Below are 57,671 nucleotides of genomic sequence, written 5' to 3' on the forward strand. Positions count from 1 at the left end.
AATTCCACAATGAATTCTTGATGTTAATATACCCTTACGTTTATTCATATTATTGAATATCAAGAAAGTCACAATAAAAGGAACAAACGCTGTCAAAAATTCATATCCAATAAAAAGCAAGTTATCCATAGAATTTACCTCCAAATTACTAGTTATTTACATCATTCATATGTCACATATTAAACATTTGTTTATACTAGTTTAAATTTGTAAACAATATAGACAGAGGTGATTATATGCAATCTAACACAACTTGCCCATTAGTTGAACAATATCTAGGTTACCTTGTCGTTATTAAGGGTCGTTATGATAATACAGTTATAATAACCGTATCACTACAAGAGCTATTCAAAATATTGTAAAAAAATATGTTATTACTTCTGGACTTGACCCAAAATCTATATCAACACACAAGCTTCGCCATACAGCAGCTACTCTTATGTACAAATATGGTAGAGTAGATATTAGATCTCTTCAACAAATTCTTGGTCATGAAAGTGTTGCAACAACTGAAATCTATACCCATATTGATGAGCATCAATTACAATCCGCTGTAAACTCTAATCCCCTTGCAATGATGTTTATCTGAACCAAAGAGACACTTAATATCGTGTCTCTTTAAAGAATAAACATAACATATTCAATTATATGGATTATGGGAAGTTAATAACCATAAATATTATCTACATACCAATATAGATAATATAATAAATTTATGAAAATATGCATTAACAAAACTATATATTAAGCTAGTTTTGTTCAATCAGACAAATTGGAATTTGTCTGCATCGTGTTATAAGAATAATGAGAAGTTATGATTGAAAATATACATATAATCTAATTCTCAAAAAACTATCACCATATTATACCTTATATAGATTTAAATAAATCTTGCTTTAATTAAACTTTTTTTCTTAAAGTTTGCTTCTATATAAGGTATTTCTCTAGCTGATTTTGTTCTATGTTTTACAACTCCATCATTATAATCTTCTTCTACTAAAAACACTACCCTATATTCTTCTTCTTTAGAAAATCTAATATGTTTAAAGAAAAAAGAATAATTTATTATTTTTATTGTAATTATTGACTTAACCGTTTCTATCATTTCCATATAATCAACTGCTTTTTTATTAATTAAAGTATTTAACAGCTCTGAATAAAATTCATTAATGTCTTCTAATATTACTGTCATCTGCTTGGCACAATCGTATACTACCTTTGCTGAACATATAGGAAATATATACTTGTTTTCTTTAAACATATCATGTATATTATTCCTAAACTCAAGTACAGCCCCACCTTGCCTGCAATAATTTTCAAATAAGTATTTATTATTTTTATTTTCTGTTAACGATAATAAAAAAAGGTTTCCTCCATCAATTGGGGCTCCTTCTTTATATGTTTCTCTTAGCGCTTCTAATGTTTTAATAATAGCTTCATAAATATATACTTGCCCGGTAATTCCCATATCATAAAGCTCTTTATTTTGATTTAAATACATTATTACTCCATCTAATACAATAGAAATATATTTTATTTCTGTTGTATCATCTAAAAAATTGCTATGAGTAACCCATAAGCTATTACTTTTCAATATTCCCTTTGCCCCAATTTCATTTGTATAATGATATAATTTTTTTCTTTTGCTTGTTTCTAATTTCATTATTACAGGATTTTTTTTTGTTACTTCATAATATTTTAAAGTGGTTATATCTCTCATTTGTTTATCCATATTATTTTTCTTCTCACTTCCTTTTCCCCCATATAGTATTTAAATAGATTTTCAATTATTGTTATAATGAGACTTGTTTAAATCGTCAAATTACAATTTATCTAAAGATTATATGAATAATCTTTACTTTGCAGTTATTTACATTGACCACACTTTTTAAATAAAATCTTTATATACTTTACCTTCTTGTTATTATCCTAATGCCTATAAATATAACTTGTCCAATTATATAAATAATCGGAAGCGGTTTATTCCATTAACGATTTTTAAGTGGATAGGTCTTGCTCTACACATTAATCTTAACAAAATTAAAACTAATCACTGTAAGTAACAATAGTAATTTTAGCTTTTAATATTTAGAACTTCAATCAAGCTCATACCATTCTTAATCTTTAATACAGCATTTACTTTATTATAATCCCACCCTTTATTTATTCCATACCTTATAAGCAACTCTACAATTTTGGGTCTATATAAGTTTATCAAATAAGCATTTTCCCAATCAAAACGCACTTCAATTAATGTAGACTTATATACAGCAGAGTAAATCCTCACTATAATCTTATATGGACCTTCAACTACCAAGTACTTAAACTCTATTTCATCAACAACAATGGTTCTTATCTTCTTCTTATAAACCTTCATATATTCCCCCTAATGAATAATGGTTAATTTAGGAATGGTTACTTGTCTTAAAACTATAAGTTTATATATTGATTTATTTTAGATTATACATGAAAACATTATACATGTACTCTCTATTACTTTTATAACTGATCTCAGTTTACCATTATAAGCATTAAGAGCTTATAGCTAATTAAAATAATACAACTAAATATTAACCAAGCATTATTAACTTAATCACCCTGTCCAATTTTTAGTCTAATTGGTATAAGATACATCTTATCCTATTTTATGAATTATGAGAAATTATATGGATAATTGGAAGTTAAAAGAGCGATAAAATTTATACAATGTCTCGCTCTCAATCTATTCATAAACAAAGCACAAAGGAATACCTCTTTGGCGTGCTTGCGCCGGTGAAGAAATGTGCCTTAACTGTCTTCTCAAGCCAAATCCCATTTGAGTGTTATGTTAGATGAAGTTATTACTGCCCTTTTTCAGCCACATAAATATATTTTTTGTATGTCCATTCGCCAACATTAATATCTTGGGATACAAATGAGTATTTACAAGAATTAATCTTAATATTTGCAACTTTTCTTTCTATATAATAAATTAATTCTTTTAGTGAATATATTTCTTGTACCATTAATATCTGTTGAAGGTTTGTCCAATCATATATTATTATATCCTCATCTTCATTTAGAGGTAATGGCATAGGGAATTGGAATAAGAGTAGTTTGTACCCCTTATAACAAGTAAAATTGAAGTTTTCTTCTTTTACCTTTATATCCTCATCATTAATAAAATCGTAGTACTCGTTAATTTGTTTGATAGCTTTTATAACTTCTCCGCTTTTATTACTTACGTCTAATATGCCAATTGGTCTTAAAAAATGCTTGTAGTCCCCTATTACAAATATCTTGTTTTTTCTATCGACTAAAAGTAAATCTGGGGTCAACACTTTTCCTCTTTTTGATATTTTCTTATCTATATAAATTTCACAATTAAGTCCCTTAAGATATGATTCTATCTCTTGTAAATTAAATTCTTCTATACTTTTTACAATTGAATCATATATTGGTTTCTTCACCGAATTTATTGCACCAAAAAACATCCTTCGTGGATCAATAGATATTAATAATCTCGGTGAAACATAAACTATATCATTTAAGCAAATAAATGGTTGGAAAACTAATTTAGAATGAAAGTTATGTAAATTAATAGTCAAATCATTAACAATTTCATTGACTTTCTTTCTCTCTACCAATGACATTTCACTTAACCATGATATAAAATCTTCCATGCCTAGAGTAACAATACATGATCCTAGATGATTTTCTAATCCAAAATTTAAGTCAATGTAGTCTTCATACCATGTATAATAAATAAAGTTGATAAACAATGCAGAGTATACTTTTACGAAATCTTCCACACCGTAAGACCCAAATGTCGTTTCTTTTCTTAAATCAAAAAAGAATTCATCCCTTAACCAATTTATTATATGATTATAAACTTCTAAATCTCTAACCTTCTCCCATGGAATATCGATTTCGTCAAAACTAAACTTGAATTCCTCATACCATTCATTAAAATTATTCTTCAATTCTTCTAAAGGGGCGGATTGCTCTATCTTTTCTATATAAAGCCTATCAAATTCAAATTGGCTAATATTCATATTAGGAATTTGTTCTTTGGAAATAAATTCTATTGTCTTTTTTTCAGGATCAATTGTTCCCTCACATAAGCCCCTATTAAGTGCTACATGTTCATTTGTCAATCTCTCATAATTATAGCCCCAAATTAAAAAGTCAATTGCCTCTTTGTCAATTTCCCTACTAATAGTATGTTCTTCATTCAGTTGATTATTTTCAATGGCAATCCATTTTATACACCGTGCTAATCCACCAGTCAAAAACGATAATGAGTATTGCTTATGATAATAGGATAACTCTAGCGTGTCATCACTTCTAAAATCTCTATATAAGTCTCCATATACCTTTAGCAGATGAATTATAGCTGTATTATAACTTCTCTTAAGGATTCTATACTTCTTGTACTCAAGATCAAGTATGTTCTCTTCTACTTCTCTAATTGTCTTCATATTATCTACTTCCTTTATAAATATTTCATCTAGTGATGAAATTGCCGACGCTTGCTAAAATTTATTTAATAATACTATCTCAAATTCACATTATTAGCCTAATGTATATAGGATAGTTGGAACTTGAACATATACTTAAAATTTCATAAAAATAGTTTCTTAATTATAAAATAATTTTTATATTTATAATCCTAAATATTTTTTATCTAATAACTTAAAGAATTATTCCTTTGTCTAACTCTTAATTTATTACAATTACCTAGTTTATTAAAAACAATACTATTCATCACGATGCTTAATTTTTCATTCCAAAATATATTTTTTTTGCTTTATCTGTAATTTTATATATTTTCCTATTGTCCCCATCAACATATAACTGGTGCTTTGTTAATAGGTTTTTGTCTTCTAATACCACCGAACGTTTAGATATTAATTGATAAGATGTATCTAATTCTTTTGCAATTAATGTAGCATATAAATTTAAATTTTCATTCTGATTTAGTACATGTAAAATATCCAATTCGATCTCTGATAATAAATCTTCTTTATTCACACTTTTAAATAAATCTTTATCATCAAAATAATATTTCTCTTCAATAAAACCTACCTCACGGCAACCTCTATAGCAGATCATTCCTATTTTATTTAAAATATCATATTCATTAAAATCATACACTTCTCCACATTGGCCACAAACATATCTAGTTTGTCCCAATAAATATTTCTCTAATAAATCATTATTATCAAAATATCTTGAGATATAATATTTTCTATATTTTGTATTGCCCTTTGGTCTTCCAAATAGTATATTATTTGCCTTACATAATCCATAATTTATAGAATAAATACTTATTTTTACTCCATCTCTATCAGATTGTTCATAATATTTTGTTACAAAATAATTTAATTCCAAGGAATAAAAAAACTTCTCATATCCTTTTTTTATATAGAAATGGCTTGTTGGGATTTTATTCTTTGGAATATCTTTAAACAATACTGTATTCTCATTCGCAAGTTTTGATTTTAATTCTTTAGATTTATCAATAATTTTACTTAGAAGAATCTGTTGCGCATGTCTATCAAGGTTCTCATTAAATGCTTCCGCTAAATAATTAGTTTTTTCAAAATAATAAACAACTTGATTCTCATAATATTTTTGAGTTGCTTCTTCAATCAATGCTTTAGTTATCTTTTTATCATATATTACTGCACTTTGATAACAATAGTGAAGTATGTATCCAAGCACTCTAGGTATATTCATGGATGCCTGAAATAATAGCTCTTTATAACTATCCCATGTATTATCTTTAGAATCTATCTGAAATATTATCGAAGGCTGTTCATTAAGATAAAATTCAAACCTTTTTGTTAAGAGTCTATCTAAAAAATCAATAGCCTTTTCTTCAAGTTCGGGTAAATCCTTAACTTTATAAATGTTATAATAGTCTAAACTTATTTCATTTATTTTTCCCTTATCTATATCACCATAAAAAATTCTTTTTGGATATGACCCTATCTTAAATCTAAAAAATTTTTCAGACCAATTATTTAATGGTGCTAATATAGTATTAACAAAAACTTGTTGAGCTTCAAAATCTATTTCAGAGAAATCATCTAAAAATATATGTACCCTCATTATACCTAATGATTTCAATTCCGAAGATATCTTTTCCATGTATTCTTTTATACTAAAATGCCTTAGTAAAAGTGATGAAAATTGTTTCATTTCTTCTTCAGATGAACTATTTTTTATACCTATTGATTCATCATAAGATACTTCAAGCGACACATCTTTTATAGATGCATTCTCTTTCATTCGAGCAGTTGTATTATTGCTACTTTCATTGCTACTAGCCTCTTTTAATTGGTTTGTGCTTTGAATAATAAGACTAACATCTGCAAATTTCGGTATTTTTATATTTTCTTTAAGATTTGTAAGCGCTAATCTTGCTTGCTTATACTTACCTTTTTTTATTATTTTTCCAACTATATTTTTATTCTCTAAACTTTCCTCAAGTTCATCAATCAATTCACTCAACACTTGTAACATAAAATTCTGTAATAACAATAATTTTTGTATATGTTCATTGTATGAGTCGACTTTAATATCTTGAGATATGGATTTACCATATAGTGTTTTAACATCAATATATGCTGATATTTCTTTATTTTGATGTCTAAAATATTCTTGTGCTTTTGCAAATATTGTGGATTTACCTGTTCCTTTTCTTCCTATTAAAAATACAGTAGAATCTTCAATTACCTGTTTAAATATTGCTTCATTAGGCAAAGGATCAACGTATAGCTTATCAATAATATTTTTATTGTTATCTTCATTAATTAACTCAGCTCGTTGTGCAAGTTTTAATGATATTATTAATTTATTTAGATTATCTAAAAACTCTTTATCAAATTGCATATTTTTCTCCTTTTTGAATGTAATTTATATATTTATTTCATCTAACTAATTAGTAAAATAACTATTATCTAAAATAATAGTTATGTTTTTCCAACTTCCAATTATAGACATTAGTTACACAATATTTAAACACTTGTACTTTAAATATTGTTAAAATCCTTTATTTTCAAAGTATCAATATAGCAATATCCAGCTATATATAATATCATGTATATTTTACCATAAAATATTACATATATATAATTATTTTTATAGAATTCTACACAAATCCCAAAATAAAGCATATAAATGTGAAAAAATTAAAGCTTCCACTAAGTGAAAGCTTTTAGATTCTTATTGTATTTTATTTATATCTGTATCCATTTTTCTAACAATAAACTTGTATTATCTTTTTGTTATTATTTTCTATACCTATATAGTTTTCTGCTACTTCGCCTATTAAATTTGTTGATTTTCTTAAATTATATTACCATAGAATAAGTTATTTAAACAAAAATATCACTTAATAACAATCTTTTTAATTAATCACTTCCCCCTTTGTTGAAGCAATATCAATACTTTTCAATCCGCTTTTTAACACAAGCTTACGTAAAAATGGATTATACATAAAGGGGCATTTAAGTAGTTTTAAGAAGATTTTGAAACGAATATTAAAGGTTTTTAACCAGTACTTTTTATTAGGGTTTTTACTATGGGTATTTAGCACTTCACTCAAAACTCGGGCGCTGTTAATGGCTGAACTGATTCCCTCCAGTGAACTTGGACTGATAAATCCCGCAGCCTCCCCAACTAAAAAAGCATTTTCCTTTCCACAGCAAAAATCATAAAATGATGATGGTCTAAGTACCATACAAGCCTCAGTTTTTATAGGTTTTCCAAACCTAAATCCAATTTTTTCTAACTTTTTTTTCTGATTTTCGAAGCGCTCCCGAGAATTATGTATAGGAAATGCACCGCCAAAAATAAACTTGTTATCTTTTGAAATGGACCAAGAACAGCAATCTGTGTTTTCCAAATCAAAAATACAGGAATAAAAAGGATTATCATTTATTTCAGAAAACCATTGCTGAATTGACATATAAGCCCGTATTTTCTTTTTGGGATACATCAATCGACGTACCATAGAATTTGCACCATCTGCCCCTACCAGATATTTAGTGATAATAACCTGCTTTACACCCTTTTCATAAAAAGTTACCCTATAACCCTCTGGTATTTTTTCAATAGAAGAACAATAAGAATTGCTATAAACCTCCACGTGATTTGGAATAAGTGATTTTAACCATAAATCAAATTTATGACGATCAATGTTAATATAAAACCGTTGATAATATCGAAGGAGAGTATTTTTCAGATCTATAGTTTTAACAGCAAAAATCTGAGGATCCACCATAACATCCTTTGGAAGTGTAATATCCAACTCTGCCAATGCTTTCTGGGCATGGGAAGAAAGCAATCCACCACAAGGTTTCTTAAATCCCTTTTCCCTGGAATTTTTTTTGTCAATAGCAATAATTTTATATCCTTTAGAAAGCAGTTGTGCAAGTATAGAACCAGAAGGCCCTAAGCCAATAATTGCAATATCATATGTCCTAATCATTGCTTTTTTCATCCTTATTCTCATTTTCTAAATCTTTATCTTCCCTATACTCTAAAATATCTCCTGGCTGGCATTGTAGTATTCTGCACAAAGCATCAAGGGTAGTAAATCGAAAAGCTTTTGCCCTATGATTTTTAAAGTTTGATACATTTGCCATGGTCATTCCTAATTGTTCCGATAACTCTGTTAAAGATATTTTGCGTTTTGCCATCATAACATCCAAATTAACTACAATCATATTTGATTTCCCCCTTTTAAAATGTTAAGTCATTCTCTTCTTTGATTTCAGCAGCTACTTTGAATATGTTAGACATTATCAAAAATAAAAAACCTACTGTTATTGATATAAAAATTACAACTATCAAAGGTAATATAGTCATTGCAAATAGATAAAAATCAAATAATACGTATAAAAATATGTTGCTCAAAAGATAAATACACGCCTCAGAAAATGCACAAATTGCAAGGATTTGAAACTCCTTTGATATAATTGGTGAAAAGGAATTTTCACTTGTAAGCAGTTTACAAATTCTTTTAAATTTAAATAATGCTATCAAATAAGGAACTGCACATAGGTAAATAAATGCTGTCAATATCCACTCTATATTTGATGTTTCTACCTTCATTCCTGATGTCTTAAAAAATGCTGTCAACACTAAAGGAATACTTATAAGGGTAAGAATTGTTAAAATAATCCCCACAATTACTAATCCATTTAATATTTTTGAACTTATTTTCTCTTTCATAAGAATTACCTCACTCTAAAATAATTTTTATTAATTGTTTTCATCCATATTATATATCATGTCTTAAATAATTACAATAATTATTTATCGTTATTCTTTATGTTTTTATCGTTTTTATTGAGCAATCCCTTTTTTCTAACTCAATAGTAACACGAGATGCCACTTTGTAAATTGAAAAATAAATTTATATATCAAAAACAGGTAGTCCAATTTAAACTTAGACTACCTGTATACCTGTAAATATACAATTTAATATAAAATATATTTTATATTAGCATAAATTTATTTGAGTTTTAATTCTCTTATCTTTAACTTGAAATCCCATACTAGCATCATCCAATCCATAGGTATGTGTTATCATCTTTTTAACTTCATCTTTATTTGAAATTAAAAACTTAATAACCTCATCAAATTCATGTGTTCCTCCAATTGTTCCATGAACTTTAATTGATTTCAAAGTAATTGGTGATAAAGTTACATTTTTATTAGGATACATTCCTAGTGTTATAATATGTCCATTAGGATTGATTAAATATAAAGCTTGCTGAAATGCTTCTATATTTCCACTTGCTTCAAAAATAATATCATAGTTACAATGTTTTGAAATTTCACTGTATGAACTATTATTTACTTCAAGGCTTTTTTCACTTGCAAAATTCACATCAAAGATCTTACTAATAAAATCTTTTTTACTATCATCAATTTCCATAAGTTTGATATTACAATAGTTAAACTTAAATTTTAATAATAAATAAATTGATAATCCTATTGCTCCTCCACCTATTATTAATATGCATCTATCCTTTTTATCTAACATTGATTCTATCTTTTTTATAGCATGCAGTGCTACTGAAAAACATTCTGTTAGAGCAAGAACATCAAAAGATGTTTCCATTGGTGCTACATATAAATATTTTGTTTCTACAACTGCATATTGTCTTGAATATCCATCAATAGTTATTCCAAACTTTTCAATGTTGCTACATAAATTTTTATCTTCTTTACATAAACAACAATTGCCGCACCATTTGGAACAATCTCCTGTTACCTTATCTCCAATTTTAATGTTTGAGGTATCATCATTTATTTCAACAACTTCTCCAGACCACTCATGACCAAAGTATAAAGGATACCTACAAGGTCCACTATAATTACCATAAAATAATTTATAATCTGATCCACAAAGACTTATAGTATTTATTTTTATTAAAGCATGTCCTTTAGGTATGTTTTGAGGTATATCTAAATCTATTTTTTTTATTACCTCGGGAGAAATTAATTTCAATCCCTTCATAATAACTCCTTCTTCCAACTTTTTATAAAATTAATGATTACTCTATTATAGATTTTATAAAGTTTCATTCATAATCATTTAACTTTATTGTACTAATTCCATACTAGAAAATTCTCTTATATGCTGTTCTATTTGTTTCAAGTATTTTATACTCTTATCTAAAGCATTATTCCAGTCATCAGCATGATGATATAGTTCTACACTAATGTAATATTGATAGTTATATTTAATTAAATCTTTAAGAATTGTATTAAAATCAATATCTCCTGTACCTGGTATTTGATGATAATGAACTCTATTTTTAATATCTTCTATATGAATATGCCTTGTATAAGGAATACTTTTTCTAATAGATAAAATAGGATCTTCTTCACAACAATATACATGTCCAATATCTAAGTTTAACATTAGTCTTGGATTATTTATTTCGTTAATTAAATTTATAGCTTGTTCTGTTTTTTCAATAAACATACCTGGTTCAGGTTCTAAAGCAAATGTTGTGTTTGGGCATTTTACTAATAAATAATTTATCCCTTGTTTCAAATAATCGTATGCTTCATTACTGGAAACTTTATCGGATTTGAATCCTGTGGCAAAATTAATTACATCAACACCTAGATATTCAGCAAATTCAGCTGTTTTAACAAGCAATTCAATACGTTTTTTTCTACCAATAGAATCCTTACAAATTATAGATGGCTCAAACTTCTCATCACTTAAAATATTATCACAACCTGTTGCTATATCAGATAAAACTAAGCCAGAACTTTTTAATGTTGATTTTATTTTTTTTACTTCTTCTATATTAATATCTAATGGATGAAAATGTTGTTTATGCAAAGATATTTCTACTCCATCATAGTTATGATTTGATATTTGTTTTATAGCTTCTTCTAATGGCATATTTCTTAATCCATTTGTATTATAAGCAAGTTTTAACATATTGTCCTCCTCTAAATTTTGAAATCAAATATCCTATTTTAAGCTTCTAAATCTAGTATATTTTTATAATAAATTCACTAAAATTAACAAGTTTCTTCTATAGCCTCATTGATTATATTAAAAGGAACTTTAATCATATAACTACCATCAGTGTTTATGCATTTTCCTATGTTTTCAAGAATAACAAACCTTATACCATTCATATCTTTTTTATTATCTAGTTTTATTCTATTAATTATGTCAGAAATTTTTATATTTGAAGGAATTTTGGTAGGTGTCTTCAATGCTGATAATATATCCAAATGCTCCTTAACATCCTGTTTACTTAAGTAACCAAGTTTTTCACTTACGCGAGCAGCAACCATCATACCAATTGATACACTTTCTCCATGTGATAGTTTTCCATATGAAAGCTTTTCTATTGCATGTCCAACGGTATGACCATATTCTAGAATCATAGCTAAACCCTTTTCAGTTGGATCTGCTTTCATTATTGGTAACTTTGATTCAATACTCATTTTTACTAAATTAAAAACGCCTTCTTGGTTAACATTAAAATCATTTTTAATTACTGATTTAAGTTTATTTAAAAAATCTGCATTATATATGAATCCATTTTTAACAGTTTCAACAAAACTACCTCTTATAAATCTTTCACTATCAAATGTTAAGAATGAAGTATCTATAAAATTAAATAAAGGTGTATAATATGATCCAATCATATTCTTACCATAAAAAGAATTAATCCCTTGTTTTCTGCTAAGAATGCTATCAGTCTGAGACATAAATGTTGTAGGTATATGAAAAAACCTAATACCTCTAAATGCTAAAGCAGCAGCCAATCCTGTAATATTCCCTACAACACCTCCACCTAATGAAATTAAAATTGAACTTTTAGTTACATTGTTATCAAATAAATCTTCCATTAAATCATTAAACACTTTTATATTTTTATGTTTTTCACCTGATGGCAATTTAATTAATTTTACTGAAACTTTTTCATTCATATATTGTAATAGTTCATTTCCAAACAAATTGTATACAACATCGTCTGTAATTAAGAAAAACTTATCTGTATTTAAATCCATCATCTTTTCTAATAGACTTTCTCTCCATATATTGCACCCTAAATATATTGGGGATGATTCTAATAAATTTGTTTCAAGTTTAACCTCTGGATGATAATAATCATCATTAATTTTTTGTGCTAAATTCATATACATTTTGCATTCCTCCTGTTTGTTTTCTCATTAATTTATATAATATGTTTTTTAATAAAACTACTCTGATAAATAAAATAATCTGCTATTATTTTAAATCAAAATACCACTCCTTTGCTGTTTATTGAATATCATTATCAATACTTCTTGATAACAATTACCATTTTAATCCTTTTTATTAAATTTGTAAATATTTTTCTATTAATTGTAAAATAAATTTCGTACTACAAATTTCGATAAACTTAATAGTTATTTTTGTTATCAAAAAATTAAAAGGGATAAGAATGAAAGACCCAAACACTAGATGTTTACTAATGTTTAGGTCTCTTTTATACACGAAATTCCAATTATCCCTTCAAAAAGCATATCCTAAGTTCTATTACTTTTCAGTATTTTATTTATATCTGTATCCTCTAATAATTTTTCCTTAATCATCTGTAAAAGTTGCCATACTTGACAGAGGAAATATTAATGTAACTTTAGTTCCCTTATTTACCTCAGAGACAATAATAATTTTTAGCCCCAATTTTGAACAAAGCTTTTCACATAGATATAAGCCCATTCCTGTACTTTTGCTAAATTTTCTTCCATTTTCACCGGTAAATCCTTTTTCAAAGACTCTATTTATATCTTTGTCTATTATTCCAGCTCCATTATCCTCTATGGTTAACATTACTGAATTAGCTTTTTTAGTTGAATATACACTTATCATTGGCTCTTTGCTATTTGAGTACTTTATAGAGTTTACTATTATCTGATTAATAATAAATTCAATCCATTTTCCATCACTATGCACAATTTCATCAATATCTTTTATATCTAATTTTATTTTCTTATGAATAAAATCTCTATAATTTCTTTTAATTACATTCCTTACTACTAAGTCAAGGTTAATTTGTTTTATGATATAATCTTTACTCACATTATTGCTTCGAGAATAATAAAGCACCTGTTCTACAAACCCCTCAATTCTATCCATCTGAAAGTCTATTTTATTAGTTACTTCGTTTCGATTATTTTCAATTATCAGCTTTGTAGAGGCTATTGGTGTTTTAATTTCATGTACCCATGTCTCTATGTATTCTCTATAATCTTCTTGCATATCCTTATAGTATTTTACATTTTCGTGCATATCTCTGCTTATTTCTTTAAGTATAGAATTAAGCTTTTCCCCTTCTATAAAGTTTGCTTCCCTTATTATTTCTGGGAGTAAATATTTGTTATCTAAGTTTTCTAATATGCTATCAACTTCATCATAATAATTTTTATATTTTATAAATTGCAAAGACATATATGAAACTAATGGCAAAAACCAAATACAAAATGCAGATAAAATTATAATTAAACTAACTTTAATGGCAGCCATTATAGCCGCTATTACAACAAATATTAGCATATTACATATTATTACTACCATTTTGTCTTTAATAAATTCACCTATACTCATGGCATTATATACCCTAACCCTCTCCTTGTTTCTATTGGATTCTCTATGCCTATCTCTTGAAGCTTTTTTCTTAATCTATTAATATTAACAGTTAAGGTGCTATCATCTACAAAATAATCTGATTTCCACAAGTATTCCATAAGTAAATCTCTTTTTACTATATTACCCTTGTTATTTATCAAATAGGAAAGTATCTTAACCTCATTTTTAGTTAGCTCTAAGGATTTATCTTTATAAATAACCGTTGCATTTGAAAGATTTAAATTAAAATCTCTGTAATTTAATATATTATTAGTTTTTAAGTTTCCATAGGTTCTTTTTAATATATTTGTTATCCTTGCTAATAATATTTCTGTGTTATATGGCTTTGTTATAAAATCATCTGCCCCTAAATTTATGCTCATTAATTCATCTACATCACTATCTCTACTTGTAACTATTATAATTGGAACATCTGAAGTCTTACGTATTTCTCTGCATATATAATAACCATCATATAGTGGAAGATTTATGTCTAATAATATAAGGTTTGCATGTTCATTTTCAACATATTTTATTATATTATTAAGATCTATAGGTGCTTTTACTTCATATCCATATTTTATTAAAAAATTTTGTAATTCTTCTCTTATAACTTCATCATCTTCAATAATAAGGATTTTTTTCATTAATTATTATACCTCCCTAACATAGAATATAAGGCTATTAAACTTTGGGGAACAAAATCTAATAGCCTTAATCATTATTATAAGATTAAATATCACTTTTTACCATATTTTTTGATTAGTATCCTCATATTTTACATATAACAAACTGCCTACAATTGTTATAACAAACTGTTGAAAAGATTATTTCAATAAAATACTTACTTTTTCTTTTGAATACCAGATAGTAGCATCATTCCAAGTCCAGTTAGTCCATACATAAACTTTCCAATTACTACGCTTACAGGTATTGAGAATGCTGGTTCAACTAAATCAAGAGATTCTGGATATTTTGTAAAGAAGTTTCCTCCAAATAAATCAACTGCATATGGCAATGGAATGAAACTTACTAACATCACCGCTGCCATAAGTATAAAAATTACTCCTTGGTGATATCGCCCTCCCAAAGTTCCTAAGCCAAACATAAACAGCATAGCTGGTAGCAGTGTTATGACTGCCGGCAACACAAGCTTTCCAAAATTAGTAAAGTTAAAATTCACAGCATAGAAGTACAAACTATAGACAATAGGAACCGCAGAAATTAAAACAAAGCCTATAATAATAGTTCCAAAGCGAATCATTTGAAACTTAAATGGGTCAATAGGAGTTGCTTTAGTTAACACCTGTACGCTCTTTTCCTGTTTTTGATAAAGAAAAGATATAAAAAATAGCAGTGTAACAAGCAATATTGGCAACACTTTAGCAAGGTATGTTCCATAGCTCCAGCCAGAGAATGGGGCCGTATTTGAAATCCCAAGAATTATCTCTCCACGCATAACTTCATAGCTATACAAAGCAGAAATAATAAGTAATCCTAAGAAAAATTTATTTATAATCAGCCTTTTAAGTTCATATTTAAATATTCTATTCAAGGTTTAACTCCTCCCCTTTTAGCTCACAAGCATTTAAAAAATCCTGCCATGTAATTTGTGTTTTTGATTTATTTTTATATAATTTAGCTAAAATTTCATCCATTTTATCTTCGCCCCCGACTAACTTTGAGGCTTTCAAAATTTGAAGAGGTAATTTTGAGTATTGTCGCAAGACTCTATCATTGCCATCAATATCTTGAACATACCTTTTGGGCAATATTTTTAAATATTCTGGATGCCTAGTATAAAAATTATTATTATTTTCTTTCACACGAGCCTTCCATATGTCCACATAATTTTTTTTGGCATATTCTTCTCCATGGGTTTTCTTAGCAACTCGGTAAGTTGTATAAACAGCAAGGCCTTCCGCTGACCAATTTCTATTATTCCCCCCGGAACCTACAGTGTGCACTCCCCACCACTGATGAGCAAGTTCATGAGCCAGTGTTTCAGCAGCAGATGCTCCCTTTGATTTATCACTTAAATTTTCATCATTAAAACAGAATTCTCCTATGGTACTATAATTAGGCAATGCTAGTCCTCCTGGAAATAAGGCTGTTTTTTCTACTATTTTTAAGGGTGAATTTTTAGCAACATTATTTAACTTTCCATAATGACTAATACAATAATCAATAGTATCCTTCATCACTTTTTCAGCACTCATATTTTTCATAGTATCCTCATGTTTACTGCTATAGTAAAAGTTTATGGGCATTTCTTCATTTCCTAGCTGCTTCATAACATAATCACCCGCCATTAAAGAGAATCGAGTTCCCCTAAGATGAACAAGCCATGTTTTCTTATCCCCATCCTCTGAAAGTAACTTCGTGCTATCCCCAGTTAAGTTTGCTACTGCTTTACCGTTCTCATTCTCTTGTGATGGATCCACTACTGGCATAATCCCAGCAGGCATGGTAAGCTTACATGCAAGTTCAGGATTATCCTTGCTGTTTGGTACTTTTATATTAGGAATAAAACCACTGTCTAAATCTATATATCTGTTGCTAATATTAGTATTCAGAAGAAAATCACTCAAGAAATATAGAATTTTAGGCCTTCCCTCATATTCTATAGCGAGCTTAATATTCTTTTCCTTAGGTACATTAAATATAATATTATTTCTTATGTTCTTTAATTTTTTAAATGTAACCTTTTTATCATTTACAATTATTTCATGAATGGTATATCCTGGATTTATTGTGAATCTGCATTCCTGTGTATTGTTGCTCAAATTTTCAAGTGAATATACCGCCTTTCCAGAAAGACTCCCTTTACTTCCATCAAATGAAATTTTCAAATCACTGTTTAACAACTGAATCTCTTTATTCACCTTATCAGAACTGTCCGCCGAATCATTATTAATCATTTCAATAATTCCTTCTTTAGATACCAGAAAAACATCAGGTTGATTTATAAAAGCATAGCATCCACTACCAATCATTGCTATAGCAATTAAAGGAATATAAACTTTCCTTGAATTATAAAGCATAGAACCCAATATTCTTTTGCCATAACATCGTACACTTAACAACCCAATTAACCACAAACCACCAAATATTAAAAACCAAAATAGTCTATTATGCTTCATTAAACGAAATACTTGTGTATTACTAAAATAATCTGACAGTGCTGGAACTGAAGGTTTTATCCAATGCAGGATATTTCCAATAGGTAAACCTTCAATTAAGTTTGGTAGCATTAATAGAATAAATGCAGCCATACTAAGATCTACACGATAGAAAATCTGATAAAGCGCAGAAGCTGCTAAAATTGATAGCAGTATAGATGGAAGTATCAAAAGAAAGAAGCTATTTAAGTAGGTATATATATCAAAAACATTACCCATTTTTATAACTGTATATGGATAATAAAGGGCTGAAGTAATAGAAACAGTAACAGTGGCCGCTATTCCTATGGTAAATAATCTCCCCACATTTAGTACCAAGGGAGATACAATACTATTTGTTAGTCCTTCTATTTCATATTTATGTACCCTATTGAACTCTAACAGGGTTAGTATTGCAAATAAAATCCCTCCACCTACCGCTCCAGCAATAGATGGATTTCCAATAAATTTGCCGCTTAACGTTCCCTCAAGCATGCCATTATTGTACAGTTTATATCCAGCCATTGGGCAAATCATAGTTAATATCATAATTAAATAAACAATTTTCGAATGGAAAATACGATTTAATTCCACCCTTAAATAGGAAAAGAAATTCATGACTATTTCACCTCTTTTTCCATAATAAGATACATATAGGCATCCTCAAGAGTAGGCTCCACAGCTTCTGCAAAGTCTGGAAGTGTTTCCGCTACAATACGGCAGGCAATACCACGTGCTGTGTTAACCCTTGACGTTATCTTATATTCTTGGTTTACTCTTTGTTCTGTTTTTTCTTCAAAGACTCCAACATGATTGTGTGCCAAGACAATCAATTCCTCTGGTGTACCTGTAAATAAAATTTGCCCATGATTAATAACAATCAGTTTATCACATACTGATTGTACATCTTCAATTATATGGGTAGATAATAAGACAATCTTATCCTGTGCAGTCTTAGAAAACAAATTACGGAAATTAATACGTTCCTCAGGATCAAGTCCAACGGTTGGCTCATCAAAAATTAATAATTCTGGATTACCCATAAGAGCTTGGGCAATGCCTACACGCTGCCTTTGACCGCCAGATAAAGTGGAAATACGTGCTTTACGTTTTTCTGTTAGATTTGTCTTCTCAATAACCTCTTTAATAACCTTCTTACTATTTTTAATTCCTTTTAGTGCTGCCATATAATCTAAAAACTGCCAGACGGTAAGTTCATCATAAAGTCCAAAAGATTGTGGTAGATATCCTAGACTTGCTTTTAGCTTTCTTTCATTTTTAAGTAAGGGCACACCATCTATAAGAATTTTTCCGCTAGTTGGTATCAACTCTGCTACAAGTAGTTTCATAAGTGTTGACTTTCCTGCTCCATTAGGTCCTAAAAGGCCAATAAGACTTGGACTTTCTATTTGCAATGAAACATCATTTAATGCTTTTTTACCAGCTTTTTTACCAACTTTATATATCATATTTAAATTTTCAACTGAAATTTTCATAGTTTTATCATCCTTTCATATGCCTTATTTAATATCTTCATATTTTACATATAACAAAATTAGATATTCCTTTTTACTATATTTTTATATCCTGCATAGGTTATATAGAAATATCCCAAATAAACTATAACAAATATTAAAACAGTTATTAAAATTGAAGACCCAATATTGATTTTATTAATAATCAGATTTCTTTAACCTTATCTCCTGTAACTTATTTTATACAATTCCATTTATTGTATCAATGAAACTATATTTCATTAACATTACATTTTTGTTATATTAATATAAATAACTCTTAAGCCTCCGAAAACTATATTGACAGTATATTATTATATTGGTACAATAATTGCAGAGTGATGACTGAGGTCACACGAAGGGGTACACCACCATGGGTGTAGGTCTTCGTGTGGCCTTTTTTGGTGCATATAAATTTATTTGGGGGTGAATTATGGTATACGTAAATGGCAATTCAATAAGCAATGCAGACAATTTATGCTTATATGATTATCTAGTACGCGAAGGTTATAAAATTTCCTTTGTTGCAGTTGAATGCAATGGTTATATTGTCCCTAAAACTCAATATAAAGAAAAAATATTAACAGATGGTGATGTTATTGAAGTTGTAAGCTTCGTAGGAGGTGGCTAATTTGAATATAAAGATTAATGGTAAACAAATAACAACTAATTGTTCTACTCTTCATGATTTGCGTAAAAAGCATTATGGTGATAGCGAAAATATAATAACTATTTTTAATGGTTTTCAAACTTTTGATGATTATGATATTAGCGAAAATGATGAAGTAAATTTTATTGAAAAAGGCAAAATGCCGCCACAAGATGAGTTTGAAAGCTTAATGTGTGCAAGACATACTCCTCATGTGTTTGAAAAAGTTAAAGCTTCTAAAGTAGCAATTGCTGGTCTTGGCGGTCTTGGTTCTAATATAGCAATGAATTTAGCAAGAACGGGAGTAGGCCATTTACATTTAATTGATTTTGATATAGTAGAGCCCAGCAACTTAAATCGTCAGCAATATAAAATTAAGCATCTTGGATTATATAAAACAGAGGCATTAAAAAATGAAATTGAAGAAATAAATCCATTTATTAAAGTCACTATTGATACTGTAAAAGTTACTGAAAAAAATATTCAATCATTATTTAAAAATGAAGATATTATTTGCGAGGCTTTTGATAATCCAACAGCAAAAGCTATGCTTGTAAACACTCTTCTTGAATATTATCCACTAAAGAAAATTGTATCCGCTTCAGGAATGGCAGGATATGAAAGTAGTAACACAATAGTCACAAAAAAAGTAACAGATAATTTTTATTTATGTGGTGATAGAGCAACGGGGGCTATGGTAGGACGAGGTCTAATGGCTCCACGTGTATCTATTTGCGCAGGACATCAATCAAATATGGTTTTAAGATTAATACTAGGAATAAAAGAAGTATAAAGTAAAGCTAAATTGGACTTATACACTAATAATCACAATGTCTAAAGCTATACTACTATTTTAAACTTTACTAAACATTAGATGAGATATAGCTTAATTATATAAATGTAACAGTAACAAAATAAAGGAGTGGGGAAAATGGGAAATGATATGAAAAATAATACTGACAAACTTATTATAGGTGGACATGAGTTTAATTCACGATTTATATTAGGATCTGGAAAGTATTCACTTGATTTAATAAAGGCAGCTATTGAAAATGCTGGTGCAGAAATTATTACTTTAGCATTACGTCGTGCTAATTTAGGTGGTAGTGCTAATATTTTAGATTACATACCTAAAAATGTTACATTACTTCCAAACACATCAGGAGCTCGCAATGCTGAAGAAGCCGTTCGTATTGCACGTTTAGCTCGTGAAATTGGATGTGGGGATTTTATTAAAATTGAGGTTATTCGTGATTCAAAATATCTTTTACCAGATAATTATGAAACAATAAAAGCTACTGAAATTCTTGCAAAAGAAGGATTTGTAGTAATGCCTTATATGTATCCGGATCTAAATGTTGCAAGAGATATGGTAAATGCAGGAGCTTCAGCTATTATGCCTCTTGCTTCACCTATTGGATCAAACAAAGGATTAAGTACAGGTGATTTTATTAAAATTTTAGTTGATGAAATTGAGATTCCAATTATTGTGGATGCAGGAATTGGACGACCATCTCAGGCTTGTGAAGCTATGGAAATGGGTGTTGATGCTATTATGGCTAATACTGCAATTGCTACAGCAGGTAATGTTTCAGCTATGGCAAAAGCCTTTAAAAATGCAATAGAAGCAGGAAGGACAGCCTATCTTTCAGGTCTTGGTCGCGTACTTGATAATGGTGCTTCAGCTTCATCACCATTAACTGGATTTCTTGAAGATTAAGGAGGAGATTTAAATGGAACAATCTATTGATCATATGAAATATATGCCGGGTATGGAGGTAATTGAATCTAATATTATGGATCAAGTTATATCAAAAATGAAAGCATATAATTATGAAAAATATACAAGCCATGATGTGCTTAGGGCTCTTAAGAAGGATGTATTAGATATTGAGGATTTTGCAGCTTTATTATCTCCAGCAGCCCTTCCCTTTCTTGAAGAAATGGCTAAGCGTGCTAAATTAGAAACACATAAACATTTTGGTAATTCAGTTTATATGTTTACTCCCCTTTATATTGCTAACTATTGTGAAAACTATTGTATTTATTGTGGCTTTAACTGTCATAACAAAATTAAGCGCGCTAAACTTAATGCAAAAGAAATAGAAAAGGAAATGCAGAGTATTTCTAAAACTGGACTGCAAGAAATATTACTTCTTACCGGTGAAAGCCGTAGTATGTCTAATGTTTCTTATATTGGTGAAGCCTGCAAAATAGCTAGAAAATATTTTAAGGTAGTTGGACTTGAAGTATACCCAATGAACTCTGATGAATATGCCTATTTATATGAATGTGGTGCGGATTTTGTTACTGTATTCCAAGAAACTTATAATTCTGATAAATATGAAACACTACATTTAGCTGGACACAAGCGTATTTTTCCTTATCGCTTTAACGCACAGGAAAGAGCATTAAAAGGTGGAATGAGAGGTGTTGGATTTGCTGCATTACTTGGATTAGATGATTTTCGTAAGGATGCATTTGCAACAGGGCTTCATGCACACCTTCTTCAACGTAAGTATCCACATGCTGAAATTGCTATTTCCTGTCCAAGATTACGTCCAATAATAAATAATGATAAAATTAATCCAAAAGATGTACATGAAAAGCAACTTTTACAGATAATTACTGCATATAGAATATTTTTGCCTTTTGCAAATATCACTATATCAACTCGTGAATGTGCTCGATTTCGTGATAATGTAATTGGACTTTCTGCAACTAAAATTTCAGCTGGAGTTTCAGTTGGAATAGGCGGTCATAGTGATGAAGAAGATACTAAGGGTGATGAACAATTTGAAATTTCTGATGCACGTACAGTATCTGAAATAGCTAATGCAATTGCTAATCATGGACTTCAAGTAGTTATGAGTGATTATATATATGTATAAGTTATTAGCAATTACCAATCGTCATCTTTGCAATAATGAGTTTCTAGAACAGATACAAGATATATGTACATTGAATGAAAAAAACACAGTCATTGAATCTGTAAGTATAGTACTTAGAGAAAAAGACTTATCTGAAAATGACTATAAGAAGCTAGCAGCTAAGGTATTAAAAGTATGTAAAAAAAATAATACCCAGTGCATATTGCATACTTATTATAAAGTAGCCAAAGAACTTAATTGTAAAAAGATTTATCTACCATTACATGTTTTAAAATCTAATCCTAATATCTATAAAGATTTTGATGAAATTGGAGTATCTATTCACTCAGTAAGTGAAGCAATAGAAGCTATGAATTTAGGAGCAACTTATATTACAGCAGGACATATATTTTCTACTGATTGTAAAAAAGACCTTCCTCCACGAGGTTTAAGCTTTTTGTCATCAGTCTGTAGTTCTGTACATATTCCTGTTTATGCTATTGGTGGCATTTCACCAGCAAATGCTGAAAAAACTATCAATGTAGGTGCAGAAGGTGTTTGTATTATGTCAGGACTAATGACTTGCAAAAGTTCTAAATTATTTATGGCAAAATAAGATAAATTAAAATGCTCCTACCCCCTTGCAAGATAAGATTTATGTAGTCCTGCAAGAAATGCAAATATTAAGCGTTAATAACTCCTTTAAATGAAGTCTACAGTGAAAGGGCTGTTTACCCTATCACCATACCTTCATCTAACTTTATGAAAAACCTCATTTATTTATGATACGATCTCTCACCATAATTAAATGAGGTTAGATTTTTTTATATACAATATAATTAAGCCTATTCCTCTTTTCTTTTATCATCTTCACTAATATGCTGTATTCCTACAAATATAAGGTTTATTAGCTCTCTTATGTTTTTCCATTGAGATTCATTTGAATCAAGATAATAATAATTTTTTGTTCCTTCTTTGCGGACATTTACAATTTCTGCTCTTTTTAATATTTGCAGATGATGAGAAACAGCTGGTCTAGAAAGATGAGTTTTCTTTGAAATTTCCTACCTTTCGTTCATTTGTTTAAACCATTATAGCAAATAGATATTCTTTTTGTTCATTGGTAAAGAAATTGATTACCATTATTTAAAATTAATATTTATCAAATAATTTTGTTTAATTATAACTTCAATAATAAAAATTTAAAATAAGCACATATCACTTTAATAATGGTGATACATTTCCTAAATAAAATATATCCAAAACATGAAGAGCTCTTGTACAAGCTGTATAAAGTAACAATCTATCTTCTTCATCCTTATATCTTAAATCACTGGCATTATATATAATAACCACATCAAATTCCAAACCTTTAGCAAGATATGCAGGAATAACTAAAATATCATTAACATAGTCATCATCCTCACTTACAATCATTTTAACGTTAATCCTCTCCCTCAAACAATTGTAAACCCTCTGTGCTTCATCAACATTTTTTGTTATTATCCCTATTGAATTATGGCCATCGCCCTTATAAACTTTTACCTCTTCAACTATTCTTTTATTTATATCTTTTTCATCTAAAAACCCAGTCAAACTTGGCCAATCTCCACTCCTTTTCACGTATTCATCATTAATTTCCTTATTTAATATTTTCCGCGAAAATTTAGTTATTTCCATTGTTGACCTATAACTTTTAGTTAAATTTATTGTAGAAGTATCCTCAGATTTAAGTATATTTACAACATTATTATAACTCCCAACATTCATATAAGGATTAATAGATTGAGATATATCACCAAGGATTGTTTTATTTGCTTTGTTAAATAATTGATTGAAAATTTCATACTGCAATGGTGCATAATCTTGAGCTTCATCAATAATTACATACTTTACTTCTTCTGTTTTTGGAATATCACCTACAGCTCCTTTTATAAACAATAAAGCTATTTGATCTTCATAATTTATCTTTTTAGCCCTTAAATTTTCTAAGGTATATCTTTTTATTTCTCTAATACTTTCATTATCATATTTAATATTTGCCATTTTTAATAAGCCCTCTAAATTTTCATAAAAGCTCTTATAACAATCCATCAAATCAAATTTAGTTTTTTCTTCTACCTTATTAATTATAGCTTTAATTTCTCTATTTACTAAGGATTTGCTTACTTTAACTATTTCATTCTCATCTAACTCTTCATTAGACTCTTCCATTTCTTTCACTGTTTTATCAACTAATCTTTTTTTATAAGGTTCTATAAGATATAAAAGTCTTCGTCTTAGTTTTTCTAATCTTCTCTTAAGAGGAAGACTCTCGTAGTCCTTATAAAATAATTCCTGTATTTCTAATGCTGAAATTATAGTTTCCCCTCCTAAAGTAATATCTCCAAAATCCCTACTCATTTTTTTTAAGTGTTCTATATATACTTTTAATAATTTAGCAAAATCCACAGAAGACTTAAATTTTAAACTTTTAATCCTAGTATCATAAGACCTCTCACTCTTATCTCCAAAAATATTCTCCATCATTTCACAATAATCTTCCTTACTATCTATATCCTCCAAAACTTTATGCATATATTCTTTAAATGTAGTTTGCAACATATTATCCTCTCCAAGCTGAGGTAAAACGTTAGAAATATAATCATTAAAAATATTATTCGGAGAAAATATCACGATATTTTTAGCTGTTATAATATCACGATGCTTATATAATAAATAGGCAATCCTATGCAGAGCAACAGAAGTTTTCCCACTTCCTGCTGGCCCTTGGACAATTAAATTTTTATATTTTTCATTACGAATTGCCTTATTCTGCTCTCTTTGAATCGTAGTTACAATAGCCTTCATTTTATTATCACTACTTTTACTTAATATATCTTGTAACACTTCATCATCTATTTTTATATTACTGTCAAACATATAATCAATTTTACCATTACTAATTTTATATTGCCTTTTCATTGATATTTTCCCATTTATAATTCCATCAGGACATTTATAATAAGCATTTCCAATTTCATAATCATAAAACATACTAGAAATTGGAGCCCTCCAATCATATATAATAAAATCAAAATCTTCATTAACTAAGTTAGAAATTCCAATATAGCACTTTTCAACATTTTCTATTCCATCTTCCTTAAAATCCATTCTTGCAAAGTAAGGAGATGAAATCATATTCTCGTATTTATCAACTAGTTTTCTTTCAAACTCATGGCTTCTCTTTTGAATTTTCATAGTATTAATAAATTGCATGAAATCTACAACATGCTGTAAACCATTTTCCACTGAAACAGCTCCAACATTTTTCCATAATTCTCTTTGAGTCTCAATAGCGTCTTTTTTAAAATTATCTTTGAAATTTCTCTTTTCTTCTAATTGTCTTTTTACCTCCCTAAGTACATTTTCTAACCATTTCATTTCTACTAGCCATTCAGATTTATTTATTGACAAAATATCTCCTCCTTATAATAGGCATTAACATTTTAAAATTAATATTGATATTTTATCAAATACACCTGAAATTACTAGTCTATAATTACTTTTTTATATATGATATAATTAAAGTGGGGAAATAATATATTAAAATTTTCTATTTTAAATTGGTAAAAAGTGAAAACCTCCATTTATATGAAGTTTCTCACTTTTTGTTATTATTTCTCACTATACTAATTTTTCTACCATTCTAGGGTATCAATTTGCAAATCTTAAAGCTATCTGTCCTCCTAGTGAAATTCATATAATATTTGCTTTACTTTTCCTGACTCTCCTATGACTTACTCAACATAAAATATAAGGCTATTAAATTTTGCTTTTTACTATATTTTTATATCCTGCATAGGTTATATAGAAATATCCCAAGTAAACTATAACAAATATTAGAATAGTTATTAAAATTGAATACCTAAAATTGGCTGTATTAATAATCATGCTGGTAAGATCATTAATTATCTTAATTACAACCATTGAATGAATTAACGCAAGAATCACTGGAAGACTAAAATACATCAAGGTTTGAATGAAAATTGTTTTGTCTATCATTTTTTTGTTTGCGCCAATTCTCTTTAAAGCTTTATATCTTTCTATGCTATCACTAGCCTCTGATAATTGCTGAAGAGCTAATACTGCCATACTAGTTATTAAAAATACTATTCCTAAATATATTGCAATAAATAGCATCATACTTGTTATTCCATTACTTTTAGAGTACACCCCATCCTTGGTAATGGCATCTATAGAAATATCTAAATTCTTATACTCATCTTTAATATAATTATCATTAATTTTATTATATTTTTTATTATTCTCTTCTCTATTTTTATCTAAATACATTACATTAAGTATTGAGGAGCTAATTTTATAATCAGACACAAATTCATCATTCATAACTACTGTGCAAAAGTTATCCGCAATGGAAGATGTTTTAAGATTTTCTTCTATAACCTTACCATTTTTAACCAAATATTCTATTTCTCTTATATTAATTCTTCTATTACTTTTTAATTTTTCATTAATTAGATTAATGGCACCACCTGAACTTGATAAAATTAAAACTTCACTCTTATTTAAAGTTATTTCTTTTTCACCCTTTAATTTTAAAATTTTATTATAATCAGATATTTTACTAAAATATACATCATAACGTGTAAAATTTCTTTCCTTAATCTTTAATAATTCACTTGCCTTTAATTCTGTATAATAATCATTGTAAATTGCATATTTTTCATTTTTACTCTTTTGGAAATCAATTTTATTTAACATATCTTCTATATGATTCTTTTCATTTTTGTTTTCATCTTTATTGTATAGCGTTACACTGGCGTCAAAGGGAGTGATTTTTCTACGTTCTTCTTCTTTAACTTTTTTAAAATTTATTCCTGTAGATAATACCACTATTGTAATAAATAGCATTAAACATATTAAAGACATTGATATAAAGTTTGTATTAACTTTACTGTTCATTTGTTTTACTACAAACATATTTAGCCCTTTAAAATATATCTTTTTGTTTTTATTCGTTACATATAATATAACTCCAGCTAAGCTAAAGAAAAATAATACTGTACCTACTATGGCAAGAGCTATTGGTATAGACATATTACGTTCTAAATCAAAACGTATCTCTAGCAAGGATTTATATGAAAATCCAAGAAATATTAAACATAAAACAAATGTTAATAAATATATAAATGAATTTTTTAATTTTATGTCTTCATTTTTTATGTTGGCTATTAATAGATCAATAACTTTATATTTAGAAATAACAAATACATTAAATATCATAACAAGCAAAAACATTGTTCCAAAGTATAATATAGTCTTACCTATAGCACTTGTTGAAACTATAAACTTATATTCATCCATTCCCACATCAAATAACTTTAAAGTAAATGTAGATAACCCTTGTGATACTCCAATTCCTAATATAAGTCCACCAACTAAAGATATAACTCCCACTATAAAGGTCTCCGTTACTAAAATTCTAGATATCTTTCTTTTTCCCATACCTAAAATCATATAAATTCCTAACTCTTTTTTACGTCTTTTTATTAAAAAATTATTTGCATACACTATTAATCCACCTAATATTATGGATACTAACACTGAAACACCTGAAATGCCCTTCATTATTTCAGACATAAATTTTATTTCAATAAGTACCTTTTGTGATTCTATTGAATTAAAGCTATAAAATATACAAACAGCTAATATTAGTGTTAAAAAATATATAGTATAATCCTTATAACTCTTTTTTATATTTTTAAGAGCTATCTTAGAATACATAATTATCATCACCTCCAAGAAGTAGAATTTTTCAACTTCATCTCCTGTAACTTATTTTATACAATTCCATTTATTGCATCAATGAAACTATATTTCATTAACATTACACTTTTGTTATATTGATATAAAATTAATTATTTCCATGCAACATGAAAACCCTAGACTAATTAATTAGCCCAGGGTTTAATGGTGGATACGAAATTTAATATAAAACTATTAAACTTTGGATAGCAAAATTTAATAGCCCTAATAATTATCATAGGATTAAATATTACTTTCCACTATATTTTTATATCCTATATATGTTGTATAAAAATATCCTGCATAAACTACAATGAATATTAAAGCCGTTATTAAAGCTGAAAAGCTAATGTCAATTTTGGTAAATACACTTATATAGTCACTAACTACATTAATTCCAATCATTGAATGAATTAATGCAAGAATCATTGGGAGGGCAAAATATATTAGGGTTTGAAGGAAGATTGTTTTATCTATCATTTTTGAGTTTGCACCAATTCTCTTTAAAGCTTTATATCTTTCTATACTATCACTGGCTTCTGATAACTGTTGAAGAGCGAGTACTGCCATGCTAGTTATTAAAAATACTAGTCCTAAATATATTCCAACAAATAATATTGTTGTTGTTCTACCCTTACTGCCAGAATAAATATCATCCTTTGAAAAAGCACCCATATATGAAATATTTAAACTTTTGTACTTACCATCTAAAAAGTTCTTATTTATTTCCTTATATTTTTTATTATTTTCTTCTCTATTTTTATCTGAATACATTACATTGAGTATAGAATAAGCAATTTTATTGTAATCATATAAAAATTCATCACTTATAACTATTGTGAAAATATTATCTGCAAAAAGATAAGTTGCAAGATTTTCATCTATTATTTTATCATTTTTCACTAAATACTCTTTTCCTTTAATATCAAATTTTTTACTACTTTTTAACTTCTCATTAACTTGCTTTACCAAGTCATTTTTGTTAGACATAACTAAAATCTCATTTTTATTTAAATTTATTTCTTTTTTCCCCTTTAGTTTCAACATTTTATTATAATCAGATATTTTAACAAAAGCTACCTCAGCATCCTTATAATATTTATCTGTAATTGATAACAAGCTATCTAGCTTTATCCCTGAAATATATTCATTGCAAGTTGCATATTTTTCATTTTTACTTCTTTTAAAATTGATCTTATTTAATACATCTTCTAAACTGTCTTTTTTACTATTATTTGATATTATTATACTAGCATCAAAAGGTGCTCCTATTTTAACCCCTTCTTCAAAGCCATTTTTAAGACTTATTCCTGTAGATAATATAAGTATTGTGATAAATAACATTAAACAAATTAAAGACATAGATAAAAAGTTTGTATTAACCTTACTATTTATTTGTTTTACCACAAACATATTTAGCCCTTTAAAATATATCTTTTTGTTTTTATTTACTACATACAATATAACTCCAGCTAAACTAAAGAAAAATAACACCGTACCTACTATTACAAAGGCTATGGATGGTTTAAACATAGGCTCTCTTAAATTTAACCCTGTTTTTAGTATAGATTTATATGCAAATCCAAGTAATACTACACATAAAACAAATGATAATAAATATATAAATGTATTTTTAAATTTTATATTTTCATTTTTTCTACCTGATGTTAGCAAATCAATTATCTTGTATTTAGAAATAACAAATGCATTAAATATCATAACAAGTAAAAACATTATTCCAAAGTATAATATAGTTTTACCTATAGCCCTTGTTGAAACAGCAAATCTATATTCATTTATAGAAACCTCAAATAATTTTAATGTAAAAACAGATAACCCCTGTGATACTCCCATTCCTATTATAAGACCTGCAATTAAGGATATAACTCCTACTATAGAGGTCTCTGTTACTAAGATTTTAGATATTTTTCTTTTTCCCATACCTAAAATCATATATATTCCCAATTCTTTTTTACGTTTCTTTATTAAAAAATTATTTGCATATAATATCAAACTTCCTAATATTATTGATACAAATACTGATACAGCAGACATAAAATCCATTAATTTAGATACATAACTTCCACCTGAAGATTTTATATCAGTAAGTGCCTTTTGTGAATCTATAGAGTTAAAGCTATAAAATATACAAACAGCTAGTATTAGTGTTAAGAAATATATAGTATAATCCTTATAACTTTTCTTTATATTTTTAAGAGCCATCTTAGAATACATTATTGTCGTCACCTCCAAGAAGAGACGTAACTTCTATAATTTTATTAAAAAATTCTTTTCTTGTATCATTACCTCTTACTAATTCATTAAAGATTTTCCCATCCTTAATAAAAAGAATTCTATGAGCATAGCTAGCTGCAAAAGCATCATGAGTTACCATTAATATAGTAGCCTTTAATTCTTTATTTAGCTTTTCAAATCTTTCAAGTAATAATCTAGCTGATTTAGAATCTAGAGCTCCTGTTGGTTCATCGGCTAGAATTAAAGATGGATTAGTTACTATTGCTCTTGCTGAAGCAACTCTTTGTTTTTGTCCACCTGACATTTGATAAGGATACTTGTTTAACACCTTTTCAATTTCTAAATATTTTGCTACTGATTTTACTTTTTCATCTATTTTTGAAGTTTTCTCACCTTGTATTGTTAAGGCTAAAGCAATATTCTCATAAGCTGTAAGGGTATCTAATAAATTAAAGTCCTGAAATATAAATCCCAATTCATTTTGTCTAAACTTATCTAATGATTTTGATTTTAGTCTGGTAATATCATTGTTATTTATCATTATTTTACCTGTAGTAACATTATCAATAGTTGATATGCAGTTAAGCAATGTAGTTTTACCACTTCCTGAAGGTCCCATTATACCAACAAATTCTCCTTCATCTACCTTAAAACTAATATTATCTATAGCCTTTGTTACATTATCCTTATTACCATAATACTTTTCAATTTTTTCTACACTTAATATATTTTGCATTTCTAATTCCCCTTTTTCTTTATTTTAACTGAATTTTTTACCTCTTATGTAATTCATTTTATATAATTTCATTTGTTGTATCAATTGAACTATGTTTCATTAATGTTACATTTTTGTTATGTTAATACAAATCAATTCAATTTTTAAAGAAAATACTAACTTTCTATTATAGTTATTTTTTGGGGTAGAATTTCAAATTTTTTATTTTATTTTTAAAAGTTTTTAGATTTACTTTTATTTTTACTTTACATAATTATATTTAAGTAACTTAGTCTATATTTCTTATTTTTTTCCTTTCTTATCTAAACCATATTGTGTTTTCATCTATATATATGGATAGGAGATATAAAGTGCAGTAATTTTTTAAGCTTTTTGATGCTCAAGTATTTTTGTAGTTTTCTTATTGCTTTCTTTTTCTTTATTACTACAACAACTATTACTTATTACTTCTTCTTTATTATTTATTACTTATTATTTCTTTACTTACAAGGCCCTTATGAGCCCCTTTATAGTCCTTAGTAATATCCTTATAATTATCTTTTAGTTCATAACTTTTATCTATATTTACAAATCTATTTTTATTTATATCTATAAAATTATCTTAAATTTCATCTATACGCATAAAACTATCTCTAGTTTTATAATTTTCATCCTTAACTATAAATCTATCTTCAACTTTATTGTTTTTATCTCCACTAAAAGAACTATTTTTTACGTCAGAAAATAGCTTAATAATTAAACCTATAAATTATTGCAAAGCAAAAGCTCCCACATTGTGAGAGCTTTTAAAACTATCCTTTTTTATATATCTACAGTATAAATATGTTTTTTTCCTACCACAAGAATTAATACCTTCTTTAAATCATCCTCTCCAAGTTCTTCTTGAACCATTTTACTTTCAGCATATCCTTGGAGCTGTTTTATTCCTTCTTCTTTTACTTTTTCTAAGGTATCTCTTTCACTTTCTTTTATATATTTTAGTTCTATAATCCACTGGAATTTAGTTATATCTTTAAACTGAATTTTTCTTTTAAGCATTATATCTACATATCCTTTATTGTTCTCATCTTCACTTTTTATAAAATAAGTACTGTCTACTCCTAATAGTGTAAGAAGCATCATCTTTATATTTTTTTCATCCATTTTTATTAAATCTCTATTGGATAAATCCTCTAATATGTTACTTACAAGATTTATTAAGGGCTGAATGTTTCCATTCATTCTCATTTCATTAACAGCTATTCTTATGTTTTGTATTTGAATATTATAGTCTTTGTTTAAACTTTGGAAATATTGCTCCCAGTATATTGTTTTTATTACGTAGTTAGGTATTCTTAGTACTGTACCTAGTGGACCTTGTTCTTTTATAGTAAGCATTCCAAGATAGAATAATAAAGATTTAAAATTTTCTTTTACACTATACATGGTATGAATATTAAATCTATCTACTAGCATAGTAGAAGTTTCCCCTGTGGTTATTATTTCCTCTAGAGCTTCTCTATCATTAAAATTATAAGCCAACTGATTAACTTTGCCGTAATCAGTTTTTACATTATTATCTATCATTTCCTCTGGATATTCATTATAAGCTAAATACTTATTAAGAAAATACATAGACATATCTGGATTAAAAACTGATTTGCAATTTTTGTTGAATTTATATCCATTATAATATTGGGTCATATCAGTACATATCTTTTCTCTAAGTTCTGTATTTTCTATATCCACTTCATCCATAATATAAGAAATCTCGCCTCTTGTAAAACCCATCATAGCATTAAGATTTTGATCTAATGTATAATTCATAGTAATATTAAAACCACTAGTTAAATCATCTAGCATTATAGGACTTACTCCAGTCATAAATATTCTATTAAAATTGTCAGCTGTTGCATCCTTTATGGCTTTATAAAATACCTTAACAAAACCTTCACCATGAAGTATACCACTATAAGTACTTTGTTTTCCTCCTGTAATCAGCTCATTGGCAAAATTATCATATTCATCTATTAAAACAAATACTTGCTTATTGTTGATTTTGCTAAGCATACTTATATGAGCTACAACCATTTCTGCACTCATATCTTCCATAGGTAATTTGTTTTCACCTAATAAATTACCATATTTATATAAAAATTCTCTTGCTGCTGATGAAACTTTAAAATTAAAACTCTTTCTTAATTCTTCTTCCCCATGTCCTGCATCTACTCCTGCAAAACTTATTTTCCATACAAGAAATCTATTTTTATTTTTTGTAGGATTTTTACCTATATATAAATCTCCAAATAATTCTTCAAATTTATCCTTCTTATTTATATCATAATAGTTCTCAAGCATTGATATAAAAAGGCTTTTACCAAACCTTCTAGGCCTTATAAAAAAATTATAGGGAGCGTATCTATCTAATAATTCTATGTAAGAGGTTTTATCTACATAAAGATAATCCTCCTCTCTTAAAACTTCAAAGTTAGAAATCCCATAAGGTATTCTCTTCATTTACTCTCACTCCTAACTTAATTTTATCCCAAGAATCTTATTTGTTGAAACTTCTACTTTTCGTAGAAGTAAGCGATTCACACCAAATTGTAAATTTGGGTTCACTGCTTATAGTATACCCTATATTTCATATCATTTGAATAAAAGGCTTTAAAAAACTATATTTACAAAAAAGCTTTCACATTGTGAGAGCTTTTGCTTTATAAACTAATCTATCAAACTGATTAATTTATCTTAATATTTATGTATTGTACAAAAAATAAAAATTACTATAGTAATTTATCTCCTATAGCAATTTCCAGTTGGACCTATGCTTTATAAACTTATAAAAGTTATCAAATTAAAATATTTATTATAAATCAACAGATTTTAATAATTTACTTATTAGCATATTCCTCCATCTGTTTTAAATAATTAATTTGAGTTTCTGTCTTTCCAGCATATTTTATATTATCTGTAACAACTTTTTCATTAATATTATTAGAACTAGAGGTTATATCAATTTCTATTTTTTCAAATTCCTCCTGTGTAAGTTCTATATAGCTCCAGCATTTTGGACAGGCAATACAATATTGTTTTTTATAGGGTATTATAGGAATAAAAAATAACGTAAACCATGTTCTTACAACACATAAATTCCAAACTTCATCAGTATTACAATAGTTACATGTACGTTCAAAAACTGCTCCAATAATCTTTTTGGTTACTTTTCCCCAGCCCCAAATTATCATTTTATCACCTCATACAAATTATTTCTTCACAATTATACCATTTGTCCGTATTTATTACAATATATAACATAAATATACATAATCCTCTGAATATAATAGATAATTTAAAACTTATATATAAATTAGCAAGTAATAAATAATAGGGGGATAATGAATTGCTTATGACTTGATATAAATGAAATGTCTAATAAAGAAACATGTGGTTTTTCAAAAGATTTTCTACGTCAATTAGAGCTTATTATCTATAAATATAAAAAATAATTTAATAATTAAACATATAAATTATTACAAAACAAAAGCTCCCAGATTATGAGAGCTTTTGTTTTTATTATTTAATTCAACTATATAAAAAGGAACCTATTTCAGAGGAAGTTTTTATATTTTTAACCTTTGAAAGGAAGTCTTCCTGATCCATAATGCTCATTAACTCTTTTAATGCATTCATATGGTTTACTTTATCTATGGAACATATTGAAATTATAACACTTACTGGATCATGTTCAGTATTTCCAAAGGAAATTGGATTTTTTAAGGTTAGCATACTTATACCAGTTTTTAGAACTCCATCCTCTGGTGCTGCATGGGGCATAGCTATTCCATGTGCTATAACAATATAAGGGCCCATATTCTTTACTGTGTTTACCATAGCATCTATATAGGATTCCTTTACACAGCCATTATTCATTAATATCTCCCCACTTTTTCTTACTGCATCTTCCCAGTCTTTAGCTTCTTCATTTAATTTAATAAAATCAGGTTTTAGTAGTTCTTTTAAAGAAGGTTTATGATCTTCAGTAATGGTAGGATCTTTTATATTCAAATATAGTGCTAGTTTATTTCTCAATTTATAATAATCATGTATAGTACAATTTTCTTTTATAATATTTAAAATCTCTTGCACCTTATCTCTTTCTTCATATTTACAGGAACTATTGCATTCTTCACTGTTATCTCTAATAAATTTTGCAAAGTATAAACCTAATTCACTGATGTTTTTTTCCGTTAAAAATGTATTTACTTCTATACACTTTATCCCCTTAGCCTTTAATGGAATTGTAGTTACAATTAAATCTATGTTTTTATTATATTTAAGGACCTTTTCCATAGTATGGCTGGATATGGTGTCTATTATATTTATATCAAATATAGATTTTAATTTATTAGAAATAAACTTTGATGTACCTATGCCTGTGGCGCATACTATAAGTACATTTGGTTTTCTATGGTTTTTATTTTTGCTTCTTTCTATGGAAGCCATAAAGTGTAGTGTAAGATATCCTATTTCCTCTTGATTTACACTATCACCTATATCCTCTTCTATGAACTTTACACCTTCCTCTATACTTTCAAAGATATAGGAATATTTCTCTTTTATTTCTTCTATCAATGGATTTTTTACTTTAATATCATGTTTAAGCCTGTATATAGCTGGACGAATATGCTGAGCAAGACTATCAAAAAGCTTATTATCCTTACTAAAATTAATTCCTGTTATATTTTCTACATTTTCTATTAGTTTAAATACTATAAGATGTAAATAAATCCAATCATCCTTTACAATATTTTCAAGGGTAGAAGTATTGCTACCTAAAATATGAATTGTTATATAGCCTATTTCGTCCTCTGGTATAGATATTTTGAATCTATCCTCAAGCATCTTTGCTATACCTGATGCAATAGCATATTCCGCAGTTTTCCTTAGATTCTTAAGCTCTTCACTATCCATTATTATATCCTTTGATAATTCTATTCTTTTAATGGCTATAGCTATATGAATAACAAGATTATTAAAAGCATCATCTGAAAATGAAGTTTCCATCTGCTCCTCTGCAATTTTAATAGTATTTCTTATAAAGTCTATATCTATATCATTAAAAAGCTTAAGGGTGGTTACATTGAAAAAGTTTATAGAATCCATGCTCTGAAAAAAGAGCTTTACTGCAGCCCGTCTAAGATCCCTTTCCCTTCCCAATATTTTTATGCCCTGTCCCTTTGAACTTTCAAGGGTTATTTTATTTTCTGATAGCCATTTTTTAACCTCTATTAAATCATTTATTATAGTACTGCGGCTTACCATCATCCTATCTGAAAGCATATTTATAGTTACAAATTCACTCTTATTTAAAAGCTCATAAATTATATAAAATACTCTCTCTTTTTGAGAAAGAACATAGTCATAATTATTAATTTTGCCAATAATCTTAAAAAGTTTTTTTATTTCTTCATCCTTTAAATCTAGGCTGATGCCTAAGTTAGATTTTCTTTCAAGTTTAGGAAATTCAATCTCAGCTAAATAATCATCTATTTTATCTAAATCATATCTTACTGTTCTAGGACTTTTATTAACTTTTTTAGAAATTTCCTTTATAGTTATAGGCTTTTCGTTATTTACTATCATCTGTAAGATATTTGAGCATCTTTTATTTAACACGATGCATCATCCCCTTTAGTGTTTAAATTAAAAATATAATTGCCAAATAAAATTTATTTACTATATTACTTAAAATGCCTAATAATCCACAATAAAATACTCTTTATATAATAACTATAGATTTTATTATAAACTTATTATATAAAAAAGAAGTGCAAATATATTAAAATGAAGACTTTATGGAAATCATTTTATATATTTACAACTCCTTTTTATTAATTTATTCTTCTATATTATTTAATGCTTTTGATTTAGTCTTAATAAAGTTTGGAACTATAAGAGCTACTAACATCAACATAGCAATAATTATTATTCCTGTTTTTCCTGCTAGATTTGATGTTTTTCCAATAATTATACCAAGTACACCGAAATCAAAATCACCAAAGGTTGTGTTTTTGAATCCAAGGGTACTAAGTACTGGAAGAAGTAATGCTGGGGCAAAGGTTATCAAAAGTCCGTTTACAAAACTTCCAATTACAGCTCCCTTTTTTCCTCCTGTTGCATTTCCAAATATACCTGCTGTAGAACCACAGAAGAAGTGAGGTACAAGTCCCGGTATTATAAGTACTCCTCCAGCTACTCCTAGTAAAACCATACCTATAATTCCACCTATGAATGAGCTTACAAAACCTATTATAACTGCTGTAGGTGCATAAGGGAAAAATACGGCACAATCAACTGCTGGTATAGCGTCTGGTATAATTTTTGTTGCAATACCTTGGAATGCTGGTATAAGATCTCCAAGAATCATTCTTACGCCATTGTAAACAATAGTAACACCAACTGCGAATTTTAGTGATGACATTATAGCGAATAATATAGGTGACATTCCATCTGATAATTTAGATACATATTCAGGACCAGCGGCTACAGCTGCTACTATATAAAATACCATCATTGTAATTGCTGTAGAAATAGTTGTATCTCTTAAGAATCCCCACTTTTCAGGAATTTCAATATTTTCAGTACTTTCTTCAGGCTTGCCTACTTTTGAACCAACCCAAGCTGAAACATAGTATGCTAAGCTTCCAAAGTGACCCATAGCAATTTCATCGCCATCAGTAACTTTTAATGTGTATTTTTGTCCAATTGCTGGTGATATTGCACTCCATGCTCCAAGTAAAAATCCACCAAATAATATAAGTTCAGTTCCCTTCATACCGGAAGTTCCTAAAACTGCTGATAAAAGACATGCCATAAAGAAACTATGATGACCAGTCAAAAATACATATTTGTATTTAGTAAACCTTGCTATAACAAGATTTATCAAAAGTCCAACTACTAAAATTGACATGGTTTCTACCCCTAGTACCTTTTGGGCAACAGCAACGATTGCTTCATTATTTGGTACTACTCCAGTTATGTTAAAGCCAGTTTGGATCATTCCTCCTAGGGGCTCTAAGTTTGCTACTATAAAATCTGCACCGGCACCAAGCATCAAGTAACCTAATATTGGTTTTAAAGTTCCTGTAAGAACCTTATGTCCAGGTTTCTTTAAGGCTACAAGTCCTACTAATGCCATAATACCCATTAATAATGCCGGTTGTTTTAAAACGTCTCTTAAAAATTGAAGTAATCCTAACATTTTAATCAACTCCTATTTTTTTAATTCTTCATCCTTTTGTTTTATAATTTCAAGTACATCCTCTGTGATTTTTTTCTTATTTATATAACTTCTTACCACAGCTACATCTCTTCCTTCAAATTGTTCTGCTAGTTCTTTTACTGTTACTATTAAATCCGCCTTTTTACCTTGAGCAGAGTTAAAATCAGTAGATTCTACATTTGCAGCTATTCCGTTTTCTTTACATATTTCCTCTATCTTCATAGCAAGCATAAGACTGCTTCCAATTCCATTTCCACATACAGTTAAAATATTCATATTAATCCCTCCAATTTGTTTATATATTTTATTTTATATAATCTAGTATTTCTTTCTTTGTTGATGCATTTCGTACAATCTTTAAAAAGTCATCATCTTCTATAAGCTGAACAAGTTCCCCTAAGACCTCAATGTGTGCCTTATTATCTACAGCACATAAGAATATAACAATATCTACAGGATCATGTTCTTCGTTGCCAAAATTAACTGGATTTTTAAGCTTCAAAAGTCCAATTCTTATATTTTTAGCTCCAGCTTCAGGTCTTGCATGAGGCATTGCTATTCCAGGTGCTATTACAATGTATGGTCCCATGTTTTTTACCGTATCTACCATAGCATCAATATAGCTATGTTCTACGGCTCCATCTTCCTCTAATAGCTTTCCTCCTAATCTTACTGCCTCTTCCCAGTTTTTCACTTCCACGTTTACTTCTACGACCTGATCGTTTATATAATTTTTAAGCATTAGTTTTACCGCCTTTCTTGCAATTATAAAATTGAAAACCCAAGGCTAGATGCGTCTTTGTAAAATCCTCTTACAGTTTCAATAGAATATTCCTTTAGATCCTTTCCCATGTTAGGCATTTTTTTAAGTATGTCATTTGTTACAGTAATTATTTCACAACCACATTTATCTGCTTCTACTATGCTATAAAATTCTCTGCAACTTGCCCATAAAAGTTCTACTCCTTCTTTAGTTTTGCAAATTTTGCTTGCTTCTTTCATAATCTTAACTGGATCTTCACCTGTATCTGCTATTCTTCCTGCAAATACTGATACTATACTATCTACTCCAGATTTTAATGCCTCTACTACTTCTTTTACTTGATCTATTGTAAATATAGCAGTTACATTAAGGTGATATCCTTTTTCTGAAAGTTTCTTTATAAGTGGTGCTGTTGATTCACCCTTTGTGTTTGTAACAGGTATTTTTATATAAACATTCTCTCCTAAATTTCCAAGAACCTCTGCTTCCTTTTCCATAGTTTCTAAATCATCTGAAAAAACTTCAAAAGATACAGGCATATCCTTTATTTTTCCCAATACTTCCTTTGCAAATTCCTTGTAATCAGTAATTCCTGCTTTTTTCATAAGGGATGGATTTGTTGTAAATCCTTTAACCATTCCTTTATTATAAGCATCTAACATACCATTTAAATCTGCTCCGTCTGCAAATATCTTAATTTTTAAATCGTTGTACTTCATAAAAATCACTCCTTAGTTTTATATACTGTAATCCTTTTCTCTTCTATGTCTTAATTATATAAACTAAGGGTTTCACCATCAAGATTAATATATTTCAACATAATTGTGGCAATTTTTAATATGGAGTATCTATAATTATTTAAACCAAAAATGATGCTGCTATTTTATTAGGTAAGTTATCAAGCAAATAAAAAAAGGATACCTACATTAGTATCCTTTTTTATGACAATAGTTTAATATTGTTCACTAATTTTTTTATTAAAATTTCTTTTTAAGATATATTCTACAGTAATAAATACAATAACTAATATTAATAATTCAGGTTCTAGTAAAATAACGCTTGTATTATAAATATCAGATTTATTTAATATTAGCGATATTATAGTAAGCAGTAGTGTACATACTCCTGAAATACTCCATATTAAACTACATTTTCTATTAACCGAAGCCAAGTTATTTGTATTCTTATACAAATGTTCTCTATCTCTCTCTGAAAAACCAGTAAAAAACGTTGCTATAGGTACAATTAAATCTAATGTTCTATCTATCTTTTTATATAAATTACATTTATATAAAATTCCTATAAAAATCATTAGTACAGGAATACCTATATTGCAAGTGGATATTAATATATTCATACCAAAACCTCCATATATCTTATAATAACATAACTATTATTAATTACCCTTTTTATGTAAGTATTATTCATGCGCAACAAAATGCATTTGTTATTTGAAATATATCTTTATTTTACCATATTATTATAGGTTTTGTGGTGTATTATAGAAATTTATTTATATCAAATAATTCATCGTAAAGAATAATTACATATTTACTAAGAAATTCTACTTTAAATAAAATCTTATTAATTTGCGTAAATACTTATTACATAAATTTAAAAGGATATTGATAAAATACACTTATCAATATCCTAGAAAATACAATTAGTACTGATCTTTAATATATTATTATATACTATGGGTTACACACACTACATGGAGTTAAGCCTTCATTTCGTGCTTGTGATACTGTTGTTTCATAACAGCTTTTCTTTAAATATCTACACCCTGAACTATGATATTTAGATCCAGTTCTGGTTTTATATACTGTATAATTTTGATTATCATCTGCATTTTGGCTTTCATTAGACTGACTATTTGAATTACCTTTGCCTGTTGACTGTGCAAATGCTGCCTGAGCTTGTTCATTCTCAGCTTTTACTTTATTTTCTTCTTCTTGTTTTCTTTTTAATTCTTCTTGCTTTTTTTGTTCTTCTGCAGCCTTTTTCTTAGCTTCCTCTTCTTGTTTTCTTTTTTCTTCTGCGGCTTTTTTCTTAGCTTCTTCCTCTTGTATCCTTTTTTGTTCTTCAGCTAACTTCTTTTCTTCTATCTTTTTTTGTTCTTCTTGCTTAATTTCTTGTTCTTGTTTAGCTTTTTCTGCCATCAATTTTTCATTTTGAATATTATTTCCTACGGCTACATTAAGGCTTCCTATAATAGCTAAAATTATTATACCTGTAAATATAAAGTTTTTCTTCTTCCTAGTTAGTTCTTTTAAGTCTTTTTTGTTCTTTAAAAAATAACCTCCCACTACAATAGCTGAAAAAATAGTTGCCCATCCTGTAAATCTAGGTAAACTTCCCATTAACACTATATACATTACCGCTAATAAGGCTATATGGGATTTTTTCATATTACGAAATTTATCCACAATACTCCCTCCATATTTTTATAATATATTTCCTACACAAATATTCTTCTACAGAGTTATGGATAATCCTTCAAAAATATAAAATAATATACAATATTTACATAATTACAGAAACTATTTTATCTCTTCCCTTTAAATACTAAAAACCTGTCCTAAAAATAGACAGGTTTTTAAAATTTAAAGTTATTTTTCTTCTTTTCGCATAATCCTTACTAAATTATCTTTATGCCTAAATACCATTAAAATACCGGCTATTGTAGTAGAAATTATTATTTGAATAGGTAGTTTTGTGATTATACACATAACAGGTATTGTTATGCCTATTACAATAGACCTAATAGATACTATACTTGTAAATAAACCCAATATAAAATAAACTGCAAGCCCTGTTAACGTTGGAATAGGTGCAATAAAAATAAATACGCCAAGTGTTGTATTTACACCCTTTCCTCCCTTAAACTTAAGAAAAGGTGTATAATCATGTCCTAAGATTGCTGCTATTGCAATAATAGAAAGATAAGTGTCAGTTGAAACAGGTAATTTAATAATCTTTGATAAATATATTCCTAATACTACAGGAATGATACCTTTTAAAACATCTATTGTTTGAGTAATGATAGATATTTTAGTTCCTACAATTCTTTTTACATTTGTTGAACCTATATTCCCACTACCTTTTGTTCTTATATCAATTCCACATGTTTTCTTAGTAATAAAATATCCTGTTGGTATTGAACCTAACAAAAAAGAGATTACGCTAGTTATTATAATAATCATTTACTTCACCTTAAGTTTATTATATTTTGTAGCATCATATTCTACAATTATTATTTGATTAACGTAAAAATTATACCACAACATCTATACATTTTCATAATTTTACAGAAGGCATAAGAAGTTTAACACCGTTAAATCTTCTAAATTTATTAATTCAATTGATGATTCATTACTTTTTGACAAAAAAACAAAACTATGATAATAAGTAAAACTACAATAAATTTTATATTAGCCAAATATAAATGATGCAGTTATAAGTAAAAGTAACAGATAGGTAATAACACCTTTTTTCTTCCATATCAAATCAATAATCACAAGAAGAATAAAAACAAAAAGTGTTATTGCAATTATAATCAATATATTATCGCTTGAAAAATTATCAGATGAAATATTATACCCCATACTACTACTAAGTAAAATTCAAAAGTTTTTACGACTTTATTATCATTTAAAGATAGCCTAACATAAGGATTATATTCAATTTGTCAAATATTTTTTATTAAAACATAAATGTATAAAAAGAGAATCAATATTCGTCTAATTATATACAATATTTTGAAGTTAATGTTATAATTAGTATGTAAACAAGCCATGATTCAAATTATGTTTGTTATAAATCAGAAAAATTTATTGAATTAAGTGAGGGATGATAAAAAATGATTTCTAAGAAGGATATCACATAATATGTTTGATTGTTTCCTTATATAGTGATGGTAAAATCATAAGCGTAAATAGTACACATGCAATAAAACATTCTATAGCTAAAATCATTTTCTCACCCCATTGCATAAATAATTTTAATTTGTAAATAAACTAACCTTTATAATCATCAACATCAAATTCATAATTTTTATAATAATACTTACGATCTTCTTCTGTAATTTCACGAATAACTTTGCATGGATTTCCTATTGCTATCACATTGTCTGGAATGTCTTTTGTAACAACACTTCCCGAACCAATAACAACGTTATTTCCAATATGAACTCCAGGATTTACAACAACATTTCCTCCCAACCACACATTATCTCCTATTGTTATACCAATTCCATATTCATATCCAGAATTTCGTGAATCAGGATGTATGGGATGACCTGCTGTATACAAAGAAACATTCGGAGCAAATTGTACATTATTACCTATAATTACTTTTCCCACATCTAGAATTGTACAGTTGTAATTTGCAAAAAAGTTATCTCCAACCTGAATATTCTTTCCATAATCACAATAAAAGGGTGCCTCTATATGTACATCTGCACCTGCTTTTCCAAGAATATCTCTTATTAATTTATGGATTTTTTCATATTCATCTGGTAAGCAATGGTTATACTCATAGATTTTCTTTTTATTTTCCATTCGTTCTTCTGGTAATCCATCTAAGCACGCTTTATATGGAAGCCCTGCTAACATTCTATCTTTATGATTCATAATTGTCTCCACCTTCCACGTTATATTAATATTGAAAATAAATTTCACTTTATCTTTTAACTTACATTATAGCATTTTGAAAGGGATACTAGAACTCATTCAAGTGCCATTGAAGCAGATATAGCTAACATAATAATTCATGTTGGTAATAAAACTAATCAAAATGCTACTGTTGTTAAAAATCTTTCTGAAAGCTCTAACACCCCTTCAACCTTTGTAGCTAAAGATGTTAATTCAGAAGATGATATTGCATGGACTCTTAACATTCGTGGAAACCATATTGAATTTTTCCCACTAATTTTATTATTATTACAATGGATTAGGTGCATCTATTCATCAATGAAAATAAATTAAATGATGAAATTAAATCAAATCTTAAGGAAAATGGTGCATTATTTATACATCCATATAATAAAATATACAAAGAAGTTATTACAGAAATAAGTTCTTCTAATAAACTAGATGCGTTCCCTGCAGAACAAGGTAGATTTATTTGTCCAAGTTTTGAACCTATTTCTTCATGTGGTGAACATGCTACCATAGTAACATGCATCTTGCTCATGGAGAATTCCTTTATGGTTGTAACGGTATGAATTTGGACATCCTTGCACGTGCTCCATTCTGGAATAAAAACTTAAACTTTAATCATGGTACTGGCCACGGTGTTGGATATTTGATGAACATTCATGAAGAACCAACTGGATTTAGGTGGCAATACCCTCCAAAGGAAACTCATCGCTTTGAAGAAGGTATAGTTATTACTGATGAACCAGGAATTTATATAGCAGGCTCACATGGAATACGTATTGAAAATGAACTTATTGTATGCAAAGGTGAAAATAATGGTTAAAAGAATATACTAGAGAAATTTAATAATTATAAATAATAGAAGGAAGGTATTTCACAATGTCTGAAAAAAAACAAAAACATCCTATTGGATTATGGCTAGTAAATATCTCCATAGCTTTACAAAGTTATGCAGCTTATGCAGTAGTTTCAATATTAATACTATTTTTAACAGCTGATGTTAGCAAAAATGGACTTGGTCTAAGTGTACCAAAAGCCGCTGCTATCATAGGTTTATACCAAGGTATAAACTATATGGGTTCCCTAGTTGGTGGATATATAACTGATAAATGGCTTGGAATCCAAAAATCACTAATATTAGGTTGTTTTCTAACTGCTTGTGGTTATTTGGCGCTATTTTTTGCCAAACCAAATATTGGTAGTGTCTGGTTGGGACTTATTATCCTAATTGTTGCTGGTGCATTTTTCAAGGCACAAATTAGTAGCCTTGTAGGTGAACTTTATAGCAAAAATGAATTGTCTAAAAAAGATGCTGCCTATAGCATATTTTATATGTTTATAAATATCGGTGCTTTTTTTGGACCTATAATTGCTGGTTTAATTTCTGATAAATGGTTCGCTAAAGTAGCCGCTGATGGTGAAATCGCAGCCTATGGTTATAAATACATTTTTCTTATGTGTACTTTGATAATGATATTTATAGGTATCTTTATTTGGATTGTATCGCCTAAATGGCTAGGTGAGATAGGGAAATACCCCGTTTCTAAAGATAAAAAAACTTTCACAGAATCCGTAAGCACAAAATCAACAGAAAAAGCTAAAGCACAACCTTTGACACAATTAGAGAAAAATCGTATTAAAGCAATGATTGTGATGTTTGTGTTTGTCATTATATTTTGGTCAGCATGGGATCAAACTGCTACATCCTTCTCTTTACTTGCAAATAAACTTGTAAACAGAACCATCGGTGGATTTACAATGCCTGTACCTTGGCTTACTTCTATTAATGCAATCTTTTGCGTAGTATTGTCACCAATAATTGCGAATATATGGTTAAAACTTGGGAATAGTAAAAAGGGCGACCTATCAGTTCCTACTAAAATGGGACTTGGAATGATTTTAACAGGTATTGCCTTCTTAACCTTAATACTAGGTATATCAACATTAGGTGGTGTTTTAGACGGAAGTAAACAAATGAACATACTTTTCATCATTGTGGCTTACTTTTTATTAACAGTAGGAGAGCTTTGCCTATCTCCAATAGGAATGGCAATGTTCAATAAATTAGCTCCTGCAAAATACGGCTCCCTAGCAATGGGTGCATGGTACTTAAGCTTCTTCTTTTCAAGCATAATTTCAGGAAAACTTGCAGGATTTACAGATACCCTAGGATATACCCAAATATTTGGCTTAATATCTGGCATTGTAATAGTATTTGGTGTAATTCTAATTTTATTACGAAATGGATTATTAAAACTAATGTCTCTAGATGAATTAGATAAATAATAACATAAAACAGTATTACAAAACAAAAACCTATCTTAAGCATTATATTTAAATAGCTAAGATAGGTTTTAAAGTTAAAATTTCTTGGAAAATATTTCATTGTTAAATATAACATTCATATAAAAAGGTTTCAGTATTTTTATCTATAGATTCTCTTCTATTGAAATCACTGAATACATGGCTCCCTTTAAATCCTGCCTTTAATATTAACTTGTCTAATTCTCCAAAATCATATAATTTTATACGAAAATCCATTTCTTCTTTACCTAGTAAATTATCGCCATCATATAACTCATATAAACTTGGTGTAGATAATATTTTTTTTTGTTTATCATAAAAACTTTTACTTTTAAAGATTATATCATAACCTTCTTTAGTCTTTACGTGACAATTTTCAAGGTACTCTTCCCTATCAGGAATTATATTGGCAGTTGTCTCAGCAGCAAAAACAAACTTGCCTTTTGGTGCTAGTGCTTCCTTCATTTTTACCAGCACATTAAAGGCAATATCCTCATCAAGAAATAATGAAAATGAACCAGATGTAATAAAAATATAATCATATTTTTCCTTTGGAGAAAATTCTTCAATAGAACTTTGAAAAACCTTTGCCTTGGGAGCTTTTTTATAAAGTTCTTTTAGCATTTCTTCTGACATATCAAATCCAGTAATATTAAAGCCTCTTTCTAAAAAAGGTACTAGAAATCTTCCACTTCCACAAAGGGGTTCTAGTATTTTCATCTTCTTTTTTGCATATTGTAAATAAAATTGCAGCTCATCTTCTGGTGCATGAGGATGTAGTAACTCATACATTACTGTACATAAACTTCCATAATAATTAATCATTTAATATCACCTTTCCAACTTTTTTATCGGCACATAAATATCCATAACTGTGTCTGGTCTTAAATGACATCTCTCATCATAAAATTCAAAATCCAATTTTTCTTCATCATATTCGTAATCATTATTTTTAAACCATTCATCAAATATATATTTCCATGATTCTTTAATAATTTTTGCAAATTCCCTTTGGTCTTTGCTATCTACCGTATTAACAGGATTTGTAGTAAACACTGCATACTGAGCCTTTGGTACTTCAACAGTTATCATATCAGAAGTTACTTTAGAAAAATCCTCAACAATAACCCCTAATAAATAGGTTATATCCCCACTATCAGAACAAGGTATGCATAATCCAACTTCCCCATGTTTTAAGGGTGATAGAATTTTGTATAGTTTACTTTCTAGATTTTCTCCATTATAATTGCTCCAAAAGGAGGCTACATCCTTTGTATATTTACTATCTGCCACATTAGTTTTAATACCATATCCAGCAACTTTAAATCCATGTTTTTTAACTATATATGGAGCATTCATAAACTTACCTAGTATTAAATTATTTTCACTTTTGTAATAGGATTTCATTTTTTTAATATATTGACTTGGACTACATTCAAACTCTTTTCTAAAGGCTCTTGCAAAACTACTTGGTGTTTCAAATCCCCATTTTAAAGCAACATCAATTATTTTTTCACCTTCTAATAAATCTATAGTAGATAAAGAAAGTCTCCTTTTTCTTACATATTCCATTAAGGGCATACCCTTTAAAAAAGAAAAAACTCTGCAGAAATGATATGATGAGTACCCTATTTCCTGTGTAATCTCTTTAAGTGTAAGAGGCTCTTTAATATGCTCTTCTATATAATCAATACAATTTTCTATATCTTTTCTATAATTCATTACATACTCACCTACTTCATGAAGCTATTATTATAATATAACAAAACAAAATGTTTTTCTGTTCTTATTTTGCTATTTTTATTTTTAAAACTGACCATAAAGATTATAGAATATTCTTCTTTTGCTTAATTCTAAAATAATATTAATTTTATTAAAAGTGAATATATTCAATACCCATGTGAAAATAACCATTGAAAATGTATACCATTATATTGTAATTAATGCTATAATCCAACTATAGTTACACCTTAATCTAATGTATAATTGTGAGACAATATATTGTAAAATAGGAGGCATTATATGAAAAACAAACTTAAAATATTAATACCTTTAATAATAATCCTATCATTAAATTTAGTAGGTTGTAGAATGAATTCTGAAAAAAAATCAAAGGAAAATATAAAAAATAATTCTAAAGTTGAAACATATGATTTGATAAAATATAAAGGCACATATATAGGCGATAATAGTTCTGTAGGAAGTATTATAAAAAATTTACCTGCTAATAAATATAGTGCTGGATTTAGTCTACAAGCTAGTAAGGAGCCATATGAAATAACTGTTAACTATAAAGCGAATGAAAATTTAGGTGAAGAAAATTATAATAAATTTTGGAGTGACAAAAAAGCTGACAAGCTTTTAGAAAAGAATGCGGTAGTATTATTATCTCTTATACCAAACGCTGAAATTATTAAATTTAATGTAGACAATATAGGAGAAGAATCCTATAAATATGATAGAAAAAATTTAGGACAAAAATACGGTAACTTAAAAGACTTATTTAAAGATAATGATTCATTGAAAAAATTTTTAAATAATTAGTATCTAACAATTTATATAGCCCCATTAAAAGAAAAACATTTAACTTCTTTTAATGGGGGCTATAATTTCAATAATACTCTAAATTATAATCTGAAACTAAATTTAAAAAATATTTTAGTCAATAAAAATCCTACAATTTAACTCAAAAATTATTGCCATGTATAAATGCTTATTCCAAATCAAATAATTACATTTCTTGCTTAAGTACATCTCATGTTATTGTTCAACGTATTTATACTATAATAAACCAAAACCTATAGCAAAATTTAAATACATCCTATGTATATATTTATATATAAAAAATAAAAGTAATTTATAGGATAAAACTGCTTAATTACTGGTTTTATAGGTATTTTAATAAATTTTATTATAGATAAAATACGTCAAACAAAAGAGCCCTGTTTATTAAGGTTCTTTTTTGCATTATGAAGGATGTCTATAATTAACCTATTGGGAAACCGTTATATTTAATATTCTATAAATGTTAAAAAACCCCTTTAAATCATTAAAAATAAGCAGCCCGATTAAGAACTGCTTTAAAATTATTCATTTTATTTTATCTGTATCCATTGAGGATTTATTTTATTAACTAAGTACCAACCTTTATATTCTCCATAAACATTTAATTGTCTATTTTCTGGAATAACTCCATTTTTATTATTTTTATTTCCTGTTGGGAAGCTGTAACATATTGTTCCTTTCGGAGCAACACATTGTTTTATTGGATTGCTTGAAGCAGAAGGTAATTGTGGCATATAACTTATTCTAATATCATTTTTATTTACCCATTGGATGTTTTTTGATATATTAACTAAATAGTATCCACTATATTCATCATAAATTTCAACTTCTGCATCCATGCCCCTACTTCCTGTAGATTTTTCGTTCATATATGGATTATCTAAAAACAATAATTTATTAGTAATAGATTTTCCTTTTGCTAGTATAGGTAATTGAGGCATAGATACTATACTATCTTTATGTATCCATTGATCATTTATTTTATTTACTAAATACCAGTCTCCACATTTACCATATATATTTACTTTATAGCCACTATAATTTATTGTTCCATTTTTATTTCCATCTGGTATATCATAAAAACTAGTGCCTGATTTTATTTCACAATTTTTTAAAAGTGGTAATGAAGAAGAATTAATTCGTTTTATAAAATCACTTTTAACAAATGAAGGTATTATTCTTCTTCCTGCATAGAATTTATATACTGATGCTATTTTGACTACATCTCCTGGTTTTGGAGAATGTATCATTTGTCCATTTCCAACATATATACCTACATGACCGGTATGTGGGAAAACTAAATCTCCTGGCTGTAGATTACTTTGTGATACTGCAGTACCTACATTAATTTGATCATATGTTGTTCTTGGTAAGTTTATTCCTGCTGCATTTCTGTATACATATTGAACGAATCCTGAACAATCAAATCCTGATGAAGTAGTTCCACCAGAAACATATGGTGTTCCTATAAATTTTTTGGCATAGTTTACTATATCTTGTCCATTTGCTGCAGCTTTAACATTGCCTACATTTAGTGCTAAAGCCATAAAAACAGCTAAAAAGATACTTAATATAGTTGTTTTCTTTTTCATCTTTATTCCCCCTATTGATATTTTTATTTTGTTTTAATACCCTATAATTACAACATTCCTTACAATTAATTGAATTCCTTCTTTTTTTATCCTACATATTTTTACTTTTTTATAAATTCTGATACAGCCTTAAATTAAAATTAAATAATTATTTTAAATCTTTATTAATAAATTACTAATTTTGTTTAAAAAATTTATCAAAAAATAAAAAATAATAGCTATAGCATAAGCTACAACTACTATTTTTAATAATACATCTCATGTTAATGTTCAACCATAGTAAAATAGCTATTCTTTATTTCTAAGAATATCATATACAAGTAGTGCATAACAAACACCCATATACTTATAGAATTTCAGTAAAAAATAAAAAACTAGATTGGATATTAACCCATTCTAGTTTTTTGCAAAGATCTATTTAGATATTTTTAGCTATTTCATATGCACTCCAAATAGCATACATAATATTTTGAACTTTATTAGCATCTCCAATCAGCCTTGCATTTGGAATATCAAATCTAACTTCATTATATAAGTCTTTTTCAGATAAATATCCAATAGCTACAACAGCACTATCAGCATTAATGATTGATTCTTGTCCATCTGTATTTAAAACAAAACCTTTATCTGTTTTCTTGCTGATATAAGAGCCTGTCTTAACATTAATCTTATTAAATTTAATTAAATCATTAAGCATATCATGGTTTGCATGACATAAAGGTCCTCCTACTTGTAAAATATCATTTTGCATCTCTACAATTGTAACCTCTTTACCTTGTTGTTTTAACCAAAGAGCTGTTTCACATCCAACAAGTCCTCCACCAATTACAATAACCTTTTCACCAACATTTTTTCTTTCCATTAGCACATCTTCTGCTGAATAAACGTTATCAGCTCCTTCAATAGTCAATGTTCTTGGACTAGAACCTGTTGCTAAAAGTACTTCATCAGCTCCAAATTCTTTGATATTTTCCTTTGAGGCATCCACATTTAACTTTATTTCAACACCTAAATCTTTCAATATGCCCTCATACCACTTAACAAGTGCACGATCATCATCTTTGAAATCTGGAACTCCTCCTGGTACAATATTTCCGCCAAGATAACCATTCTTTTCAATCAATGTTACTTTGTGTCCACGAACAGCTGCAACTCTTGCGGCTTCCATTCCTGCAACACCACCACCTACAACAAGAACTTTTTTAATCTGTTCTGCTTTTTTTAGTCCATACTCTTTTTCACGTCCACAGGCAGGGTTTACTGCACAGGATACTGTTGCAAAATTCTGTAATCTTCCCATACACCCTTCTTGACAAGATAAACAAGGTCTAACTTTATCATATTTATCTTCAAAGATTTTATTTGGAATTTCTGCATCTGCAAGAAGTGGTCTTCCTAAAGCAATCATATCTGTTTTTCCTGACAAAATTGCATCACTTGATAGTTCAGGATCTTCCATTCTTCCTGCGGTAATAATAGGTACATCTACTGCATTTTTAAGGATCTCATTGTATGGAAGGTATAATCCCTTCTTTTGATACATTGGTGGATGACTCCAATACCATGAATCATAAGATCCAACGTCTCCATTTAACGCATCATATCCTGCTGCAACAAGCATTTTTGCAGCTTCAATTCCTTCTGGAATATCTCTTCCTTTTTCTTCAAATTCTTCACCTGGTAAACCGCCTTTACACCAATCTTTAATGAAGCTTTTTATACTGTATCTAAGAGAAACTGGGAAGTCTTGTCCACAACGTTTCTTAATTTCTTGTACAACTTCACAGGCAAATCTTAAACGATTTTCTAATGATCCACCATATTCATCAGTACGATGGTTAAAGAAAGAAATAGCAAATTGATCTAATAAATATCCTTCATGTACTGCGTGAATTTCTACACCATCAAATCCGGCTTTTTTTGCAATTTCTGCTGACTCACCAAAGGCTTTTACATATTCTTTTACTTCTTCTGTAGTTAACTCACGACAGGTTACTCCTGGTAAAAATCTATGTGGAATTTTAGAAGGTGCTACTGCCACTTTTCCTACAATAGATGGTATACTTACTCGGCCAAAGCCTGCTGATAATTGTAAAAAGATTTTTGCTCCATATGCATGGACTCTTTCTGTCATTTCATTACCTGTTGTAATAAAGTTTAAAGGGTTAATTGTTGGACATGGCATGGATGGCAATGCACATTTTTCAATGCTATTTTCCACCATTGTTACGCCTGTCATAATTAATCCAGTTCCGCCTTTTGCACGTTCTACATAAAACTCAATTCCTCTTTCATTAAAACTACCATCGGCGTTACACATTCCTCCTGGTCCCATTGGAGCAAGAACATATCTATTTTTAATCTCCAATTTTCCAATTTTAATTGGGTCATAAAGTACCTTATACTTATCCTTCATTTTCTTTCTCCTTTCTGAATTCACATTTGTATTTTTTTATTTTCTTGTTACCTTCAGTATAGAGCATAAAGTAGCTTTACTTTCAAGAGGATATTGTTATATTTTTATCGAAATCCATAATTCTATATATGGATGCAATTTAGCTCCCTTTTCAACCTCAACTAATAATATCTTTCCCCAGGCTATTTCACCTATTTCAAGACCTTTTTTTATTGCAAATTCAGAAGCCTTTTTAAAAACTTTCTGAGGATGTTGTGTAAAATCCTCATCTGCCATTACAATTGTATGTATACAAGAGGTGCTTTTTAATTGTTTTGTGTGTAAACCTAATGGAAGCTCTAATTCTTCTAGCTTTTTGGTGTTTACCAAATATCCAAAGTTACTCATTCCCATTCTTGAATCAAATACCCCCAGCTGAACTGTTGGCATTGCTTTTACCCATTCATGAATTATCCTTTGGGAACTACGCTTTTTTGAAAGCCATCCACACTCATCATCACATATAATCGTTACTTCAGGTGACTTTGCAAATTCATATTTATTCAATAGTTCTTCAATTCTTCTTACGCTAACAAGATGTTCCCCAATAGCATCTGCTAAATTCATGTAATATTGGGCCCTTTTTAAGGCTTCTAATTGATACATTGCTTCTCTTTCTTCTATTAATTTATAATTATTTTCTTCCCCACCAAATTGTGCAATAATAGTTTTCATAGGTATTTCCATAGAACGATACTTTGTATAAGAAAGCAATCGAAATACATCTACAACATTATAGTAGCGATGACCATTTTTCCCTTTTTCCACTTTAATCAAATGTTCTTTTTCAAAATAGTGAATAGCACTTGTGGTGCATCCAAGAATTTCTGCTAAATCTGTAATACTATATCTCATAATTCTCTCCTTTCTGCCTAAAGTCACTTTAGGTATTTGTTAAAAGATTATCCTTCTGCTTTATTAAAATAATTTACTATTCCTTTAATTAGTAACAATAAATTTAAAACAGGGGTCATATATACTAAAAACATAAAGAAGTATCCTATTGATGGATTCGACATACTAGCATTTATTAATCCATTAACAAAGTTAGTTACCTTTTCATTGTCTATCTCTTCCAAATTCTCTTCTATATCATTGAAGGCTTCAAAGGGATCTATATCTTGAGACATGTTGTTTATCTTATTTATTATAAAAGCCATTGCTCCTATTAAAATATTTAAAGTAAAAAAACTCATATTTCCCACCTCTTTAAGTGTATCTTTTAGTATTTATTATATATCGAAATCCATCTAAATGATTATATATGATGTGTGTTTTACAACATATTGAATAAAAGCTTTAGATTCTTCTAAGACTTTTAATAATTGTGGTGTTTGAGTAAATTGTTCGTTTTTTCATATGCCATATTCTTATTCTCCTAAGAATTTATTAATGCTATTATTTATTGTTACCTCCGAAAATGCTATAATAGTTTCTGTTATTGCATATGAAGATATATCATTTATAAATTCTTCTATATCATTTAAAGATTTAACTAATAATTTAACTAAAAAGCATCCATCACCAGCAATTCTATAACACCATTCACTTCGTTTATACTCCTTAATGAATATCTTGAATTTTTCATACTGTCCATTTTTCATAGTTACCTTGACTATACAATCAATAGACAATCCAAGTTTCTTTTTATTTATTTTAATTGTATACCCTTCAATAACCCCATCATCTTCGAGTCTTCTTACTCTTTCAGTAACAGATGGTGGTGAAAGATTTATACGTTTAGATAATTCTCTTATAGATAGCCTACTATCTTTTTGTAACTCTTGTAAAATTAATACGTCTATTTCATCTAATTTCATTTGTAACTTCCTCTCTCAAATTATTATTTCAAATGATATATTTATTATTATATTATATATCAATTACAATACAATATTAACATTATAATTTGTATAATATTAATTGTTAATAAAATATATTTATAGAGGAGAGATACCATGGCAAGAATAACTTTTTCACAAGAAGGACTCACACCATTTCAACAATTATTAGGTCATAATAAATATATAATGGAAAAATGGACTTCTTTAGAAGAATGCTTTTTTAATAGTAATACATTTACACATGAATTAAAAGAAGAAGTAAGACGTACCCTTGCTTTTAATAACGGATGTCAATATTGTATGTCTAAAGGTAAGCCATCTAATGAAATAACTGATTCAAAAATTTTAATTGCTACTAAAATCGCAGATATTATTTCTAAAAATCAACTTATTGATAATGAATATTTTAATAGACTAAAAAATGAATTTAGTGATAATGAAGTTTCTGAACTTTTAGCCTTAATATGCTTTATAACAGCTTCTCAAAAATTCGGAGCATTACTTGATTTACAGCCAAGTTGCTCAATTTAACTTATCAACAATAACTTAATAACATCTAAAATTAATATTAATATCTATAAAATAGGAGATTATATGTCAGTAACCTCCTATTTTATCTGATTTTATAAGCAATATTGCCTATATCAAATCATTAACTAAAAAACCTATCAATATTAAGAAAATCTGATATACGATAAACTTTTGAATTGTGTAATTAACCTTCTTTAAATGTTATATAAAAATCTTTATCTTTTAATTTATTGAGTATTTCTATATCTTCTTCAGTCCAACCATTTTATTCTAATAATTCTGCGTTTAATAAATTTTCTACAACTTCTTTAATTAATTCTACTTCTTTTTTCACTAAACTCACTCCTCTACAATAATTTAAAATTGCTTATTATCTTTGTATTACGACGTAAAAAAACCGCATATCCATCTTTGAATGATACGGTATTTAGGACTGCTATTCGATTTTTATTGCTGGCTCATACAACTTTTTTATTATATATAGTTTCAATCAATTTTCTTAGTGGCTATCACTTTGCTCCAAACATTATACCATTATTTGTTTCTACAAAATCACTTATAGCATTTGCAATCCTATCTATTTGTTCATAATCTAAAGTGTCTGGAGTATCTGTAGGCTTATGAATCAATTCCTTTATATTTTCCTGTACAAAGAAAAAATTAGGAATTTTTTCATTTTCAAAACTCATGTGGTCACTTGCACCCCTTATAGTTGTATCTGCAAATTCAATATTATTCTTTTTTAAAGTAGTTTTCACAGAAGCATATAGTTTGTTAGATACTTTACTTTTATTCTTTAAAGCCAGCTTTCCTCCATTTTTAGAACCTATAGAATCTATATTAATATTATATAAGTTCTCATACAATGATTTAGATATAATCTCATCAACAAATGCTCGACTTCCTGCTAATCCCTCTTCTTCTCCATTAAAGGCACATATAACTATATCCATATCAAAAGGTTTTTCCTTTGACTTTTCCTTTAAATTATTAGCTACTTTTATTAAAGCTGACATACCAGAAGCATTATCTAATGCTCCTCTAATAATCTTTCCATCTTGATATCCTATATGATCAAAATGTGCTGATATTACCACTGCTTTTTTACTGTTTTTACCTTTTATAACACCTACAACATTATTAATTGTTCCCATTTTGCTGTCTTCACCACCTCCGTAAACTTTTATAATATCCTGAGAATACTTTTCATAATAACTGTTCCCGAACAAAGGAGCTAGTCCTATATCTTTAAAAATCTTATTAACATATTCTCCAGCCTTATCATTTCCTTTTGAACCAATTAATCTACCTTCAAATTCATCAGAACATAATGTATTTACGATTTCTTTAGTAGTTGGAATTTTTACATGAGTTTCAACCTGTGTTGATTTGGATGATTGTTCATCGGTAACTGTCTTACCATTACTTTCTGTAGATTTTATACTAGTTGTATTAGAACCACAAGCCGTAAGAGTTATAACTATAGTAAAAATAGCACATAATTTTCTTAAATTTTTAATAATAATTCCCTCCTAATAATTTATTTTAACAATTATCCCCATACATTGAATTTATATTTAATTTTTAATATGTTATTCATCTTAGTAATAGATTCATAATATCTTACCATCATGAAATAATGTGGTGTTCAAGTAAATTATTAAGTTGTTGCATTAAATAAAAAGAATATAACAGAACTTTGCTCTTAATTGCCAAAGATAATACTCTTCAATATCATTTTATATAAAAAAGTAAACTTGTATAATTTTCAAATCTGTTTTTATTAATGACTAAAATTTTCTGCAAATTGCTTCATAACTGTTTGTACTTCCTCAATCTTATCCTCTTCTACTCTTTCTAAAATAAAGCCTAAAAATTTTTCTTGCCCTTGGTTCATCACTGTACCTACTATAAATTATTTATGTTAAATATTATATCAAAATACACCGTGCAATAAACAAAATTATTTATATAATTTATGTCATGTGTTTTCACTATTTTGTATCAGTTAACATTAATTACATGATATACCGCATTATTCAATTTTTGAAGAACCTTATTAGCAATTTTATTTTCAAGGGCTACTTCGCTTTAATTTCAGATTATGTACAAATTTAAATACATCCTATGTTAATGTTCAACTTGGAAAAAGCTAGACAAAAGCAATATAAAAGTAGAGATTTAAATACATCCTATGTTAATGTTCAACCATAATAAAATAGCCATTCTTTAATTTCAAGGATATCATACAACCATTGATTTTACAAGATTTTACAGAAATTTTTCCAAGTAGTTTTGCTTTTTACAAATATAAAATAAAAACTTACCATAAACCTTATGTGTCAACGCTCTAAATAGGTTTTAAAATTTATTTTGGCTGGAAAAATTCAGTTAACTTTACAATATATTTGAATTGCGCAATAAAAAATCGCAAATTCAATTTCTTGAATAATGCGATTTTTTACGTTTATTATTATAGTAAAATAGTTCCCTTTGCCAAAATAGCTACCTCTCCAGACACTAATATTTCTTTTTCAGAAATGCTCATA

General features: G+C 28.1%; 49 protein-coding genes and 2 pseudogenes (1 of these 51 running past the window's edge). 10 read left to right on the forward strand and 41 right to left on the reverse strand.

Going from position 1 to position 57,671, the window contains the following annotated elements; translation table 11 throughout:
* Positions 1–322: 322 nt before the first annotated feature.
* Positions 323–589: pseudogene (locus tag ACYUDJ_RS10370) on the forward strand (tyrosine-type recombinase/integrase); the annotation flags it as partial.
* 291 nt (positions 590–880) lie between these two features.
* On the opposite strand, the gene ACYUDJ_RS10375 reads toward ACYUDJ_RS10370, so the two are convergent.
* The 15 genes from ACYUDJ_RS10375 to ACYUDJ_RS10445 all read right to left on the reverse strand — a co-directional run bounded on the left by ACYUDJ_RS10375 (position 881) and on the right by ACYUDJ_RS10445 (position 18,806).
* The gene (locus ACYUDJ_RS10375; protein WP_163256136.1) at positions 881–1,732 is read right to left on the reverse strand and encodes a DUF2971 domain-containing protein; all 852 of its coding nucleotides are present in this window, start codon (positions 1,730–1,732) and stop codon (positions 881–883) included.
* Positions 1,733–2,074: 342 nt separating this feature from the next.
* Positions 2,075–2,377, reverse strand: coding sequence for a hypothetical protein (locus ACYUDJ_RS10380; RefSeq protein WP_460289617.1), 303 nt, complete (start codon positions 2,375–2,377; stop codon positions 2,075–2,077).
* Positions 2,378–2,840: 463 nt separating this feature from the next.
* Positions 2,841–4,460 carry a hypothetical protein gene (locus ACYUDJ_RS10385; RefSeq protein ID WP_460289618.1) on the reverse strand — a complete coding sequence of 540 codons (1,620 nt, stop codon included), beginning with the start codon at positions 4,458–4,460 and terminating at the stop codon, positions 2,841–2,843.
* Positions 4,461–4,755: 295 nt separating this feature from the next.
* Complete coding sequence (locus tag ACYUDJ_RS10390) at positions 4,756–6,879, reverse strand: hypothetical protein (RefSeq protein ID WP_460289619.1); 2,124 nt, start codon at positions 6,877–6,879, stop codon at positions 4,756–4,758.
* Positions 6,880–7,396: 517 nt separating this feature from the next.
* Positions 7,397–8,479, reverse strand: a complete 1,083-nt coding sequence (locus ACYUDJ_RS10395; RefSeq protein ID WP_460289641.1) for an FAD-binding protein — start codon at positions 8,477–8,479, stop codon at positions 7,397–7,399.
* The gene (locus ACYUDJ_RS10400; protein WP_460289620.1) at positions 8,472–8,717 is read right to left on the reverse strand and encodes a helix-turn-helix domain-containing protein; all 246 of its coding nucleotides are present in this window, start codon (positions 8,715–8,717) and stop codon (positions 8,472–8,474) included. The genes ACYUDJ_RS10395 and ACYUDJ_RS10400 overlap by 8 nt, the downstream gene beginning before the upstream one ends.
* Before the next feature lie 16 nt (positions 8,718–8,733).
* Positions 8,734–9,225, reverse strand: a complete 492-nt coding sequence (locus tag ACYUDJ_RS10405) for a DUF2975 domain-containing protein (RefSeq protein ID WP_460289621.1) — start codon at positions 9,223–9,225, stop codon at positions 8,734–8,736.
* 271 nt (positions 9,226–9,496) lie between these two features.
* On the reverse strand, positions 9,497–10,519 hold the full coding sequence (locus ACYUDJ_RS10410; protein ID WP_460289622.1) for a zinc-dependent alcohol dehydrogenase: 1,023 nt from the start codon (positions 10,517–10,519) through the stop codon (positions 9,497–9,499).
* An 84-nt stretch (positions 10,520–10,603) separates the two neighbouring features.
* On the reverse strand, positions 10,604–11,461 hold the full coding sequence (locus tag ACYUDJ_RS10415) for a sugar phosphate isomerase/epimerase family protein (protein WP_460289623.1): 858 nt from the start codon (positions 11,459–11,461) through the stop codon (positions 10,604–10,606).
* Between the two features lie 83 nt (positions 11,462–11,544).
* On the reverse strand, positions 11,545–12,684 hold the full coding sequence (locus tag ACYUDJ_RS10420) for a 2-deoxy-scyllo-inosose synthase (protein WP_460289624.1): 1,140 nt from the start codon (positions 12,682–12,684) through the stop codon (positions 11,545–11,547).
* 424 nt (positions 12,685–13,108) lie between these two features.
* A complete protein-coding gene (locus ACYUDJ_RS10425; protein WP_061326572.1) occupies positions 13,109–14,128 on the reverse strand; it encodes a sensor histidine kinase in 1,020 nt (339 codons plus the stop codon).
* Complete coding sequence (locus tag ACYUDJ_RS10430; RefSeq protein WP_043032034.1) at positions 14,125–14,796, reverse strand: response regulator transcription factor; 672 nt, start codon at positions 14,794–14,796, stop codon at positions 14,125–14,127. The genes ACYUDJ_RS10425 and ACYUDJ_RS10430 overlap by 4 nt, the downstream gene beginning before the upstream one ends.
* A gap of 197 nt (positions 14,797–14,993) precedes the next feature.
* Positions 14,994–15,704 (reverse strand): hypothetical protein, encoded by a 711-nt coding sequence (locus tag ACYUDJ_RS10435; protein ID WP_003493770.1) that lies wholly within the window; start codon positions 15,702–15,704, stop codon positions 14,994–14,996.
* Positions 15,697–17,859 (reverse strand): M1 family aminopeptidase, encoded by a 2,163-nt coding sequence (locus ACYUDJ_RS10440; protein WP_460289642.1) that lies wholly within the window; start codon positions 17,857–17,859, stop codon positions 15,697–15,699. The genes ACYUDJ_RS10435 and ACYUDJ_RS10440 overlap by 8 nt, the downstream gene beginning before the upstream one ends.
* A gap of 71 nt (positions 17,860–17,930) precedes the next feature.
* On the reverse strand, positions 17,931–18,806 hold the full coding sequence (locus tag ACYUDJ_RS10445) for an ABC transporter ATP-binding protein (RefSeq protein WP_265203495.1): 876 nt from the start codon (positions 18,804–18,806) through the stop codon (positions 17,931–17,933).
* Between the two features lie 451 nt (positions 18,807–19,257).
* Here ACYUDJ_RS10445 and thiS point away from each other — a divergent pair, with 451 nt between their 5' ends.
* The 5 genes from thiS (at position 19,258) to ACYUDJ_RS10470 (ending at position 22,959) form a co-directional block, all read left to right on the forward strand.
* Positions 19,258–19,455, forward strand: a complete 198-nt coding sequence (gene thiS / locus ACYUDJ_RS10450; RefSeq protein WP_045518196.1) for a sulfur carrier protein ThiS — start codon at positions 19,258–19,260, stop codon at positions 19,453–19,455.
* Between the two features lies 1 nt (position 19,456).
* Positions 19,457–20,266 (forward strand): sulfur carrier protein ThiS adenylyltransferase ThiF, encoded by an 810-nt coding sequence (thiF, locus tag ACYUDJ_RS10455; RefSeq protein ID WP_459566277.1) that lies wholly within the window; start codon positions 19,457–19,459, stop codon positions 20,264–20,266.
* 150 nt (positions 20,267–20,416) lie between these two features.
* Positions 20,417–21,193 carry a thiazole synthase gene (locus ACYUDJ_RS10460; RefSeq protein ID WP_043032426.1) on the forward strand — a complete coding sequence of 259 codons (777 nt, stop codon included), beginning with the start codon at positions 20,417–20,419 and terminating at the stop codon, positions 21,191–21,193.
* 13 nt (positions 21,194–21,206) lie between these two features.
* Positions 21,207–22,364, forward strand: coding sequence for a 2-iminoacetate synthase ThiH (gene thiH, locus ACYUDJ_RS10465; RefSeq protein ID WP_460289625.1), 1,158 nt, complete (start codon positions 21,207–21,209; stop codon positions 22,362–22,364).
* Positions 22,357–22,959: a thiamine phosphate synthase gene (locus ACYUDJ_RS10470; RefSeq protein WP_460289626.1), complete on the forward strand. Its 603-nt coding sequence runs from the start codon at positions 22,357–22,359 to the stop codon at positions 22,957–22,959. The genes thiH and ACYUDJ_RS10470 overlap by 8 nt, the downstream gene beginning before the upstream one ends.
* Before the next feature lie 229 nt (positions 22,960–23,188).
* Here ACYUDJ_RS10470 and ACYUDJ_RS10475 read toward each other — a convergent pair whose 3' ends face one another.
* From ACYUDJ_RS10475 to ACYUDJ_RS10555, 17 genes are all read right to left on the reverse strand, one after another.
* The gene (locus tag ACYUDJ_RS10475; protein ID WP_080974746.1) at positions 23,189–23,404 is read right to left on the reverse strand and encodes an ArsR family transcriptional regulator; all 216 of its coding nucleotides are present in this window, start codon (positions 23,402–23,404) and stop codon (positions 23,189–23,191) included.
* A gap of 157 nt (positions 23,405–23,561) precedes the next feature.
* Entirely contained in the window at positions 23,562–25,799 is a 2,238-nt protein-coding gene (locus tag ACYUDJ_RS10480; RefSeq protein WP_460289627.1) for a HelD family protein, read from the reverse strand.
* Positions 25,800–26,147: 348 nt separating this feature from the next.
* Positions 26,148–28,130: an FtsX-like permease family protein gene (locus ACYUDJ_RS10485; RefSeq protein WP_460289628.1), complete on the reverse strand. Its 1,983-nt coding sequence runs from the start codon at positions 28,128–28,130 to the stop codon at positions 26,148–26,150.
* A gap of 264 nt (positions 28,131–28,394) precedes the next feature.
* The gene (locus ACYUDJ_RS10490) at positions 28,395–30,386 is read right to left on the reverse strand and encodes an FtsX-like permease family protein (RefSeq protein ID WP_045518200.1); all 1,992 of its coding nucleotides are present in this window, start codon (positions 30,384–30,386) and stop codon (positions 28,395–28,397) included.
* Positions 30,376–31,143: an ABC transporter ATP-binding protein gene (locus tag ACYUDJ_RS10495; protein WP_003485303.1), complete on the reverse strand. Its 768-nt coding sequence runs from the start codon at positions 31,141–31,143 to the stop codon at positions 30,376–30,378. Before ACYUDJ_RS10495 ends, ACYUDJ_RS10490 begins: the two co-directional genes overlap by 11 nt.
* A gap of 801 nt (positions 31,144–31,944) precedes the next feature.
* On the reverse strand, positions 31,945–33,639 hold the full coding sequence (locus ACYUDJ_RS10500) for an ATP-binding protein (protein WP_265203488.1): 1,695 nt from the start codon (positions 33,637–33,639) through the stop codon (positions 31,945–31,947).
* Positions 33,640–34,016: 377 nt separating this feature from the next.
* Positions 34,017–34,370 carry a zinc-ribbon domain-containing protein gene (locus ACYUDJ_RS10505; RefSeq protein WP_460289629.1) on the reverse strand — a complete coding sequence of 118 codons (354 nt, stop codon included), beginning with the start codon at positions 34,368–34,370 and terminating at the stop codon, positions 34,017–34,019.
* Between the two features lie 337 nt (positions 34,371–34,707).
* On the reverse strand, positions 34,708–36,801 hold the full coding sequence (locus tag ACYUDJ_RS10510) for a BglG family transcription antiterminator (protein WP_265203487.1): 2,094 nt from the start codon (positions 36,799–36,801) through the stop codon (positions 34,708–34,710).
* Positions 36,802–37,021: 220 nt separating this feature from the next.
* Positions 37,022–38,386, reverse strand: a complete 1,365-nt coding sequence (locus tag ACYUDJ_RS10515) for a PTS ascorbate transporter subunit IIC (RefSeq protein ID WP_003358211.1) — start codon at positions 38,384–38,386, stop codon at positions 37,022–37,024.
* 12 nt (positions 38,387–38,398) lie between these two features.
* Positions 38,399–38,683 (reverse strand): PTS sugar transporter subunit IIB, encoded by a 285-nt coding sequence (locus ACYUDJ_RS10520; RefSeq protein WP_003361919.1) that lies wholly within the window; start codon positions 38,681–38,683, stop codon positions 38,399–38,401.
* A 28-nt stretch (positions 38,684–38,711) separates the two neighbouring features.
* Positions 38,712–39,149: a PTS sugar transporter subunit IIA gene (locus tag ACYUDJ_RS10525; protein WP_003485280.1), complete on the reverse strand. Its 438-nt coding sequence runs from the start codon at positions 39,147–39,149 to the stop codon at positions 38,712–38,714.
* 23 nt (positions 39,150–39,172) lie between these two features.
* Complete coding sequence (locus ACYUDJ_RS10530) at positions 39,173–39,889, reverse strand: transaldolase (RefSeq protein ID WP_265203486.1); 717 nt, start codon at positions 39,887–39,889, stop codon at positions 39,173–39,175.
* Positions 39,890–40,122: 233 nt separating this feature from the next.
* Entirely contained in the window at positions 40,123–40,527 is a 405-nt protein-coding gene (locus ACYUDJ_RS10535) for a hypothetical protein (protein WP_265203485.1), read from the reverse strand.
* Between the two features lie 337 nt (positions 40,528–40,864).
* Entirely contained in the window at positions 40,865–41,599 is a 735-nt protein-coding gene (locus ACYUDJ_RS10540; protein WP_265203484.1) for a transpeptidase-transglycosylase, read from the reverse strand.
* A 183-nt stretch (positions 41,600–41,782) separates the two neighbouring features.
* Positions 41,783–42,376 carry a glycerol-3-phosphate 1-O-acyltransferase PlsY gene (plsY, locus tag ACYUDJ_RS10545; protein ID WP_043032051.1) on the reverse strand — a complete coding sequence of 198 codons (594 nt, stop codon included), beginning with the start codon at positions 42,374–42,376 and terminating at the stop codon, positions 41,783–41,785.
* Positions 42,377–43,189: 813 nt separating this feature from the next.
* Complete coding sequence (locus ACYUDJ_RS10550) at positions 43,190–43,804, reverse strand: sugar O-acetyltransferase (RefSeq protein ID WP_460289630.1); 615 nt, start codon at positions 43,802–43,804, stop codon at positions 43,190–43,192.
* Positions 43,805–44,123: 319 nt separating this feature from the next.
* Complete coding sequence (locus ACYUDJ_RS10555; RefSeq protein WP_460289631.1) at positions 44,124–44,366, reverse strand: hypothetical protein; 243 nt, start codon at positions 44,364–44,366, stop codon at positions 44,124–44,126.
* Positions 44,367–44,393: 27 nt separating this feature from the next.
* On the opposite strand from ACYUDJ_RS10555, the gene ACYUDJ_RS10560 reads away from it, so the two are divergent.
* Both ACYUDJ_RS10560 and ACYUDJ_RS10565 read left to right on the forward strand, forming a co-directional pair.
* The gene (locus tag ACYUDJ_RS10560) at positions 44,394–44,654 is read left to right on the forward strand and encodes a M24 family metallopeptidase (RefSeq protein WP_460289632.1); all 261 of its coding nucleotides are present in this window, start codon (positions 44,394–44,396) and stop codon (positions 44,652–44,654) included.
* 56 nt (positions 44,655–44,710) lie between these two features.
* Entirely contained in the window at positions 44,711–46,117 is a 1,407-nt protein-coding gene (locus ACYUDJ_RS10565; RefSeq protein ID WP_460289633.1) for a peptide MFS transporter, read from the forward strand.
* Positions 46,118–46,219: 102 nt separating this feature from the next.
* Here the strand turns inward: ACYUDJ_RS10565 and ACYUDJ_RS10570 are convergent, their stop codons facing one another.
* Together ACYUDJ_RS10570 and ACYUDJ_RS10575 are read right to left on the reverse strand one after the other, a co-directional pair.
* Positions 46,220–46,960: a class I SAM-dependent methyltransferase gene (locus ACYUDJ_RS10570; protein ID WP_460289634.1), complete on the reverse strand. Its 741-nt coding sequence runs from the start codon at positions 46,958–46,960 to the stop codon at positions 46,220–46,222.
* A gap of 6 nt (positions 46,961–46,966) precedes the next feature.
* Positions 46,967–47,857 (reverse strand): AraC family transcriptional regulator, encoded by an 891-nt coding sequence (locus tag ACYUDJ_RS10575; protein ID WP_460289635.1) that lies wholly within the window; start codon positions 47,855–47,857, stop codon positions 46,967–46,969.
* A gap of 300 nt (positions 47,858–48,157) precedes the next feature.
* Here ACYUDJ_RS10575 and ACYUDJ_RS10580 point away from each other — a divergent pair, with 300 nt between their 5' ends.
* Positions 48,158–48,679, forward strand: coding sequence for a DUF4825 domain-containing protein (locus ACYUDJ_RS10580; RefSeq protein ID WP_460289636.1), 522 nt, complete (start codon positions 48,158–48,160; stop codon positions 48,677–48,679).
* Between the two features lie 1,172 nt (positions 48,680–49,851).
* On the opposite strand, the pseudogene ACYUDJ_RS10585 reads toward ACYUDJ_RS10580, so the two are convergent.
* The 5 genes and pseudogenes from ACYUDJ_RS10585 to ACYUDJ_RS10605 form a co-directional block, all read right to left on the reverse strand.
* Positions 49,852–50,292 (reverse strand): annotated as a pseudogene (locus ACYUDJ_RS10585) (C40 family peptidase); the annotation flags it as partial.
* A 418-nt stretch (positions 50,293–50,710) separates the two neighbouring features.
* Positions 50,711–52,708 carry an oxidoreductase gene (locus ACYUDJ_RS10590; protein WP_460285611.1) on the reverse strand — a complete coding sequence of 666 codons (1,998 nt, stop codon included), beginning with the start codon at positions 52,706–52,708 and terminating at the stop codon, positions 50,711–50,713.
* A gap of 96 nt (positions 52,709–52,804) precedes the next feature.
* The gene (locus ACYUDJ_RS10595) at positions 52,805–53,602 is read right to left on the reverse strand and encodes a MerR family transcriptional regulator (RefSeq protein WP_061326547.1); all 798 of its coding nucleotides are present in this window, start codon (positions 53,600–53,602) and stop codon (positions 52,805–52,807) included.
* 47 nt (positions 53,603–53,649) lie between these two features.
* Entirely contained in the window at positions 53,650–53,943 is a 294-nt protein-coding gene (locus ACYUDJ_RS10600; protein ID WP_163200821.1) for a hypothetical protein, read from the reverse strand.
* A gap of 174 nt (positions 53,944–54,117) precedes the next feature.
* Complete coding sequence (locus ACYUDJ_RS10605) at positions 54,118–54,567, reverse strand: Lrp/AsnC family transcriptional regulator (RefSeq protein WP_003493852.1); 450 nt, start codon at positions 54,565–54,567, stop codon at positions 54,118–54,120.
* 138 nt (positions 54,568–54,705) lie between these two features.
* Here ACYUDJ_RS10605 and ACYUDJ_RS10610 point away from each other — a divergent pair, with 138 nt between their 5' ends.
* On the forward strand, positions 54,706–55,122 hold the full coding sequence (locus ACYUDJ_RS10610) for a carboxymuconolactone decarboxylase family protein (RefSeq protein WP_033065066.1): 417 nt from the start codon (positions 54,706–54,708) through the stop codon (positions 55,120–55,122).
* Positions 55,123–55,631: 509 nt separating this feature from the next.
* Here ACYUDJ_RS10610 and ACYUDJ_RS10615 read toward each other — a convergent pair.
* Both ACYUDJ_RS10615 and ACYUDJ_RS10620 read right to left on the reverse strand, forming a co-directional pair.
* Positions 55,632–56,351 (reverse strand): M28 family metallopeptidase, encoded by a 720-nt coding sequence (locus ACYUDJ_RS10615; RefSeq protein WP_242850954.1) that lies wholly within the window; start codon positions 56,349–56,351, stop codon positions 55,632–55,634.
* A gap of 1,244 nt (positions 56,352–57,595) precedes the next feature.
* A protein-coding gene (locus ACYUDJ_RS10620) for a PhzF family phenazine biosynthesis protein (RefSeq protein ID WP_460289637.1) crosses the window boundary here: on the reverse strand, positions 57,596–57,671 show its final stretch. Its footprint extends 773 nt past the window's final position; 76 of the gene's 849 nt are visible here — the last part of the coding sequence; its start codon lies beyond the right edge, outside the window; it ends in the stop codon at positions 57,596–57,598.

This window comes from Clostridium sp. CTA-6 (assembly GCF_054768115.1).

Excerpts from the sequence above, each read along its gene's own strand:
- ACYUDJ_RS10375 (WP_163256136.1), bottom strand. The coding sequence starts at position 1,732 with ATGGATAAACAAATGAGAGATATAACCACTTTAAAATATTATGAAGTA.
- ACYUDJ_RS10380 (WP_460289617.1), bottom strand. The coding sequence starts at position 2,377 with ATGAAGGTTTATAAGAAGAAGATAAGAACCATTGTTGTTGATGAAATA.
- ACYUDJ_RS10385 (WP_460289618.1), bottom strand. The coding sequence starts at position 4,460 with ATGAAGACAATTAGAGAAGTAGAAGAGAACATACTTGATCTTGAGTAC.
- ACYUDJ_RS10390 (WP_460289619.1), bottom strand. The coding sequence starts at position 6,879 with ATGCAATTTGATAAAGAGTTTTTAGATAATCTAAATAAATTAATAATA.
- ACYUDJ_RS10395 (WP_460289641.1), bottom strand. The coding sequence starts at position 8,479 with ATGATTAGGACATATGATATTGCAATTATTGGCTTAGGGCCTTCTGGT.
- ACYUDJ_RS10400 (WP_460289620.1), bottom strand. The coding sequence starts at position 8,717 with ATGATTGTAGTTAATTTGGATGTTATGATGGCAAAACGCAAAATATCT.
- ACYUDJ_RS10405 (WP_460289621.1), bottom strand. The coding sequence starts at position 9,225 with ATGAAAGAGAAAATAAGTTCAAAAATATTAAATGGATTAGTAATTGTG.
- ACYUDJ_RS10410 (WP_460289622.1), bottom strand. The coding sequence starts at position 10,519 with ATGAAGGGATTGAAATTAATTTCTCCCGAGGTAATAAAAAAAATAGAT.
- ACYUDJ_RS10415 (WP_460289623.1), bottom strand. The coding sequence starts at position 11,461 with ATGTTAAAACTTGCTTATAATACAAATGGATTAAGAAATATGCCATTA.
- ACYUDJ_RS10420 (WP_460289624.1), bottom strand. The coding sequence starts at position 12,684 with ATGTATATGAATTTAGCACAAAAAATTAATGATGATTATTATCATCCA.
- ACYUDJ_RS10425 (WP_061326572.1), bottom strand. The coding sequence starts at position 14,128 with ATGAGTATAGGTGAATTTATTAAAGACAAAATGGTAGTAATAATATGT.
- ACYUDJ_RS10430 (WP_043032034.1), bottom strand. The coding sequence starts at position 14,796 with ATGAAAAAAATCCTTATTATTGAAGATGATGAAGTTATAAGAGAAGAA.
- ACYUDJ_RS10440 (WP_460289642.1), bottom strand. The coding sequence starts at position 17,859 with ATGATATTAACTATGATTTGCCCAATGGCTGGATATAAACTGTACAAT.
- ACYUDJ_RS10445 (WP_265203495.1), bottom strand. The coding sequence starts at position 18,806 with ATGAAAATTTCAGTTGAAAATTTAAATATGATATATAAAGTTGGTAAA.
- thiS (WP_045518196.1), top strand. The coding sequence starts at position 19,258 with ATGGTATACGTAAATGGCAATTCAATAAGCAATGCAGACAATTTATGC.
- ACYUDJ_RS10460 (WP_043032426.1), top strand. The coding sequence starts at position 20,417 with ATGAAAAATAATACTGACAAACTTATTATAGGTGGACATGAGTTTAAT.
- thiH (WP_460289625.1), top strand. The coding sequence starts at position 21,207 with ATGGAACAATCTATTGATCATATGAAATATATGCCGGGTATGGAGGTA.
- ACYUDJ_RS10470 (WP_460289626.1), top strand. The coding sequence starts at position 22,357 with ATGTATAAGTTATTAGCAATTACCAATCGTCATCTTTGCAATAATGAG.
- ACYUDJ_RS10485 (WP_460289628.1), bottom strand. The coding sequence starts at position 28,130 with ATGTATTCTAAGATAGCTCTTAAAAATATAAAAAAGAGTTATAAGGAT.
- ACYUDJ_RS10490 (WP_045518200.1), bottom strand. The coding sequence starts at position 30,386 with ATGTATTCTAAGATGGCTCTTAAAAATATAAAGAAAAGTTATAAGGAT.
- ACYUDJ_RS10495 (WP_003485303.1), bottom strand. The coding sequence starts at position 31,143 with ATGCAAAATATATTAAGTGTAGAAAAAATTGAAAAGTATTATGGTAAT.
- ACYUDJ_RS10500 (WP_265203488.1), bottom strand. The coding sequence starts at position 33,639 with ATGAAGAGAATACCTTATGGGATTTCTAACTTTGAAGTTTTAAGAGAG.
- ACYUDJ_RS10505 (WP_460289629.1), bottom strand. The coding sequence starts at position 34,370 with ATGATAATTTGGGGCTGGGGAAAAGTAACCAAAAAGATTATTGGAGCA.
- ACYUDJ_RS10515 (WP_003358211.1), bottom strand. The coding sequence starts at position 38,386 with ATGTTAGGATTACTTCAATTTTTAAGAGACGTTTTAAAACAACCGGCA.
- ACYUDJ_RS10520 (WP_003361919.1), bottom strand. The coding sequence starts at position 38,683 with ATGAATATTTTAACTGTATGTGGAAATGGAATTGGAAGCAGTCTTATG.
- ACYUDJ_RS10525 (WP_003485280.1), bottom strand. The coding sequence starts at position 39,149 with ATGCTTAAAAATTATATAAACGATCAGGTCGTAGAAGTAAACGTGGAA.
- ACYUDJ_RS10530 (WP_265203486.1), bottom strand. The coding sequence starts at position 39,889 with ATGAAGTACAACGATTTAAAAATTAAGATATTTGCAGACGGAGCAGAT.
- ACYUDJ_RS10535 (WP_265203485.1), bottom strand. The coding sequence starts at position 40,527 with ATGAATATATTAATATCCACTTGCAATATAGGTATTCCTGTACTAATG.
- plsY (WP_043032051.1), bottom strand. The coding sequence starts at position 42,376 with ATGATTATTATAATAACTAGCGTAATCTCTTTTTTGTTAGGTTCAATA.
- ACYUDJ_RS10550 (WP_460289630.1), bottom strand. The coding sequence starts at position 43,804 with ATGAATCATAAAGATAGAATGTTAGCAGGGCTTCCATATAAAGCGTGC.
- ACYUDJ_RS10555 (WP_460289631.1), bottom strand. The coding sequence starts at position 44,366 with ATGAGCAAGATGCATGTTACTATGGTAGCATGTTCACCACATGAAGAA.
- ACYUDJ_RS10560 (WP_460289632.1), top strand. The coding sequence starts at position 44,394 with ATGAATTTGGACATCCTTGCACGTGCTCCATTCTGGAATAAAAACTTA.
- ACYUDJ_RS10565 (WP_460289633.1), top strand. The coding sequence starts at position 44,711 with ATGTCTGAAAAAAAACAAAAACATCCTATTGGATTATGGCTAGTAAAT.
- ACYUDJ_RS10570 (WP_460289634.1), bottom strand. The coding sequence starts at position 46,960 with ATGATTAATTATTATGGAAGTTTATGTACAGTAATGTATGAGTTACTA.
- ACYUDJ_RS10575 (WP_460289635.1), bottom strand. The coding sequence starts at position 47,857 with ATGAATTATAGAAAAGATATAGAAAATTGTATTGATTATATAGAAGAG.
- ACYUDJ_RS10580 (WP_460289636.1), top strand. The coding sequence starts at position 48,158 with ATGAAAAACAAACTTAAAATATTAATACCTTTAATAATAATCCTATCA.
- ACYUDJ_RS10590 (WP_460285611.1), bottom strand. The coding sequence starts at position 52,708 with ATGAAGGATAAGTATAAGGTACTTTATGACCCAATTAAAATTGGAAAA.
- ACYUDJ_RS10595 (WP_061326547.1), bottom strand. The coding sequence starts at position 53,602 with ATGAGATATAGTATTACAGATTTAGCAGAAATTCTTGGATGCACCACA.
- ACYUDJ_RS10600 (WP_163200821.1), bottom strand. The coding sequence starts at position 53,943 with ATGAGTTTTTTTACTTTAAATATTTTAATAGGAGCAATGGCTTTTATA.
- ACYUDJ_RS10605 (WP_003493852.1), bottom strand. The coding sequence starts at position 54,567 with ATGAAATTAGATGAAATAGACGTATTAATTTTACAAGAGTTACAAAAA.
- ACYUDJ_RS10610 (WP_033065066.1), top strand. The coding sequence starts at position 54,706 with ATGGCAAGAATAACTTTTTCACAAGAAGGACTCACACCATTTCAACAA.